54 protein-coding genes, 3 tRNA genes and 11 pseudogenes (1 of these 68 running past the window's edge) are annotated in these 42,687 nt (G+C 43.4%); 53 read left to right on the forward strand and 15 right to left on the reverse strand.

What is annotated here, in order from left to right:
• The 14 genes and pseudogenes from MMY81_RS16540 to MMY81_RS16605 all read left to right on the forward strand — a co-directional run.
• On the forward strand, positions 1-395 hold the 3' end of the coding sequence (locus MMY81_RS16540; protein WP_252313719.1) for an adenylosuccinate synthase. 895 nt of this gene lie to the left of the window's left edge; the window shows 395 of its 1,290 coding nt (coding positions 896-1,290); the start codon falls outside the window, past its left edge; its stop codon occupies positions 393-395.
• Positions 396-567: 172 nt separating this feature from the next.
• A tRNA-Lys gene (locus MMY81_RS16545) sits at positions 568-643 on the forward strand.
• Between the two features lie 24 nt (positions 644-667).
• Positions 668-742: transfer RNA gene (locus MMY81_RS16550), tRNA-Glu, on the forward strand.
• Between the two features lie 44 nt (positions 743-786).
• Positions 787-862: transfer RNA gene (locus tag MMY81_RS16555), tRNA-Phe, on the forward strand.
• Positions 863-1,146: 284 nt separating this feature from the next.
• Positions 1,147-1,854 carry a response regulator YycF gene (gene yycF, locus MMY81_RS16560; protein ID WP_252313757.1) on the forward strand — a complete coding sequence of 236 codons (708 nt, stop codon included), beginning with the start codon at positions 1,147-1,149 and terminating at the stop codon, positions 1,852-1,854.
• A 2-nt stretch (positions 1,855-1,856) separates the two neighbouring features.
• Positions 1,857-3,681: pseudogene (gene walK / locus MMY81_RS16565) on the forward strand (cell wall metabolism sensor histidine kinase WalK).
• Entirely contained in the window at positions 3,678-5,012 is a 1,335-nt protein-coding gene (locus MMY81_RS16570; protein ID WP_252313720.1) for a YycH family regulatory protein, read from the forward strand. The pseudogene walK and the gene MMY81_RS16570 overlap by 4 nt, the downstream one beginning before the upstream one ends.
• A gap of 1 nt (position 5,013) precedes the next feature.
• Positions 5,014-5,904 carry a two-component system regulatory protein YycI gene (locus tag MMY81_RS16575; protein WP_252313721.1) on the forward strand — a complete coding sequence of 297 codons (891 nt, stop codon included), beginning with the start codon at positions 5,014-5,016 and terminating at the stop codon, positions 5,902-5,904.
• An 8-nt stretch (positions 5,905-5,912) separates the two neighbouring features.
• A pseudogene (locus tag MMY81_RS16580) lies at positions 5,913-6,705 on the forward strand (MBL fold metallo-hydrolase).
• A gap of 104 nt (positions 6,706-6,809) precedes the next feature.
• Positions 6,810-7,031, forward strand: a complete 222-nt coding sequence (locus MMY81_RS16585) for a hypothetical protein (RefSeq protein ID WP_252313722.1) — start codon at positions 6,810-6,812, stop codon at positions 7,029-7,031.
• A complete protein-coding gene (locus tag MMY81_RS34130; protein ID WP_252313723.1) occupies positions 7,028-8,032 on the forward strand; it encodes a S1C family serine protease in 1,005 nt (334 codons plus the stop codon). The genes MMY81_RS16585 and MMY81_RS34130 overlap by 4 nt, the downstream gene beginning before the upstream one ends.
• A 208-nt stretch (positions 8,033-8,240) precedes the next feature.
• The gene (locus MMY81_RS16595; RefSeq protein ID WP_252313724.1) at positions 8,241-8,396 is read left to right on the forward strand and encodes a CxxH/CxxC protein; all 156 of its coding nucleotides are present in this window, start codon (positions 8,241-8,243) and stop codon (positions 8,394-8,396) included.
• Between the two features lie 63 nt (positions 8,397-8,459).
• Positions 8,460-8,938, forward strand: a pseudogene (gene rlmH, locus MMY81_RS16600) (23S rRNA (pseudouridine(1915)-N(3))-methyltransferase RlmH).
• Positions 8,939-9,024: 86 nt separating this feature from the next.
• Entirely contained in the window at positions 9,025-10,677 is a 1,653-nt protein-coding gene (locus tag MMY81_RS16605; protein ID WP_252313725.1) for an alpha-keto acid decarboxylase family protein, read from the forward strand.
• 47 nt (positions 10,678-10,724) lie between these two features.
• Here the strand turns inward: MMY81_RS16605 and MMY81_RS16610 are convergent, their stop codons facing one another.
• Positions 10,725-10,967, reverse strand: a complete 243-nt coding sequence (locus MMY81_RS16610; RefSeq protein ID WP_252313726.1) for a hypothetical protein — start codon at positions 10,965-10,967, stop codon at positions 10,725-10,727.
• Between the two features lie 196 nt (positions 10,968-11,163).
• Positions 11,164-11,793: a DUF4190 domain-containing protein gene (locus tag MMY81_RS16615; protein ID WP_252313727.1), complete on the reverse strand. Its 630-nt coding sequence runs from the start codon at positions 11,791-11,793 to the stop codon at positions 11,164-11,166.
• 161 nt (positions 11,794-11,954) lie between these two features.
• Between MMY81_RS16615 and MMY81_RS16620 the strand changes: the two are divergent.
• The 29 genes and pseudogenes from MMY81_RS16620 (at position 11,955) to MMY81_RS16720 (ending at position 25,217) form a co-directional block, all read left to right on the forward strand.
• Positions 11,955-12,631: pseudogene (locus tag MMY81_RS16620) on the forward strand (uracil-DNA glycosylase).
• An 18-nt stretch (positions 12,632-12,649) separates the two neighbouring features.
• Positions 12,650-13,475: pseudogene (locus MMY81_RS36280) on the forward strand (aldo/keto reductase).
• Between the two features lie 340 nt (positions 13,476-13,815).
• Positions 13,816-14,577, forward strand: a pseudogene (locus MMY81_RS16630) (ammonium transporter); the annotation flags it as partial.
• A 145-nt stretch (positions 14,578-14,722) separates the two neighbouring features.
• The gene (locus MMY81_RS16635) at positions 14,723-14,908 is read left to right on the forward strand and encodes a hypothetical protein (protein WP_252313728.1); all 186 of its coding nucleotides are present in this window, start codon (positions 14,723-14,725) and stop codon (positions 14,906-14,908) included.
• Between the two features lie 199 nt (positions 14,909-15,107).
• Positions 15,108-15,400, forward strand: a pseudogene (locus MMY81_RS35435) (DUF294 nucleotidyltransferase-like domain-containing protein); the annotation flags it as partial.
• 370 nt (positions 15,401-15,770) lie between these two features.
• The gene (locus tag MMY81_RS16650) at positions 15,771-15,908 is read left to right on the forward strand and encodes a hypothetical protein (protein WP_252313730.1); all 138 of its coding nucleotides are present in this window, start codon (positions 15,771-15,773) and stop codon (positions 15,906-15,908) included.
• Positions 15,909-16,002: 94 nt separating this feature from the next.
• Positions 16,003-16,512 carry an exonuclease domain-containing protein gene (locus MMY81_RS16655; protein ID WP_252313731.1) on the forward strand — a complete coding sequence of 170 codons (510 nt, stop codon included), beginning with the start codon at positions 16,003-16,005 and terminating at the stop codon, positions 16,510-16,512.
• Between the two features lie 231 nt (positions 16,513-16,743).
• Positions 16,744-17,091 (forward strand): MerR family transcriptional regulator, encoded by a 348-nt coding sequence (locus MMY81_RS16660; protein WP_252313732.1) that lies wholly within the window; start codon positions 16,744-16,746, stop codon positions 17,089-17,091.
• A gap of 71 nt (positions 17,092-17,162) precedes the next feature.
• Positions 17,163-17,342 (forward strand): hypothetical protein, encoded by a 180-nt coding sequence (locus MMY81_RS16665; RefSeq protein ID WP_252313733.1) that lies wholly within the window; start codon positions 17,163-17,165, stop codon positions 17,340-17,342.
• Between the two features lie 129 nt (positions 17,343-17,471).
• Positions 17,472-18,110 carry a gluzincin family metallopeptidase gene (locus tag MMY81_RS34135; RefSeq protein ID WP_308215352.1) on the forward strand — a complete coding sequence of 213 codons (639 nt, stop codon included), beginning with the start codon at positions 17,472-17,474 and terminating at the stop codon, positions 18,108-18,110.
• Positions 18,107-18,343 (forward strand): hypothetical protein, encoded by a 237-nt coding sequence (locus MMY81_RS34140; protein ID WP_308215353.1) that lies wholly within the window; start codon positions 18,107-18,109, stop codon positions 18,341-18,343. The genes MMY81_RS34135 and MMY81_RS34140 overlap by 4 nt, the downstream gene beginning before the upstream one ends.
• Entirely contained in the window at positions 18,343-19,101 is a 759-nt protein-coding gene (locus MMY81_RS34145) for a M3 family metallopeptidase (protein WP_308215354.1), read from the forward strand. Before MMY81_RS34140 ends, MMY81_RS34145 begins: the two co-directional genes overlap by 1 nt.
• Entirely contained in the window at positions 19,070-19,261 is a 192-nt protein-coding gene (locus MMY81_RS34150) for a hypothetical protein (RefSeq protein WP_308215355.1), read from the forward strand. The genes MMY81_RS34145 and MMY81_RS34150 overlap by 32 nt, the downstream gene beginning before the upstream one ends.
• Positions 19,262-19,275: 14 nt before the next feature.
• A pseudogene (locus MMY81_RS16675) lies at positions 19,276-19,670 on the forward strand (hotdog fold thioesterase).
• 353 nt (positions 19,671-20,023) lie between these two features.
• Positions 20,024-20,227, forward strand: coding sequence for a hypothetical protein (locus tag MMY81_RS16680; RefSeq protein WP_252313734.1), 204 nt, complete (start codon positions 20,024-20,026; stop codon positions 20,225-20,227).
• Between the two features lie 223 nt (positions 20,228-20,450).
• Positions 20,451-20,630 (forward strand): hypothetical protein, encoded by a 180-nt coding sequence (locus MMY81_RS34155; protein ID WP_252313760.1) that lies wholly within the window; start codon positions 20,451-20,453, stop codon positions 20,628-20,630.
• Positions 20,631-20,671: 41 nt separating this feature from the next.
• Positions 20,672-20,959 (forward strand): FIG domain-containing protein, encoded by a 288-nt coding sequence (locus MMY81_RS34160; protein ID WP_308215356.1) that lies wholly within the window; start codon positions 20,672-20,674, stop codon positions 20,957-20,959.
• Positions 20,925-21,032, forward strand: coding sequence for an inositol monophosphatase family protein (locus MMY81_RS34165; RefSeq protein WP_308215357.1), 108 nt, complete (start codon positions 20,925-20,927; stop codon positions 21,030-21,032). The genes MMY81_RS34160 and MMY81_RS34165 overlap by 35 nt, the downstream gene beginning before the upstream one ends.
• The gene (locus tag MMY81_RS34170) at positions 20,998-21,213 is read left to right on the forward strand and encodes a hypothetical protein (protein WP_308215374.1); all 216 of its coding nucleotides are present in this window, start codon (positions 20,998-21,000) and stop codon (positions 21,211-21,213) included. The genes MMY81_RS34165 and MMY81_RS34170 overlap by 35 nt, the downstream gene beginning before the upstream one ends.
• Complete coding sequence (locus MMY81_RS34175; protein ID WP_308215358.1) at positions 21,210-21,437, forward strand: 3'(2'),5'-bisphosphate nucleotidase CysQ family protein; 228 nt, start codon at positions 21,210-21,212, stop codon at positions 21,435-21,437. Before MMY81_RS34170 ends, MMY81_RS34175 begins: the two co-directional genes overlap by 4 nt.
• 310 nt (positions 21,438-21,747) lie before the next feature.
• Positions 21,748-21,945: a peptidoglycan-binding domain-containing protein gene (locus MMY81_RS16695; protein WP_252313735.1), complete on the forward strand. Its 198-nt coding sequence runs from the start codon at positions 21,748-21,750 to the stop codon at positions 21,943-21,945.
• 14 nt (positions 21,946-21,959) lie between these two features.
• Entirely contained in the window at positions 21,960-22,283 is a 324-nt protein-coding gene (locus tag MMY81_RS16700) for a cell wall hydrolase (protein WP_252313736.1), read from the forward strand.
• Between the two features lie 93 nt (positions 22,284-22,376).
• Positions 22,377-22,601 carry a hypothetical protein gene (locus MMY81_RS34180; RefSeq protein ID WP_308215359.1) on the forward strand — a complete coding sequence of 75 codons (225 nt, stop codon included), beginning with the start codon at positions 22,377-22,379 and terminating at the stop codon, positions 22,599-22,601.
• The gene (locus MMY81_RS34185; RefSeq protein ID WP_308215360.1) at positions 22,570-23,019 is read left to right on the forward strand and encodes a cation:proton antiporter domain-containing protein; all 450 of its coding nucleotides are present in this window, start codon (positions 22,570-22,572) and stop codon (positions 23,017-23,019) included. Before MMY81_RS34180 ends, MMY81_RS34185 begins: the two co-directional genes overlap by 32 nt.
• A complete protein-coding gene (locus MMY81_RS34190) occupies positions 23,012-23,146 on the forward strand; it encodes a hypothetical protein (protein ID WP_308215361.1) in 135 nt (44 codons plus the stop codon). Before MMY81_RS34185 ends, MMY81_RS34190 begins: the two co-directional genes overlap by 8 nt.
• Before the next feature lie 50 nt (positions 23,147-23,196).
• Complete coding sequence (locus MMY81_RS34195; protein WP_308215362.1) at positions 23,197-23,574, forward strand: cation:proton antiporter; 378 nt, start codon at positions 23,197-23,199, stop codon at positions 23,572-23,574.
• A gap of 59 nt (positions 23,575-23,633) precedes the next feature.
• Entirely contained in the window at positions 23,634-24,101 is a 468-nt protein-coding gene (locus tag MMY81_RS16710; RefSeq protein ID WP_252313737.1) for an RDD family protein, read from the forward strand.
• A gap of 166 nt (positions 24,102-24,267) precedes the next feature.
• A complete protein-coding gene (locus MMY81_RS16715; protein ID WP_252313738.1) occupies positions 24,268-24,498 on the forward strand; it encodes a hypothetical protein in 231 nt (76 codons plus the stop codon).
• Between the two features lie 2 nt (positions 24,499-24,500).
• Positions 24,501-25,217 (forward strand): DUF6612 family protein, encoded by a 717-nt coding sequence (locus MMY81_RS16720; protein WP_252313739.1) that lies wholly within the window; start codon positions 24,501-24,503, stop codon positions 25,215-25,217.
• A 92-nt stretch (positions 25,218-25,309) separates the two neighbouring features.
• Here MMY81_RS16720 and MMY81_RS16725 read toward each other — a convergent pair whose 3' ends face one another.
• From MMY81_RS16725 to MMY81_RS16735, 3 genes are all read right to left on the reverse strand, one after another.
• On the reverse strand, positions 25,310-25,711 hold the full coding sequence (locus MMY81_RS16725) for a hypothetical protein (protein WP_252313740.1): 402 nt from the start codon (positions 25,709-25,711) through the stop codon (positions 25,310-25,312).
• A gap of 137 nt (positions 25,712-25,848) precedes the next feature.
• Positions 25,849-26,469, reverse strand: coding sequence for a PepSY domain-containing protein (locus tag MMY81_RS16730; protein WP_252313741.1), 621 nt, complete (start codon positions 26,467-26,469; stop codon positions 25,849-25,851).
• The gene (locus MMY81_RS16735; RefSeq protein WP_252313742.1) at positions 26,435-26,731 is read right to left on the reverse strand and encodes a PepSY domain-containing protein; all 297 of its coding nucleotides are present in this window, start codon (positions 26,729-26,731) and stop codon (positions 26,435-26,437) included. Before MMY81_RS16735 ends, MMY81_RS16730 begins: the two co-directional genes overlap by 35 nt.
• A gap of 180 nt (positions 26,732-26,911) precedes the next feature.
• Here MMY81_RS16735 and MMY81_RS16740 point away from each other — a divergent pair, with 180 nt between their 5' ends.
• Positions 26,912-27,562, forward strand: a complete 651-nt coding sequence (locus MMY81_RS16740; RefSeq protein ID WP_252313743.1) for a class D sortase — start codon at positions 26,912-26,914, stop codon at positions 27,560-27,562.
• A gap of 84 nt (positions 27,563-27,646) precedes the next feature.
• On the opposite strand, the gene MMY81_RS16745 is transcribed toward MMY81_RS16740, so the two are convergent.
• The 3 genes from MMY81_RS16745 to MMY81_RS16750 all read right to left on the reverse strand — a co-directional run bounded on the left by MMY81_RS16745 (position 27,647) and on the right by MMY81_RS16750 (position 28,930).
• Entirely contained in the window at positions 27,647-28,282 is a 636-nt protein-coding gene (locus tag MMY81_RS16745) for a DUF368 domain-containing protein (RefSeq protein ID WP_308215363.1), read from the reverse strand.
• Positions 28,258-28,467 (reverse strand): undecaprenyl phosphate translocase family protein, encoded by a 210-nt coding sequence (locus MMY81_RS34200; protein WP_308215364.1) that lies wholly within the window; start codon positions 28,465-28,467, stop codon positions 28,258-28,260. Before MMY81_RS34200 ends, MMY81_RS16745 begins: the two co-directional genes overlap by 25 nt.
• Before the next feature lie 142 nt (positions 28,468-28,609).
• Positions 28,610-28,930, reverse strand: a complete 321-nt coding sequence (locus MMY81_RS16750; RefSeq protein WP_252313744.1) for a DUF3817 domain-containing protein — start codon at positions 28,928-28,930, stop codon at positions 28,610-28,612.
• 251 nt (positions 28,931-29,181) lie between these two features.
• Between MMY81_RS16750 and MMY81_RS16755 the strand changes: the two genes are divergently transcribed.
• The 5 genes and pseudogenes from MMY81_RS16755 (at position 29,182) to MMY81_RS16770 (ending at position 32,079) form a co-directional block, all read left to right on the forward strand.
• The gene (locus MMY81_RS16755) at positions 29,182-29,535 is read left to right on the forward strand and encodes a fatty acid desaturase (protein ID WP_252313745.1); all 354 of its coding nucleotides are present in this window, start codon (positions 29,182-29,184) and stop codon (positions 29,533-29,535) included.
• 241 nt (positions 29,536-29,776) lie between these two features.
• Complete coding sequence (locus tag MMY81_RS16760; RefSeq protein WP_252313759.1) at positions 29,777-30,076, forward strand: fatty acid desaturase; 300 nt, start codon at positions 29,777-29,779, stop codon at positions 30,074-30,076.
• A gap of 301 nt (positions 30,077-30,377) precedes the next feature.
• Positions 30,378-30,851 (forward strand): annotated as a pseudogene (locus MMY81_RS36285) (hypothetical protein).
• 204 nt (positions 30,852-31,055) lie between these two features.
• Positions 31,056-31,388 (forward strand): ATP-binding protein, encoded by a 333-nt coding sequence (locus MMY81_RS36290; RefSeq protein ID WP_308215365.1) that lies wholly within the window; start codon positions 31,056-31,058, stop codon positions 31,386-31,388.
• 91 nt (positions 31,389-31,479) lie between these two features.
• On the forward strand, positions 31,480-32,079 hold the full coding sequence (locus MMY81_RS16770; RefSeq protein WP_252313746.1) for a response regulator transcription factor: 600 nt from the start codon (positions 31,480-31,482) through the stop codon (positions 32,077-32,079).
• 54 nt (positions 32,080-32,133) lie between these two features.
• Here the strand turns inward: MMY81_RS16770 and MMY81_RS16775 are convergent.
• The 6 genes and pseudogenes from MMY81_RS16775 to MMY81_RS16795 form a co-directional block, all read right to left on the reverse strand.
• Positions 32,134-34,304, reverse strand: a pseudogene (locus MMY81_RS16775) (ATP-dependent Clp protease ATP-binding subunit).
• Positions 34,305-34,640: 336 nt separating this feature from the next.
• A pseudogene (hemQ, locus tag MMY81_RS16780) lies at positions 34,641-35,385 on the reverse strand (hydrogen peroxide-dependent heme synthase).
• Positions 35,386-35,468: 83 nt separating this feature from the next.
• A complete protein-coding gene (locus MMY81_RS16785) occupies positions 35,469-36,194 on the reverse strand; it encodes an enoyl-CoA hydratase/isomerase family protein (RefSeq protein WP_308215373.1) in 726 nt (241 codons plus the stop codon).
• Between the two features lie 33 nt (positions 36,195-36,227).
• Positions 36,228-37,079, reverse strand: a complete 852-nt coding sequence (locus tag MMY81_RS34210; protein ID WP_308215366.1) for an NAD(P)/FAD-dependent oxidoreductase — start codon at positions 37,077-37,079, stop codon at positions 36,228-36,230.
• Positions 37,049-38,143, reverse strand: a complete 1,095-nt coding sequence (locus MMY81_RS34215; protein ID WP_308215367.1) for an oxidoreductase — start codon at positions 38,141-38,143, stop codon at positions 37,049-37,051. Before MMY81_RS34215 ends, MMY81_RS34210 begins: the two co-directional genes overlap by 31 nt.
• Positions 38,144-38,205: 62 nt before the next feature.
• Positions 38,206-38,811, reverse strand: coding sequence for a TetR/AcrR family transcriptional regulator (locus MMY81_RS16795; RefSeq protein ID WP_252313748.1), 606 nt, complete (start codon positions 38,809-38,811; stop codon positions 38,206-38,208).
• Positions 38,812-39,167: 356 nt separating this feature from the next.
• Here MMY81_RS16795 and pta point away from each other — a divergent pair, with 356 nt between their 5' ends.
• Together pta and MMY81_RS16805 are read left to right on the forward strand one after the other, a co-directional pair.
• Positions 39,168-40,172: a phosphate acetyltransferase gene (gene pta / locus MMY81_RS16800; protein ID WP_252313749.1), complete on the forward strand. Its 1,005-nt coding sequence runs from the start codon at positions 39,168-39,170 to the stop codon at positions 40,170-40,172.
• 120 nt (positions 40,173-40,292) lie between these two features.
• A complete protein-coding gene (locus MMY81_RS16805; RefSeq protein ID WP_252313750.1) occupies positions 40,293-40,655 on the forward strand; it encodes a PilZ domain-containing protein in 363 nt (120 codons plus the stop codon).
• Positions 40,656-40,667: 12 nt separating this feature from the next.
• Here the strand turns inward: MMY81_RS16805 and MMY81_RS16810 are convergent, their stop codons facing one another.
• Positions 40,668-41,561, reverse strand: coding sequence for an SMP-30/gluconolactonase/LRE family protein (locus tag MMY81_RS16810; protein ID WP_252313751.1), 894 nt, complete (start codon positions 41,559-41,561; stop codon positions 40,668-40,670).
• A gap of 253 nt (positions 41,562-41,814) precedes the next feature.
• Between MMY81_RS16810 and MMY81_RS34220 the strand changes: the two genes are divergently transcribed.
• Together MMY81_RS34220 and MMY81_RS34225 are read left to right on the forward strand one after the other, a co-directional pair.
• Entirely contained in the window at positions 41,815-42,294 is a 480-nt protein-coding gene (locus tag MMY81_RS34220; protein ID WP_308215368.1) for an aminotransferase class I/II-fold pyridoxal phosphate-dependent enzyme, read from the forward strand.
• A 50-nt stretch (positions 42,295-42,344) separates the two neighbouring features.
• On the forward strand, positions 42,345-42,671 hold the full coding sequence (locus MMY81_RS34225) for an aminotransferase class I/II-fold pyridoxal phosphate-dependent enzyme (protein WP_308215369.1): 327 nt from the start codon (positions 42,345-42,347) through the stop codon (positions 42,669-42,671).
• Positions 42,672-42,687 lie beyond the last annotated feature (16 nt).

Here is a 42,687-nt window from a genome sequence, read left to right on the forward strand (position 1 = left end):
CGACCGGACGTCCGCGCCGTGTCGGCTGGTTTGACAGCGTAGTTGTCAGGCACGCCCGCCGGGTAAGCGGTATTACCGACCTTTCTATAAACTCTATTGATGTCCTAACCGGCATTGAAACACTTCGTATTTGCACGGCTTACAGATACCGTGGAGAAGTAATGGAGCATTTTCCGGCGAGTTTGAAAGTGCTTGCTGAATGCGAGCCTGTTTTTGAAGAGCTTCCAGGCTGGACAGAGGATATAACAGGAGTTAAATCACTGGATGATCTTCCTGTTAATGCCCGTCATTATTTAGAAAGAATTTCTCAGCTTACCAATATTCCATTAAGCATTTTTTCTGTAGGTCCGGATCGTGATCAGACGAATATGGTCCGCGGCGTATGGGGCGTATAATACGAAAGCCAGCTGCATGTTCTCTTCGGAGGCATGCAGCTTTTTTATACTAAAGAAACCTATGATATCAGGCTTTTGCAGGCGTTATTATTTTCTTGAAAAAATAGCTTGAAAATCAATTTACGGCGTGGTACTATTAATGATGTTGCTGAGAAAAGCAATAAACACATAAGAGCCATTAGCTCAGTTGGTAGAGCATCTGACTTTTAATCAGAGGGTCGGAGGTTCGAATCCTCCATGGCTCACCATTTCTTCTGTATATGAACTATAGCGGCCCGTTGGTCAAGTGGTTAAGACACCGCCCTTTCACGGCGGTATCACGGGTTCGAATCCCGTACGGGTCACCATTTATATAAATAGAAGCATACTACTTACAAAACAGAATAAATACGGCTCGATAGCTCAGTCGGTAGAGCAGTGGACTGAAAATCCACGTGTCGGCGGTTCGATTCCGTCTCGAGCCACCATTTAGTAAAAACCCAAAGCCTTGGATAGGATATCCAGGCTTTTTTTGTTCTCTTGTAATGGATTGGTTTCGGGATATATCGAAGGAGAAGAGAGAGGAATGGAGAGCGCACGTCTGCTGCGGCCTCTCTTATAGAAAAATCACCTTGGGCGAAGAGTCTTTGCAGCTGTGTTACAATAGTAGTAATACGTTTGTGTATTTTTACGAGAAAACAGCCCGAAAGCATGTGTATGGAACAATAAAAATAATGAAGTAAGAAAATAAGAAATGGAAGTGAGCGAATATATGGACGAAAAGGTTCTTGTCGTAGATGATGAACAGCCCATTGCAGATATACTGGAATTTAATTTAAAAAAAGAAGGATTCCAGGTAGAGTGTGCCTATGATGGGAATGAAGCGCTTGAAAAAGTAAATGCCTTTAACCCGGATATCGTTCTGCTTGATATTATGCTTCCTTTTAAAGATGGCATGGAAGTGTGCCGGGAAATCCGCAAAACCTATGATATGCCGATTATTATGCTTACTGCAAAAGACTCGGAGATCGATAAGGTGCTAGGACTTGAGCTTGGAGCGGATGACTATGTAACGAAACCTTTCAGCAACCGCGAAGTTATTGCACGCGTAAAAGCTAACTTACGCCGCCAGCAGGTGGCTCCGGAAGAAGGGTCCACTAAACAAAAAGAAATTATCATTGGAGATTTGACAGTAGACCCGGACGCTTATCAGGTATTAAAGCGCGGCGACCCTGTTGATCTGACGCACCGCGAATTTGAACTGGTGCACTATCTGGCCCGTCATATTGGCCAGGTGATGACAAGAGAACATCTGCTGCAGGCAGTGTGGGGGTATGACTACTTCGGTGACGTCAGAACGGTAGACGTTACGGTACGGCGCCTCCGCGAAAAAGTCGAGGACAACCCAAGCTATCCATTATGGATCGTAACGAGAAGAGGAGTCGGCTATTATCTTAAGTATCCGGACCAGGAGAAGTAGAGATGAAGTTTTTCAACTTTTTCAAATCCATTCATCTGAAGCTGATCGCTATTTTTATGCTGCTCATTTTTATTGCGATGCAGGTTATCGGGGTGTATTTTACCCGGGAGCTGGAAGCCCAGCTCGAGAGCAATCACTATGACATGCTTGAAGAGCGGGCGGACCTGCTTGAATATAATGTGCGTCAGGAAATGACCCGGGACCGGGATGAAGAAGAAGAGCCTCTGCAAGAAGACATAGAAAGTCTGCTCCAGGAATTTTTCTCCATTGAAAACTCGCAGGTTCAGGTTATCGGACCCAATCAGGTTGTACTTGGCACCTCCAACTGGAACAATGACTATATTGTCGGCCAGCAGAGTACGGAAGTACGTGTGAAGCGGGCGCTGTTAGGTACGCCCGACTCTACAGAAGTGAGAAATCCGGATGGAGACCGGCTGCGTGTCATGGCCATCCCTGTCGAGGCAGATGGAGTCGTTCAAGGAGCTATATACATTTGAAGCAAATATGAACGAAATTTATGATGAAGTAGATGAAATCAACCAAATTCTCTTTACGGGAACCATTATTGCACTTATTATTACCGCTGTTTTAGGTATCCTGCTATCCCAGACGATCACAAGACCGATCGTAGACATGAAAAAGCAGGCAAGGGTAATGGGGGAAGGCGATTTTTCCCGGCAGGTAAAAGTATACGGGAACGATGAAATCGGCCAGCTTGCCCACTCCTTCAATAATTTGACGCTTCGATTAAAAGAATCGCAGTCTACTACGGAAGGGGAGCGCAAGAAGCTGAGTTCTGTTCTTGCCCACATGACCGACGGTGTTATCGCTACCGATGAGCTTGGAAGAATTATTCTGATGAATAACCGGGCGGAGCAGCTGTTGAACCTTGATCAAAAAGATATTATCGGTTCTTCCCTTCCGGAAATTCTTCATTTATCAGAAACGATTACGCCAAGCGACTTATACGATTACTCTGATTCTATCCTGCTTGATTTCAGCGACGAGGAAAATGACTTTCTGCTGGAAGCCAGCTTTTCTGTTATCCGAAATGAGGATGGCCCTGTGAATGGTTTAATTACGGTGCTTCATGACGTAACAGAGCAGGAGAAAATTGAAAATGAACGACGGGAATTTGTGGCCAACGTTTCCCACGAACTGCGGACCCCTCTGACGACTCTGAAGAGCTATATGGAAGCGCTGGAGGATGGAGCGATGCAGGACGAAAAACTCGGACCGCGTTTTCTGAAAGTAACTCAAAACGAAACAGAGCGGATGATACGACTTGTTAATGATCTGCTTCAGCTTTCTAAAATGGACAGCGATGATTTAAGGCTTAATGCAGAAACCGTAGACTTAGCAGAAGTCATGCACCAAATTGCAGATCGCTTTGAGATGATAAACAAAGACAAGAATATATATTTTGACCGCCAGTTTCCTTCGTACCCTATTTACGTGGATATGGACCGGGACAAGATGATTCAGGTGTTTGATAATATTATCTCCAACGCTGTGAAATACTCTCCGGACGGGGGTACGATAACGTTGCAAATGATACCTAAATCCCGGGATGTGGAAATTGAAATCATTGATGAGGGATTGGGCATTCCAAAAGAAAGCCAAAACAAAATTTTCGACCGTTTTTACCGGGTAGATAAAGCACGGGCAAGAAATCTCGGCGGAACGGGACTCGGGCTGGCAATTGCCAAAGAACTGGTTCATTCCCACGGTGGTTATATTGACGTGCAGAGCGTTTGGAAGAAAGGTACGACGATCGCCGTTACGCTTCCTTATTCCTCCTATAAAAAAGCAGGTGGGGCCGAATGATAGAACGGATGAAATCCTGGACTCTGTCCCTGCTCGTTGTATTGAGCGTTGTTCTAACCTATCAGGTATGGACGTTTCAACCGGAATACGCAGCGCTTGAAGATACCACATATGTAGAAAGTGAGCCTGTCGGTGAAACCCGTTCGTTGTCAGATGCGGTCCTGCCGGAACAAATTGTACTTCACCAGAACGAAGAAATGACAGCTATAGAAAATAACGATGAAGCTTTTATGCAATTTTATGAGACTCTGCAGGAAGCTAGAATCGAAAATCTCGTTAATCTGACCAGCTCTGAAGAGGCAGGAACCGAGGTTAACGAAATCATTGAAAACAGCGGCGGGGACATGGCAGAAATCATTTTCCCGACCCCGATTGCCGGAGAACTGATTGAAGAGCTGTTTGAAATCGAAGAGGATACACCATATTCCTCGATTGAGACACTTGACCGGATGTACCTGGTCGATGACGGCCCGGATGCAGACGGCTTAAAAATTCTGCTCGTCTCCTATGAAGATGGCGGAAGCGTATTTGAAGGCAGGACAACGTTCAGCCTTTCTGATTTCCGCAGTGAATATTTAAATAACCTGGAAGCTTTTCCATCCGTCTTTGCTTTAGAAACGCCGGAACAGTCAGGTATTGAACGAAATATCTATCTGCCGGAAAATACGGCTACGTATTCCACAGTATCCTACACCACGTCAGAAATTGCGACCGATAACTTTCTGCAGCTGCTGTTTAATGAGCCGAATTACGTAGAACAGTATCAGGAGGACAACGGCGAGCTTTCTTATACTGATGGAAGCAGGATGGTGAATATAGCATCAGACGGTGACTCCTTCAACTACGTGAATCCAATCTACGGAGATAGTGCAGAAAGCAATCAGGGAAATGTTATTACTTCTTCCTTTGATTTCATTAATTCCCAGGGTGGATGGACAGATGAATATACGCTGTACGATATTGACAGCTCTGCCAGCCAGGAAGAAGCGACGTACCGGATGATGGTCCAGGGAATACCGGTCTATGACACCGGAGAACCCCAGACTTCGATTACCGCCGTAAAAACAGGCGGACAGATTGCAAACTATTCAAGACCGCTGTTTGAGCTTGATGCCAATCCCATTGATATCGAAGAAAATGTCACATTGGAATCCGGCCGGGACATTGTAGATCAGATGCAGGGACAGTTTGATATGGAAGATGTCCAGAATGTCCGTATTGGCTACAACGTCAGCAAGGATAATGAAGTAGTAAACTTTGATCCTTCCTGGTTTATTAAATACGGCGGCGAATGGTATCCTTTTGACGCAGCAGTAGAGGAGGAAGAGTAGATTGGACTGGAGCCGGACAAAAACCATTTTTATTGTAACGTTCCTGCTGCTTAACTCTTTTCTCGTCTATCAGCTGATGGAAAAAAGGGCAGGCAGCCAGTTGAATGTGCGGGCAGAAGCCACCATTGAAGAGCGAATGAGTGAAATGAATATTACCGTAACAGAAGATCTTCCTGAAGATATGGAGGAAATCAGCCATATTGTCGGCCAGGTTGTTGATATTGAAGAAGAAGTCAGCGGCATTGTCGGGGAAGAAAATGTAGAAGAGAACGAGGAAAACGACTTAGTTGAAGTTTCGCTGGAAGACCCGTATGATACACCAGAAGGTCCTTATGATAACGAAGCAGCACGAGAAGCCTTTAATGAGAGTGTTATCAACTTTGTGGAAAACAACGTGTATGAGGGAGAAGAATATGTTTACGGGGAATGGGATGACGAAAACCGGGAAATGCATTTTTATCAAACGTTTGAAGATGCTCCTATTTATACGAGTGAAGAAAATCAACTGGTGCTGAGGTTCAATGAAGACACCCAGATTACCGGATACTCGCAGATTTTTCTTGAACTGCAGGAGCAGGATGATAAAAAAATATGTTTCTACCTTGCGATCGAAAGGCTTCTGAATGAGAATTTAATTACCTTCAATGACAGTGTGACAGAAGTCGAAATCGGCTATTTTAATTTCTTTTCTCCTATCGGCAACAGCCGGGTATTTTCTCCCATGTATCAAATCACTATTAATGATGATGAAGAATATCTGGTTAATGCGATTGACGGCGCCATTCAGGAAATGACAGAGGTTGAAAGCGCCACCGACGAAGATACAGAAGAAGTGGACAGTCCGGAGGAAGAAGAGCCTCAGGAACAAGCTGAAGAACAGCAATCGGAGTGAATAGTAAGATGGGATTAACTTTTAGTGTATTAGCAAGCGGCTCGTCCGGAAATGCCATGTATATAGAGACACCGAAGAACAAACTATTGATTGATGCAGGCCTGAGTGGAAAAAACTGGAGCAGCTGTTAATGAGAGCAGCATGCGATCCGTCTGAACTCGACGGCATCCTGGTCACACACGAACATAGTGATCACATAAAAGGACTGGGTGTGATGGCGAGGCGCTATAAGCTTCCTATCTATGCTAACGAAAAAACCTGGGCTGCGATGGAACCGTTAGTAGGAACCATTGCAGCAGACCAGAAATTTCATTTTTCTCAAAGCTCCACTCAGAGTTTTTCGGATTTGGATATTCAATCGTTTCCTGTTTCCCACGATGCGGCAGACCCGATGTTTTTTGCCTTTCACCATGAAGGTAAAAAACTCGTGTTAGCCACAGATATGGGCTACGTGAGTGACACTGTAAAAGGAGTTATTCAAAACGCAGATATGATGGTATTTGAATCCAATCATGACATGAATATGCTGCGGATGGGACGGTATCCATGGAGCGTAAAACGAAGAATCCTTGGTGATTCCGGCCACGTCTCCAACGAAGACGCAGCGTATGCGATGTGTGATGTTATTGGAGAGCGCACAAAGCGAATTTATCTGGCACATTTAAGCAAGGATAACAACATGAAAAATTAGCAAGGATGACAGCCGAAACAGATTTTGAAGGAAAAGGTCATGGAGTTGGAGAAAGCATTCATCTCTTTGACACGGATCCTGTCATTCCTACATCTATCGTTACTTTATAATGCCCCCTAGGTCTTTTTAATAGACGCAGGGGTATTTTTTTCATAAAATGGATATAAATCAAAGGTACGTGAAGTTTTTCTGCTGAAGGAGGATGGGTATATAGATGAGCTACTATAACGATGAGGATTATAACCAGTTTAGCAGGCGCAGAAACCGCCGGCGCGGCGGTGGTTCCGCTTTTATTGGAGCGGTGTTTGGTGCGGGAGTAATGTTGTTTGCCGGGCCTTTTATTTATCAGTCAGGCTTTTATCCGGATTTCGGCAGTGAAGACGGAGAAATACAGCTGAGACAGAATCGCTCTTTTCCGGGGATCAGCAGAATGTGAATGTTTCAGTAAACTCTGATATAACAGAAGCTGTGAACCGGGTGTCGGATTCTGTAGTCGGTGTGTTTAATGTGCAGGAGAATCCTTCCGGTTTTTTTGAAGAAGGAGAGAGTGCGGATCAAGGCGTCGGATCCGGCGTCATTTATAAAATAGAAGGAGAAACCGCCTACGTGGTAACCAATCATCATGTTATTGACGGAGCTTCCAGCGTGGAAATCAGCCTGGCAGATGAGTCACGAATTTCGGCAGAGGTTGTAGGATCAGACGTATTAACGGATTTAGCCGTGCTTGAAATGGATGCTTCCGGCATTGAAACAGTTGCAGAACTCGGTAATTCTGACAATCTGCAGGTAGGAGAACCAGCTCTGGCAATTGGAAATCCGCTTGGTGCCGATTTGTCCGGATCAGTAACACAGGGAATCATCAGTGCAACAGAACGCAGCATCCCAGTAGATCTGTCAGGAGACGGCCAGCCGGACTGGGAGGCTGAAGTACTTCAAACAGATGCGGCAATTAACCCTGGGAACAGCGGAGGCGCATTAGTTAACATTGGGGGCCAGGTAATCGGTATTAATTCGATGAAAATAGCGGAAGGTGCGGTCGAAGGAATTGGATTTGCGATACCGACTGCCATAGCGATTCCGGTCATTGATGATCTGGAAACGAATGGAGAAGTAGTGCGCCCTCAAATTGGTATTGGTATTCGTTCTCTTGCCGAATACCCAAATACAGAAATACGGGAAACGCTGAATCTTCCTGATGATGTAGAAACCGGTGTCGTAGTCACCCAAATTTCCAGCGGATCCCCGGCCGAAGAAGCAGATTTGGCAGAAAATGATGTTATAACAGAAGTAAATGGAGACGCTGTGGCGAATACACACGATTTAAGAAGGTATTTATACACAGAGTCCGGCATTGGAGAAACCGTAACGCTTACGTACTATAGAGATGGTACAAGAGAAACGGTAGAAGTAACACTAGCAGAAGAACAACCATTTTAAATAGAAAGAAACAACGGACTCTCTGATGGTATAATAATCAGGGAGTTTTTTAATGGAGTGAATGTTCACATGTGGATAACTTTCTGCTGCCGGCTGTAAAAATAATTAATTATGATATATTTTTATAATTGTTTTAATAAAATGATGTGGATAAATAGTTATTTATAAAAATGCTAAGATGAAAATAAATAAAAAAGAAGGTGAGAAAATGATATTTTGCTGCGAAACCCATACGGATAGAGCGCTTGACGATGCTATTGAAGAAACAGGAACATTTCCGGTGTTCAGTGTAGTAATGGGTGAAGAGTTATCCACAGTTTGTAATTTTTGCGAAGAAAACGCTGTGTATAAAATAGAAGAATAGGAAAACAAAGCCTGTGTATATGTGGATAGAATTGTGGATAATGCAGAATGGAAGGAAAAAATAATGAATATTACTATTATTGCAGTGGGAAAATTAAAAGAAAAATATTTAAAAGAAGCCATAGCAGAATACGAAAAGCGGATGAGAGCCTTTGCAAAACTGCAGATAATCGAAGTAAATGATGAGAAAACCCCAGATACAGCTAGTGAAAAAGAAAAACTGCAGATTATCGGCAAAGAAGAAAGTAAAATAATGGATAAAATTACAAAAGATACTTATGTGGTGCTGCTCGAGGTAAAAGGACGGATGCTGTCCTCCGAAAAGCTGGCATCCACGATTCAGGATCTTGGAACGTATGGAAAAAGCCATCTTACTTTCGTTATCGGCGGTTCTTTAGGAACCGGGGATATTTTAAAAAACGCGCTGATTTAACATGGTCTTTCTCTGATTTAACTTTTCCCCATCAATTAATGCGCGTTATGCTGCTGGAACAGGTTTACCGTGCTTTTCAAATTAATCAGGGAAGTCCGTACCATAAATAAGCATTGCGATGTTTTCTATCTCATATGTCTGAACACGTCCTTTCTTGGGAACAGTACTAGTAAGAAAAAATTACAGGAGGCGTGCCATGGCAGAGTGGAAAACGGTAAGTCATTATTTATACGATTGTTTACGAGAAGAAGGAATAGAGGAAATTTTCGGCGTTCCGGGAGACTATAACTTTGCCCTGCTTGATGAATTGGAAACATACGACTCCATCCAATTTATTGATAATCGAAATGAACTGAATGCGGGATATGCTGCAGATGGATACGCCCAGGTTAAAGGAATTTCTGCACTGATTACGACGTTTGGAGTAGGCGATTTAAGTGCTGCAAATGCAGTAGCAGGTGCTTTCAGTGAGCAGGTACCGTTAATCGAAATTGTTGGTTCTCCGGCCTCTTCAATGCAGAAAAACGGGGTAAAAGCTCATCATACATTAATGAACGGGGACTATGACGTATTTCTGCGAATGCACCGGGAAATTACAGCCTATACGGTCAAAATTACTGCAGAAAATGCCATTAGGGAGATTCCATCGGCTATTTCAGCGGCTTTAAAGGAAAAAAGGCCGGTTTATATTGATATTCCCCAGGATATAGCAGCCGTGAAAATCGATACAGAGTCTGCAGCATTTTCATTTAATGAAACAGAAAATAAAACAAATCTAGCTGACAAAAGTGCAGAAGCGGTAGCAGAAATGCTTCAACAGGCAGAATCTGCTGTACTGCTGGTGGATATTTATGCAATCCGCTATGGTTTAAAAGACAAAGTGCTTCAATTAGCGGAGCACCTGCACATTCCTACAGCGCAGATGATGCAGGGGAAAAGCGGATTTAATGAACAACATCCCCAATATATCGGGATGTACGGTGGAGCTTTCGGTAATCAGGATGTGCGGGAATACGTGGAGAAAGCTGACGTTATTATCACCGCCGGCTTTTTGGAATCTGACTTTAATATGGCGAAGTTTACGGCAGACCTTCCATCGAAAAAAAGAATCGATCTGCAGCCTTCGGAGTTATTTATTAAAGGGGAGAGTGCAGGTAAAGTAAAAATGAAGGAAGTGATTGATGCCCTTCTTTTAAAAGAAAGGCCGACTTTCGAAAAATCATCCTACTTTCCTTCCTTTTATGACGAGCTTCCGGAAAAAGATGCACCGCTTCAGGCTGAAACGTATTATCCGGTTATCCAGTCTGCTCTCCGGCCGAAAGATATTCTCGTAGTGGAGACCGGCACCTTATCCTATGGTCTTGCACATGTGCGCCTGGCTGAAGACACAGTGTACATTTCCCAGGGGTCCTGGCAGAGCATAGGGTATGCGCTGCCTGCAGCTTTTGGAGCCCAGGTAGCAGCTCCGGACAGACGTGTTCTATTATTCATTGGCGATGGTTCTTTTCAATTAACTGCTCAAGGGCTCAGCTCAATGGCAGAACAGAACGTTAAACCAATCGTTTTTTTCCTGAATAACAGTGGATATACAGTAGAACGTTATTTAAATACGGATAATCCTCAGGCAGCATATAATGATATTCCCAGCTGGGATTACATTAAATTGGTGAGAAGCTTCTATGCGGAGGCACGGACCACACGGGTAACAACAACAGAAGAGTTAAGGCAGGCGGTTTCCCAGTTAGATGAAACAGATTCCCTGCATTTCATTGAGATTGTTGTAGATGATCACATGGATGCGCCGCTTCACCTTAAGCGGTTAAGAGAGGAATCATTGAAAAAAGAATAATAAAGGATATAAAAAGAGAGCCTTAAGCTAAAGGCTCTCTTTTTTGTTTAGACTAGAATGTGCCGGCTTACTTCCTGGAGGTATGCCATAAAACAAGGGTCTTCTGCAAATAGTTCATAATCGTATACGTAATAAATAAAGGGAGTATTACTTAAAAACAGTATTAAATCCTGCTGAACAGCCTCATCTAAAGAAGAGAATGAGACGGTCTGAATCATTTTCGGAGTGACGGGTTGAAGCAAATCAATGGATCCGGATGGTTTCTTTAAAAAAGACCAGATTTCTTCCAAAAAACTGCTCTTGGATTCTGAAAAACAAATACAATCGAAAGACTTGTTTAGTAGTGTAATTGTCATGATGATCAGTCCTTGTGGATTACTTTAAAAAATGGGAGTGGTTCTTTTCCCATATTATTACAGTTTATCACAAGTAAATTGAGCAGAAAACCCAAAAAAAGACAGCTGCATGCCAGCTGTCTTTTTGCTATTAATTTTGGAACTGTTCCATCTGCTGATTGATTTCATTTTGCATTTCAGGAGGAAGATTATCTCCTAACAAAACAGCCAGCAGGCCTATAACAATCAACAGTCCGGAAATAACCATACCGATCGTGCTGAAGATAATACCTGCGATCGCAAGGCCGCGTCCTGTTTTAAACGCCCGTTTCACAGCTCTCAGTCCCATAATACCAAGAATTAAACCAATAAGTCCTAATAGGAAGCCAACGGGAGGGACGAAGAAAGCCAACACAGAAAGAATACCTAATATAAGAGCTACTAATGCTTTGTTGTTCTTTCCTCCATCACCCGGTCTTCCATCATAATGCCGGTCGTTTTTCCGATCAACACCAGAGCGGTCCCGGTTATCAAGGCGCTCATCCCGGCGCCGGTGCTCGTCACGCTCGTCAAAGCGTCCTCTTTCTTCATGACGATCATTTCTGTCATTTAAGGGTCTGTCTTCCCCTCTGTCTCTGTCATCCATTACAGCCGGCTCTTCTCTTCTGTGATCGCGGTCGTCATCTGTCAGCGGATCCCGGCCGGAGGAACGGTCATCCCTCGGATCGAGATTATCCTTGCTGCGTTCGGATCGAAATCGTCTGTTTTCATTATCATCCATACTAACTCACCTCTCCTGCTTTCCTTTTATCTTTATAGAAGCATAGTTACTAATACCACCATTTAGTGGTTTCTAAGCATTTTATCTTTTGCGCCCCGGAGGACGTTTCTATATAAGGGGCAGCGGGTATAGAAGGCAGATGCCCCAAAGGAGAATCGTTTATGAATATTTTAGAAAATGATTGGGCTCCACTTCTCGAACAAGAGTTTGAAAAAGAATATTATGAAGAACTCCGGCAGTTTTTGAAGAAAAGAATACACAGAGCATACCGTGTATCCGGATATGTACGATATTTATAATGCGCTTCATTATACAAGCTATGAGAATACAAAAGTCGTTATTTTAGGACAGGATCCTTACCATGGACCAAATCAGGCACACGGACTCAGCTTCTCGTGCAGCCGAAAGTGAAAACACCCCCATCCCTTCAGAATATTTTTAAAGAATTAGAGGAAGATCTTGGGTTGGAGCCTCCCGGTCACGGCTATTTAAAAAATGGGCAGAAGAAGGGGTTCTTCTTTTAAATACAGTCCTTACTGTCCGTAAAGCAGAAGCCAATTCCCATAAAAATAAAGGCTGGGAAACGCTTACGAATGAAATTATCAAAAAGATAAATGAAAAAGAAGATCCGGTGGTTTTTCTATTATGGGGGAAGCACGCGCAGTCAAAGCAGGAATTAATCACCAACTCGCATCATATGATTATTACCTCTGCCCACCCGAGTCCTTTTGCCGCCCACCGCGGGTTTTTCGGAAGCAAACCGTTTTCACGGACCAATTCGTTTTTAAAGAAAGCAGGACGGCCTGAAATAGACTGGTCTATTCCAGAAAATACGTAAAACGAGGAGAGACTTTATATGATAAATACATCAGAAGTATCGTTGAACAACGGAGTCAGCATGCCATGGGTCGGACTGGGCGTATACAAGGCTGAATCAGGAGCTCCTACAAAAAACGCAGTGCTTCAGGCTTTGAAAGACGGATACAGAAGTATTGATACAGCTTTTTTTATGGTAATGAGAAAGTGTAGGGGAAGCCATTCAGGAAAGCGGCGTTCCGAGAGAGGAAATTTTCCTGACGACGAAAGTATGGAATGACGAACAGGGATTTGAACAGACAATGGAGGCTTTCGAACGCTCCCGCAGAATCTCGGTGTCGATGTTATTGATCTGTACCTTATTCACTGGCCGGTACCGGGTAAGTATAAAGAAACATGGGGCGCAATGGAAAAGCTATATGAACAAGGAAAAGTAAAAGCGATCGGCGTCAGCAATTTTACAGAAGAGCATTTGGAGAATCTAATGAAGGAAGCGAAAATAACCCCTGCTGTAAACCAGGTGGAGTATCACCCGAAAAACGCGCAGAAAAAGCTGCTGGAGTATTGCGAAACGCACGGTATTCAGATGGAAGCGTGGCGTCGCTTGGAAGAGGGGATCTGCTGGAAGATGAAACGATTAAACAAATTGCTGATAGACACGGAAAAACACCGGCACAGGTTTAATCCGCTGGTGCCTGGAAACAAAAGTTGTTACGATTCCGAAGTCGATTACCCCGGAGCGGATCACCGCCAACGCCCAGGTGTTTGATTTTTCCCTGACAGCTGAAGATATTCAGGCTATTGACGGAATGAACGAAGATCAACGGTATGGTTATCACCCGGATGACTTTCCCTATGACAAATAAAAAAGAGTAAGTAGACACTTCCTACAAAAAAACTACCTGTGTTCAGGTAGTTTTTTTGTGTTGCATTGAAACCGCTATCACGCTTACAGCACTAAAAACAGCAAAAAATAGGTGAAATCATGCATTCTATTTGCATGTAAGATTATCTAACAAAATACTAGATTCTGAAAATTTAAAATGTAGAATAACATTAACGCAGAGATGTTAACTAAGTTTACATTTGAGAGGAGAGATTGTAGATGGATCCAATTTTTAATGAACAATCTGTGGGTTATGATCGCATTTATTCTAGTTATTCTTATGCAGGGCGGGTTTTTTTTTGGAGGCCGGCTCAACACGAATGAAAAACGCCGGACATATTGCCGGTAAGACAGTATTTACGTTAGGAATTGCATCTCTTGTTTTCTGGGCTGTCGGTTACGGCTTCATTTATGGAGAAAGTCTTGGAGGTATTATTGGTTTCTCTGATTTCTTCTTTGGAGATGCAACGACAATGTTGATGGGCTGGCTGGTTCCGTGACTTTATCTTTCAGCTTGGTTTCGCTGCGATTGATTAACGATTGCATTTGGCGGATTTTGCAGAAAGAGCTAAATTATCAGCTTATATCGTATTGCTCTATTATTTTCAGCAGTCGTTTATCCAGTAGTCGCTCACTGGATCTGGGGCGGAGGAGGATCAGCGAACTTGGCAAGCAGGACTTGCCGGTTCAACGGTTTTCACTTAACTGGTGCAATGGCTGCAATGGCCGCAACGATTTTACTTAAACCGCGTATTGGTAAATTTAATAAAGATGGTTCTCCTAATGAACTAGCAGGACATAATCAGGTATTTACCGCTCTCGGTGTTCTTCTATTATGGGTAGGTTGGTTTGGATTTAACGCCGGTAGTACATTTGGCGTAGACGACGCATTCTTTGGCTTTGTTGCCCTTAATACACAAATCGCAGCAGCGGGCGGAGCAGTAGCAGCTCTTCTTATCGCTTGGGCGATTATCGGCAAGCCGGATGTACCTACTATGTTAAACGGTGCACTTGCAGGACTTGTAGCTATTACAGCATCCTGCGCATTCGTTGATCCGTGGGCTGCAGTAGTAATTGGTATTATTGGCGGACTGATCGTATTTGGAAGCATGAAGCTCGTAGAGAAGCTTGGTATTGATGACCGATCTTCGCTATCTCCGTTCACGGCGCAGCAGGTATCTGGGGTACCCTTTCTACAGGATTCTTTGCAACGCCGGCGTTGCAGAAATGAACGGCGGACGTGCCGGATTGTTCTACGGCGGCGGCTTTACCCAGCTTGGTGTTCAGGCAATCAGCGTTCTTGCATGCGGAATCTTCGCGTTTGTTGCAGCTTATGTACTGCTTCTTATTACAAAAGGAATCACGGGAGGCCTCAGAGTTTCTGAAGAAGAGAAATTATGGGTCTTGATATAAGTGAACATGGCAGCTATGGTTATCCTGAAGCATGAAAGCAGCAGAATCCAACAATTCTGAATCAAAGACAGGAGCGTAATATGACAAAATCTTCCGTATCTCCGCAGGAGGGCAAAGGCCCTCTTCACCTTCTTATGAGTCCTATGAAGATATTAAACAGCTCAAAGAGTCCCAGGTAAACGAGATTGCAGAAGACCCAATGAAGCTCAATGACGCACATGATGAGTGGATTAAGGAAACCATTGCTCTTGCTATACAAAAAGTAGAAAGTGAGCGGGGACCTTCTCCCGCTCACTTTGCTTTTTTTCTAATGGGAAGCGCCGGACGTAAGAACAGGCGACATTCAGCGATCAGGACCATGGGATTGTATTTGAAGGCAGTGATGAAGAGCATCAGTCCTATTTTCTAAAAGTAGGCGAAGAAATACGTGAAGGTATGGCTCATATTGGCTATCCCCGCTGTGAGGGAAAAGTAATGGCTTCGCATCCCCGCTGGTGCCACAGCGTAGATGGATGGAAAGAGCAGATTGACGGCTGGATCGAAACGGATACATGGGAAACACTGCGGCACCTGCTGACCTTTGTGGATGCAAGAACGCTCATAGGGGAAGCGGGTTTTCTGGAGGAAATCAAAAGCTATGTATTTCAAAAGGCAGAAGAAAACCCTGCTTTGTTAAAGCGGATGTCTGAAAACACCTCGTATCTGCATAAGGGAGTCAATGCTTTGGCAGGCTGCTGCCTGATGATAAAGGTCCTTATACAGGATCTATGCATATTAAAGATGTCGGCTTTTTCCCTTATGTACATGCAATGAGGCTTCTGGCGATAAAGAGGGCATTCAAGAGGCAGGAACAGCGAGCCGGATGGATCAGACAAGTGAAAAATACCCGTATGTACAGGGGAAAAAGGATCATTTTAACCATATGCTGAACCTGCGGGCTTCTTTTTCAAAAAAGCAGAAAACGTATGATGATGTGCATTATGTTCCGGTGAAGAGCTGAACAAAGAAGAAAAGCAGCAGTTAAAGAAAGCATTAAAAGAGGGAAAACAACTGTTTCAACAGACTAAAAAACATATGGAGTCAGGTGACCAGTAATGGTAATGAATAATATGTTTCAGTGGGTACGTCACTTTTCAGGAGTAGACCAGTCCAACCCTCAGCATCAGTCATTCATGAGACATCTGCAAAAAGAATTAAAAGCGGAACAGCCGCTGACAAAGCCTATATCTTCTCTCCGGATCACCGTGCTGGATCTGGAAACCTCCGGATTTTATCCGGATGGAGGGGACAAAATTCTTTCTATCGGAGCTGTTAAAATCAAAAACAGCAAAGTACAGACAGATGAAACATTTTATACAACGGTCCAGGAGCCGGATGCTCTATCCAAGGAAATTGAAGAACTTACCGGCTTAAATAAGGAAGAGCTGCGTGAGGCTCCGCTGCTGGCAGATGCGTTGACCTCATTTTATAATTTTGCGCAGACGGATCTTCTCGTTGCCCACCACGCGAGTCATGAAAGGAAATTTCTGCAGCACGCCACCTATCAGGCAATTGGTACAAGTTTTAAGCACCGTCTGCTGGATACATCATTTTTGATAAAATAGCTGCTCCCGATCATGCCCTTCACACGCTCGACGATTGGTGCGGGCATTATAAAATCCCTGTAGAAAACCGGCATAACGCCCTGGGGGATGCAGTGATGACGGCAGAGCTGTGGAAAAAGGCCGTAGAGCAGACAATGGAACAGGGATTTGAAACACTTCATGATGTATATGCTCATTTAAATAGCCGGACAAGATAATCATATCTTAAATGGAGAAAAGGAGGAGAGGAGGGTGAAAGGCCATATTCCCCGCCATACCGCATGTTTTCCTATCAGCGTAGTGCAAGAGTTAACTCATTTATCCGCACGTCAAATACGATACTACGAGGAACAGGGGCTGATTTCTCCGGAAAGAAATCAGGGTAATCAACGGCTGTTTTCACTAGCAGATATTGACCGGTGCAGCGACATTAAAGAGCTCATTGACCAGGGGTTGAACATAGCCGGTATTAGAACCGTGCTGGCTGCTAAAAAAACATCAAAAGAAAAAAAGATGAATGTGCCGAAGCGTTCCATTCCTAAAGAAAATCTGGATAAACTACAGCCTCATTTAAAAAAACTAGATGAGCTGGAAAACTAAAATGAGTCTTTGTTCTTCGTTTAATGATAGAGTACAACGGGTATTTCTATCACTACGGAGGTGTTGTAAGCATGGCTTATATTCTAATTGATGACATGCAGATTCCTGCAGTGAAGTACGAAGAGAAGGAAGCCGCTAAAGAAGCCGCTGCCGAAAAAGAAGTCGTTGTAGAAGATAATAACAATAAATTCTGGGTAATAGACGAAGAAAGCTACGCTAAAATTGAAGGGTTTGGCTATACCATTGTCTAATACCTGATTCCGAAGGTACTGCTTTTATAATGAAAAGCAGTACTTTTTTCTATACTTTGCCTCCAGTGCTGAAGGAAATATATGATATACTATTATTACGGAAACCGAAATAAAAAGGAGTGAATAGTAATGAATACCTCTTTATCTCTGCAATGGAATTTGGATTCTATCTTTTCAGGAGGCAGTGATTCAAACGAGCTTCGTAACTACGTGGACACTTTTCATCAGCATTTAAATAAACTTGAAGAAAAGCTTGTGGCTGTGAAGACGCCGGAAGACGAAAAAGAAGCCGACGAATGGCTTACGTTACTAACAGACCTGCAGCAGCTGTCTGCAGAATTTCAAGAAATTTCTGCCTTTATCGGCTGCCTGAATGCACAGGACATGAATGATACAAAAGCCCGGCAGTGGCAGGGCAATATTAAGCCGTTCCGTTCCCGGATCGGTGCCTGTGCTTCTGAACTGGATGCTCATATTGCTAAAATGGATCCGATGCTGTTTGAGAAACTGCAGCACACCGAAAAAGGAAAGCCTATCGCCTTTGCCCTGAAAGAAAAAAAGCAGTGGGCCGAGAAGAAATTATCACCGGAACAAGAAAAGCTTGTTGGAGAACTTTCTCAGGACGGCTATCATGGCTGGAGTGAAATGTACCAGACTCTGGTAAGCTCGCTCTCGATTCCATTTGAAGAAGACGGAAAAACATCTTATTTATCAGCCGGACAGGCACAGAATAAACTAGAAAGCAGTAATAGAGACAAGAAAAAATGATGTTTAAAAAGTGGGAAGCAGCCTGGGGCGAAAAAGCAGATCTGTTTGCAGAAACACTTAATCATCTATCCGGCTTCCGCCTGGGTCTTTATGAAAAAAGAGGGTGGGAAGATCCTTTAAAAGAGCCGCTGCTGATTAATCGAATGAGCAGGGATACACTCGACTCCATGTGGAGTGCAATCGAGGGCATGAAGCCGCTGCTGTATACATATATGGAGCGTAAAGCCTCTTAATGGGCGTGGAGAAACTGGAGTGGCATGATGTTCATGCGCCTTTGGCGCAGCAGGAGATGCCTCGCATCTCGTTTGATGAAGGGGCGAAATTGATTACGGAACAATTTGAAGACTTCAGCCCAAAACTGGCGTCTTTTACCAAACTGGCGTTTGAAAACAGCTGGATCGAAGCAGAAGACCGGGAAAACAAAAGGCCGGGCGGATTTTGTACAACTTTTCCTATAAGTAATGAAACAAGAATTTTCATGACGTATGAAGGAACACCGTCCAACCTGGCGACGCTGGCACATGAAATCGGACATGCTTACCACCAGCATGTAATGGAAGGCCTGCCTTATTACTCTACACGCTACGCCATGAATGTAGCGGAAACGGCCTCAACGTTTGCAGAACAGATTATTGCGGATGCATCGATTAGAGAAGCTAAAACGAAAGAGGAAAAAATATCGCTTCTGGATGCCAAAATCAATCGGGGAATGGCATTTTTTATGAATCTTCACTCCAGGTATTTGTTTGAAACCAGATACTATGAAGCAAGAAAAAACGGATGGCTGTCGGCTGCAGAAATCAGTACGATTATGACGGAAGCTCAGCGGGAAGCCTATGGGGACAAGCTGCATTCCTACGACCCTCATTTTTGGGCATCCAAGCTGCATTTTCATATGACCGGTGTCCCTTTTTACAATTTCCCATATACATTCGGCTATTTATTCAGCATGAGTATTTATGATAGCAAAACAAGAAGGAACGGCTTTTGAAGAAAAATATACGGCGCTTCTTCGCGACACAGCAAGCATGACGACAGAAGACCTTGCCTGGAAGCATCTTAATGAAGATATCACCGCAGTCGAATTTTGGGAAAGTGCAGCAAAAAGCCTGTTAAAGGATACGGAAGATTTCATGAACCTCACAAAGTAAAGGGAGCGATTGGAATGGCAGAAGAGGTGCAGTATGAAACGTTGATGGAGGCGTTGAATATTCGTATCGTCACGCTCGAAAAAAGAAAAAGTTGTGGCGGAAATGCCGGTAGATGGGAAGAGTGAAGCAGCCGTTTGGGCTTTTGCATGGAGGAGCGTCCGTGGCTCTTGCTGAAACTGCAGCCAGCGTGGGAGCTTACAATCTGGTCGATCAGGATAAACAGTTTGTGGTAGGCCTGGAGATCAACGCCAACCATATCAGGAGCAAAAAAGATGGAATAGTTACAGCGGTTGGTGTTCCTCTGCACGTAGGACGATCTACGATGGTCTGGGAAGTGAAGCTGACGGATGAAGAAAATAAGCTGCTTTGCGTGTCCCGTTGTACGATCGCAGTGAGATCAATACAGTAAGCAGAAAGGCCGTCCTAAATAGGGCGGCTTTTTTATGGGTTCAGCAAAGGAACCAGAACGAAAATTCCAATTAAGACACCCAGTATAAAAATGATTATATTTCTAATGGTCATAGATATCCTCCTTTTTTCCATTTTTTTGATCGTATCATATTTTCTCAAAAAGGGTCACAGAGTTGCTACTTAACCGTGACAATACAAGATGCTATACTATACAAAGCACAGAAAGCCGAAAGCAGGTGACGTATTAATGAATATTTCTATTCGGGCTTTGTTGGAAAAGATGGAAGAAGAAGAGCTATTTTTGATCTCAGATCATGCAGATAAAGAAGAAGAAAGCAGAAGTGAAAGCTCATGCACGAATATTGGAAGCATATTGTGGTGTGGCTGACGGCCTCTGATAAAGGTGCCGAACAGAGCCGGAAGCAGGCACCCAAGGCTCCAGAAACACGACCCGCCTCCATCCAGCAGGTAAAGGAGTCCACAGGTTCCCAGCCTGCCTCCACTGTTTCCAAGGAAGAGCTTCCCTCAACGGATGGCAGTTTATTTGATTTTTAAACAGAAATCTAAAGGAGAATAACTATGTGGAAACTATTTATTATTCTAGGAAGCGCTGAACGCGGCTGTTGCTGTCGGATTCGGTGCTTTTGGAGCGCACGGGCTTTGAAGGACGTATCAGCGCAAGGCTGATAGAAGTTTTATCAGACCGGCGTCCAGTATCATATTATGCATGCGCTGGGTCTTCTGGCCATTGGGCTGGTGGCAGCTCATATAGGCGGAAGTGCACTCATCGCCTGGTCAGGGCTGGCTGTTGTTTGCCCGGCATTATTATCTTTTCAGGCAGTCTGTATACAATGGCTTTTACAGGGATAGGCTGGCTTGTGGAGCGATTACGCCTATTGGCGGAACCGCCTTTATTGCGGGCTGGATTCTGCTTGTTATTGCAGTTATTAGAGCTTAATAATGTATAGATGTGTTAAACAGTAAAGAGAGGATGTTTTGATGTATAGAGATCTTATATTTTCATTAAAAGATATAGCAGTAGCGGCCGGAATTGATATTATGGATGTGTATTCCGGAGATATGGAGGTGGAGCATAAAGACGATGACTCCCCTCTTACGATAGCCGATAAAAGAGCCCATCAAATTATAGCAGCCGGTCTGGAGAAACTGGATGCGGATATTCCTGTATTAAAGCGAAGAGGGAAATATTGCTTCCTACGAAGAGAGAAAGAACTGGAAAAAGTTCTGGCTCGTGGATCCATTGGACGGCACGAAGGAATTTATTAAAAAGAACGGTGAATTCACCGTGAATGATATTGCGCTGATTGAAGATTCTTTTCCGGTTCTGGGCATTATTTAATGCACCTGCTCTTGATACGTTATACATAGGAGCAGGAGAAAAAGGGGCGGTGAAGATAGCTCAGGCGTCCAACCGCGGTTTTTGCTTCTTTGATGAAATGTGGAGTATGGGAGAAATCATCTCGCGCTTGCTTCCGGAAGGACCGGCTGAAGTAGTAGCGAGCCGCTCTCATATGAAATGAGGAAAACAGAAGCCTTTATTAATGAGTTAAAAGAAACACATGACCCGGTAAACGTCGTTTCTGCGGGAAGTTCGCTGAAATTCTGCCTGGTTGCAGAAGGACAGGCACATTTTTACCCTCGTTATGCACCTACGATGGAATGGGATACAGCGGCAGGGCAGGCAGTAGTGGAAGCAGCCGGCGGCTCCGTATTGGATGGACAGCAAAAATCGCTTTGTCTATAACAAAGAAAACCTGAAAAATGGCTGGTTTTTAGTGAAAGCAGAATAGAAATGAAGTAAAAAGCAGCATTTAAAGACCCTTTCTAAAAGGGTCTTTTTTGTTTCACGTGAAACGTATGCATGGAAAAGGAGAAATGTTGGGTAGGTAAATAATTACTGAAAAGTGAAAATAATGAGTTGTTTTCGTTCACTTTAAGGTAAAGTAATGGCAAAGGAGGGATTCAATGTTTAGTAACAAATGGCTTGTTTCGGGTTTTATTGCCCTTATTATGATATTAGGTTTTTCTGTCGACTCGAAAACAGGCGCAGGCAAATGAAACAGGTTAATCTTCAGGATCAAACAGTAATCAATATTCAGGACAAGCTTCGAAATATGAATTACTTAAACTCTGTTTCAACGGGGCACTACGGACCAATGACTACGGAGGCAGTAAGACAGTTTCAGGCTGACTTCGGGCTTCGGCAGATGGCGTTGCAGGACCGGCTACTATTAACAAACTGGATGAAGTAACATCTATCGCCCAGGTGGTTTATGGCGAAGCCAGAGGAGAATCGTATGAAGGACAGGTAGCTGTAGCTGCTGTCATTAAGAACAGAATAGAATCTTCAGAATTTCCATCCTCTGCTTCAAGTGTAATCCATCAGGTGAATGCATTTACTGCAGTACAGGATGGGCAGTATTACTTAACTCCAGATGCGACAGCATACCAGGCTGTAAAAGACGCATGGAGCGGCTGGGATCCATCAGCCGGCGCAAATTACTATTATAACCGGTTGATGCTACATCTTCCTGGATTTTTACAAGAAACGCCAAGACTATCTATCGGTAAGCACGTATTTGCTGATTGATAGATAAGCTGTCTCTTTAAAGAGGCAGCTTTTTTGTTTTTTAGATAATCGGGTAGATAGGAAAGGAGTGCTGGCAGGAAGAAAGGGGAAAAAGTGACTGAATACACCCATCATATTCTTATACTTATTTTTATAGGCTTTGTTGTGTTTACTCTTGATAAAAAGAGTGCCTTTTTTCCGGTACCAATGGTTCTGCTGATCATTGGCCTTGGATTGTCTTTTTTACCTTATTTTGAGCCGCTGTATTTAACAAAAGATATTATATTTATTTTTTCTTCCGGCCTTATTGTTTACTTCTGCTTACAAGTTTCCGATTAAAAGCTTAAAGAAGAATGCAATAACTATTACGATGCTGGGGACTATTGGATTAATGGCAACGATTGCGATATTCGGACTGGTTATATATTTCACTGCACCTGCCTTTGTGGAACTTTCGCTGGTAGCTGCATTTCTCATCGCATCGATTTTGGCTCCTACTGATCCTGTTTCTGTTACCGCCATTTTAGAAAAAACGTCAGATGACCCCAATGTATCAACGATCGTAGAAGGAGAATCAATGATAAATGACGGAACGAGCATCGTGATTTTCACTATTATTTCAGCAATGTTCGTTAGTGGAGAAACGTTTTCCATTGGCTCCTTTGCCGGTGAGTTTTTACTCGTTTCGGCAGGGGGCATCGTTTTGGGAATTACTGGCAGGATGGCTGGTCAGCAAAGCGGTGCACTGGATGCATAATCATACCTATCAGGTAATGCTGAGTCTAATTCTAGCGTATGGAAGTTTTTATATAGCAGAAGCAGCAGGGGTATCTGGTGTACTTGCCGTCGTCTCAGCAGGAAATTTTTCTTTCCGGAACCTTTAGTACAATGAGAACGAAGAAAGTCTTCGGTCCTATTTGGATGGTTTTTGGAAGTGGTGGAACCAGTCATTTTATCATTAATTTTTCTTCTTATAGGCATTCAAGCCGCAGAGTATCTTATATTTGATCAATGGATATTTGCAGCCATTTTATTCATATTTTCTCTTTTAGTGCGTTTTGTTGTAGTTGGAGGAATGCTTCATAATATCTTTGGCTATTCATCCCGGTTCAGCTGGCCGTCGGTATCCATTATTACTTGGTCCGGCATGAAGGGAACAATGTCTGTGGCGCTGCTGCTGAGTATTGAAGCTGCGGCAGGCAGCCAGGCTGATATAATTATTTCTCTAAGCTTTGCAGCCATTGTTCTTTCCTTAATTGTGCAAAGTATAGGGGAGTACCCTCTTACAAAAAAGTTGGAAAACAAGTCATAAGTAATGTTATTCTATTATAGTAGATTGAAGGAATAAAAAGGAAATCAGGGGTAATAAGCATGTCAGGACAGCCGGGTGGTTTTTGGAGAAGACTTGCAGCCAACATTATTGATGGGTTTATTGTCGGTATTGCCGGTCTTATTATTGGACTTATTGTTGTTACCATTTTTGGAGCAGAAACTTCTTCTTCTCCTGATGAAGGATGGAGCATAGGAGTCGACTTCGCTAATAACAGCATCAGTCTTCTCTACAGTTTAGCTCTGCCGGTACTTTGGTCCGGTTACACGGTCGGTAAAAAAGCATTGGGCATTCGTATTGTGAAGAAAGACGGAAGCAATGTAGGGATTGGTGCTATGCTGATGAGAGTGATAGTAAGCGGTATCGTTTATCTTCTCACATTAGGCATAGGCGTTATCGTATCCATATTTATGGTAGCGATACGCGAAGATAAGCGGGCGATTCATGATTTTATCGCTGGTACTCAAGTAACGACATCTCTTCCTCCTGCAAAAGAAGAAGCGCATTAAGACTATCCTCCAGTTAACTTCTGGAGGATTTTTTTAACAAATTAAGGAAAAGAAGTTTTAGAAATGGGAATTAAGGGCATTAAAAAAGTACTTGCTTATTTTATCTGGAAATAAGTACGCATCCCAGAACCTACATACAAACAATCAAATAAGGGGAGATTAACAAATGAAAAAGAAATCAGCAGTACTTACGCTGGCAGCAGCAACAGCAGTAGCTGTTCCATCCCAGGCTTTTGCAGAGGAAACTCCTGATGCGGTTTCTATTCTGGAAGAATCGAACAAAGCGATGATGGAGCTGGAAAGCTATTCGAGTGAAACGATGATGGAACAGACGGTTACTGATCCAATGATGGAAGGCGGTTCGTTACGACGACCACACATTCTACAGAAGATGTAGTAATGAATCCTTTCTCCATGAAGCAGACAGCAACTACTTCAATGGAAGGGGAAGCAGACACAACGCTTGATTCTTATTGGACAGAAGACGGCTTTTATCAGCAGGATGTAGATGGAAGCTGGATTAAGCTGGATGATTCATTTACAGGGGATATTAACGAACTAATGGCAATGTCTCAAAGCGGAGCACAAATGGAACAAACGGCCGCTCTTGGAGAAGACATGTCCGTGGAGGACGCAGGAGACAGTTACATCCTTACTTATGAAGGAGAAGGAGACGAGCTGATGGAATCTGCTGAGGAAATGCTCACTTCCCTTATGCCTGAAGAAGATACCGGTATGATGGCAGCCGCCATTTTTGAAGATATCACAGTAAACGATCTTGAGTATGTCATGACGATAGACAAAGAAACACACTATATGACAGAAACAACAATGAATATGGACATGGATCTATCTATTGAAGAGGAAAGCATTAATATTGTGCAGAATCTGGATATGTCCGTATTCAACTTTAACGGTGTAGATGAAATCGTTGTGCCTGAAGATGTAGTGAACAGTGCAGTACCAATGGACGCACTGGTAGAAGAAGAGATGGAAGAAGGCGGAGCGCTTCCTGACACAGCAACAAACAATCCATTCTATGCTGCTGCAGGAGCACTAGCGGCCGCAGCAGCCGGAGGCATGCTATTCTTCCGCCGCAGGTTTGCACGCAGCTAATAGTACCAAAAAACAAAGCCGTGGATTCATGGCTTTGTTTTTTTATGTATAAAAAGAAAGGTTCCACACTGAGGTTACTTTATATGAAGTAATTAATTAAGGAGTTCTTGAAGCCGAATAGAGGTAGCTCTATCAGCCAAATACACCTTATTCTCATGACCGATCAGTATTACAGCAAACCTTCCATCCGGCTGCTCTTCCGCCTGCATTAATCTTGTATCTTCGTCGGATAAATAAATCACTAGGTCATAATCTGAATCGTTCATTTTAATATTGGATAATTCTGCTTGATCCATTACCTGTTGAAATAGAAGAAGATCTTTATCTTCTTTATAATTCCGTGTTACTTTTTCGTTTATTCCGCCCAGCCCTTTCGAGGGAGAAACTTGTACTTGTTGAATCTTTTCTCCGGCGATTACCGGAATTTTTGTTTGGCAGCTGCTTAAAACAAGAATGATACATAGGATGATAGTATAATTCCATTTTTTTCTCATAGTGACCTCCTTTTTCCTTTATTTTACATAAATAAAAAGAAACGGTACATAGGAAATGAAACATACTACATCGTTTAAAATCCCTTCCGGCAGTCCGGAAGGGATTTCTTTTGATTCATATATGAGCGGACTATTTATTAATCGTCGTAGTCGACTTTCATCACATCGCCGGTTTCTGCATCAACATCCACATCAACTTCGTTGTTGTTATTGTCGTAAAGCTCCATTTCATAGTGCATTCTGCCATCGTCATCATCGAGTTCAATTTCTTTAACGGAAGCTCCGCTGCCAACTTCCTTCACAGCGATGGTTTTTGCATCATCCATGCTTACAGCCAGGCCGTTGGTGGAAGAAGCAGATTCGCGCTCCTGGTCATCATCGTCGTCATTGTCTCTATTCGAAGCAGCATCACTATCATTAGTCTGCTTGTTTCCAGAGCCGCTTATTCTTTCTTTATCGTCTTCTTTGATGAATTCCCCTGTTTCTGCATTATATTCCAGCTCGTATTCGAACTCGCTGCCTGTGATATCAATATCATATTTATACACACCGTCATCAGAATCGAGATCTACATCTGTTACAGTACCTGGATAATCCTGCTTAGCGATTTCACTGATTTCCTCTGCTGACAGCAGGTTGTTTTTTGCATCTTGTTTAGACGTGCTTACAGATTCCTTGTCATCCTCTTTGATGAATTCTCCCGTTTCCGCATTGTATTCTACTTTACTTATACTCCTCCCCAATAATATCCAAATCATATTTCTTCACGCCATCATCCGATTCCAGGTCGATATCGACTACTTTGCCCGGATAATCCTGTTTAGCAATCTCGCTGATTTCTTCTACAGATAGAAGTCCGCTGTTAGTATTATGCTCTTCCTGATTTTCTGTCTGTTCCTGTTCCTGCGAGACACCGCCCACCACTTCATCATTATCGGCAGAAGCGGAAAATTGATTCATTCCAACTGCAGCTCCTCCAAGACCTACTACACATGCACTTGCAATCATAAATTTTTTCATTTTGTATTGCCTCCTTGTTTGATTTGTTACCCTTATCATAAAGGCCTAAAATGAAAGAACACTGAATGCTTTATGAGAAAAGGATGAGAATTCCATAAGGGTTTCATTGATTTACTCATTCTGGAAGAATATCGGATCTTACCGTATAATGGGGAGCATACATAAAAGAGGGAGGCCCACATGGAAAAACTCTATATACTAATTATGTGCACGGGTCTGGCCGTGGCTGGTTACTTTGGTTATCAATGGTGGCAGGGGAGCCAATCGATGGAAACCATTTCAATAGAAGAAAGCGAAACTGAAGCTCCTGCTGAAACCAATAAGGCAGAGGCGGAGGAAGTGCCTATAGAAGAATCAGATAGTACGGATGCTGCAGAAGAGGAAACCGTGCCTGTCATGAGCGATGAAGTGACCGGTTACGAGCAGGGGGAAGAAATGGCCCGTCTGGAGATTCCTAGAATTGAAAATGCGTATCAAACGTTCTGGGGAGCAGATGATGCCACGTTAAAGCAGGGCGTGGGAATGTATGTGAGCGAATGGACGACGACTCCGGATCAAAAACGTCATACGGTACTGAGCGGACATAGAGATACCGTGTTTACGGAATTGGGGGAACTCGAAACCGGGGATATGCTGACTCTGGAATACGAAGGCAAACGATATGAGTATGAAATATCAGAAACGTGGATTACAGATAAAGACGATCGGACGGTCATTGTTGATAAAGAGAGTCCAACGCTGACATTGACCACCTGCTATCCACTGGACTATTTGGGTAATGCTCCAGACCGTTACATTATTCAGGCAGATCTCGTATCCGTTTCTGAATAAATTTTTTCTCTATAAAAAGAAACACCCGATCTTCAAGGATGCGCTGTTATAAGCGTCCTGAAGTGCCGGGTGTTTCTTTTTGTGTTATATTTTGCTGTTATTAATCTGACCTAAGATTATAGCCAGGCCGAGTCCAAGAAGAAACATGACAACACTTGCGAAAAAGAGTCCGATGCTTCCCGGAATACCTGGAAAAACGACGAATAGCGAACCAATAAGAAGACCGATCATCGTAGCGTACGTGCCAACCGAATGATTACGAAGCAGGAAGTGAATGAATTTACTCATAATAAGAATACCAACTACAATACCCAGGCCGACCACGATGATAACAAGAAAGTTCAAAGAAGAGACAGCAGCAATGACCGTAGGGTAAGCACCAATAATGAGAAGAACAAACGAACCACTCACTCCAGGCAGCAGCATGGCAGAACTTGCCAGCCATCCTGCAAAGAATAAAAATACATAGCCGCCAAGCCCAATGGAGGTCATAATCTGTCCGGTATCGTCCTGGAAAAAGCCTGATGCGATAACAATCGCAGCGGCCACAGCTAAAATAGTATAGTGTCTGGCTGTGAAAGCCCGGCGGTAGTCAGCTTCCCTCATAAGAAAAGGAATCGTACCTAAAATTAAACCGATAAAAAGAGAGAAGGTAGGCTCGGGATAATCGGCCAGAAGAAATTCAATCACATTGCTCAGCGCAAGGATCGCTGTACCCATCCCGATACCAAGAGGAATAAAGAAACCGAGCTGGCTTTTCCATCTTTTGTCGTTAATTTGTTAATACCGTCAATCAACCGTGCATAGATACCAAGTATCAGCGCCATGGTGCCTCCGCTTACCCCGGGGATGACGTCGCTCGTGCCCATAATAAAGCCGCGCAGCAGATTTTTCCATTCAATCATCTTATGTACTCCTTTAATTGCATTTTCAAAAAACAATCTGTATCTGTTATATCATGTTTATCGAAAAAATACGATAACTACCTTTAAACGGCAGAAAAGCCTGTTCCGCATCAAAAACGGACAGGCTTTTCATGTTTCTTTATTACTGTCCGAAAGTAAGCGGCGTTATGCCTGTTTCTTCTTCCCGTCTCAGACTCTTTTCAAAAACAAACGGACCAAATGGTATCACCGAGACGACCATGGCAACCAAGGCGCGCAGAAACGACCAGCGTCGCTGTACCCATACGACAAGAACCAGGGCAATATAAATAGTAAAGAGACCGCCGTGGGCTGCTCCTACAATAGTAACCGCCATATCCATACCGGCCATATATTTAAGAGGCATAGCTAAAAACAGCAGGGCAATAAATGAGATTCCTTCAATAATTCCAGTGAGACGCAGAGGTTTAAGCATAGAACGCATATGTTCATGTGCTCCTTTCTGTATTATCTGTTTAAAAGCATAGCACAGCATGTTCCTGAAGAACAAATGAAGGTTTTATGGCAGATGAACAAAAGAATGTATTCTATAGAATGGAAGTTAACAGGAAAAAAGTATATGACAACTGTCATATGAGCAATTGACTTTCATGACTTATAACTTAATACACTTCCCTATATGATAAGGGTATAAACAATAAACACACACGCCTATAGAAATGGGAGAGATTATATATGAGTAAAGCTAAACAGGCTCAATTACGAAAAACGGTAGCACCGTTTGAAAAATCAGATCAGGCAAAAAGCATCAAACAGCTTGTGAATACGATTATTCCATTCCTTACCTTATGGTTTCTGGCCTATCAAAGTTTATCGATTTCTATCTGGCTCAGCCTTCCCTTATCCATTATGGCGTCCGGCTTCGTCGTAAGAACATTTATTATCTTTCACGACTGCTGCCACCAATCGTTCTTTAAAAGCAAAAAAGCCAACTCTATTCTAGGTACAATAACTGGAATTATTACGTTGTTTCCTTTTGAAAAATGGAAAAAGAGCATTCCATTCACCATGCAACAAGCAGTAACTTAGATAAACGGGGCGTCGGCGATATTTGGGTGATGACCGTAGAAGAATACAAAGAAGCGTCACATTTGAAAAATTCTCCTACCGCTTGTACCGTAACCCGCTGGTTTATTCGGTCTCGGACCATTTTATCTTTTTCTTATTACAAACCGTTTCAACCGTAAAGGTCCAAGACGCAAAGAGCGTATGAACACGTATATTATTAATGCTCTATTGTTTATTTACGGTGTATTGATTGCGTCATCGGATGCAGGCATTCCTGCTCGTTCAGGGACCAATCTTGTTTGTTTCCGGTTCTCTTGGCATTTGGCTTTTCTATGTAGCATCAATTCGAAGATTCGTATTTCGAAGAAGAAAGCGAATGGGATTTTTTAAAGCAGCAGTAGATGGCAGTTCGTATTACAAGCTTCCAAAGGTGCTGCAGTGGGCAAGTGGAAACATCGGCTACCACCATGTACACCATCTCAGCCCGCGCGTACCAAACTATAACCTTGAGCAGGCTCATGAATCCTTTACAACAGGCTACAACAATTACGCTTGGTTCTAGTTTGAAATCTATTCGTTTCCGTCTCTATGACGAAAAGAATAAAACGTTGTAGGCTTTCGGGAAATAAGAAAGCGACATTAAAAGAAAACGCAATATTGGATAGGCAAAAGCGAGCTTTCAGGAAAAGTAACACCATATGAAGCCATTCCTAACAAAACGGGAATGGCTTTTTATAGAAATGCAGAGATTATGACACATAGAACATAAGAACAGTGCTAGAAGGAATATAAGCGAATTGTCTGATATACTTACAGTAGGAAATACAAGAAAACAAAGACACCAAGCCTTTAAGGAGACCGCTATGAATAACTGGTATCAAATTTTTCCGAAAAACACATGGCTCAGCACGTATGTGTGGATATTCTTTCTGCTCCGTTTATTTTATTTTTCGTCCGCCGTTTCCTGATATATTCTGGGCGTGATTTTATACTATTATTTTTCGTTGCGTACCGCTTGACCTTCTTGTCATCTCTGGCTTGTTTATTTTTGGGTAGGGGTCGCGATCGCATCAGCGTCATTATACTCTTTTTTACGGCTACGTTTATTTTCTCTTTTCCTTGCTTTTTTTATAGGAAATGTGAAGCATAAAAACATTTATATTTTGTACGGTATTCATTTGTTAACTACTATTGTGACGATTAATATTATGTTTTTTATGGAAAATGAATTATTTCTTTCCCAGTTTCCTTTTATCGTGATCAGCGTCTTGGTATTATCCTGCTGCCATTTAATACATTCAACCGAAAAAACGGGAAAAGCTGGAAGGGCAGCTTGAAGATGCCAACCGTAATTTCTCAAATGGTTGTCATGGAGGAGCGTCAGCGGATTGCAAGAGATCTCATTGAACTTCAGAAACTCTCGCTTGTAGCTTAAAGATCGATCTGCCGGGAAGCTGATTGATGCCAATCCGGAAGCAGCCAAACGGGAAATCAGTGACATCAGTCAGACATCACGGACTGCTCTAAAAGAAGTCAGGGAAATGGTATCAGATATGCGGGGAACAAAGCTGAAAGATGAATTAATCCGCATTGAACAGGTTTTAAAAGCGGCTGAAGTGGAATTTACTATTAAAGATGAAACGGTGCTTGAAAAAACACCGCCGCTTGTGGAAAATGTGCTCAGCATGTGCTTAAAAGAAGCGGTGACGAATATCGTAAAACACAGTAAAGCAACAACCTGCCTGGTAGAACTTCGGGAATCAGGGGATGAACTGAGCATTCGTGTGAAAGACAATGGGACTGGTATAGAAGGGAAAATAGATCCTACAAAGAAAACGGCCTCCACGGAATGGAGGAGAGGCTGGAGTTTGTAAACGGCAGTCTGACGATGTTATCGAAAGAAGGAACAGAGCTCTATATTCGGGTACCTACTGTTATCACACAAAGAAAACAGGAGGGGATGGCATGATAAAGATAGTAATTGCAGAGGATCAGGGAATGCTTCTAGGAGCACTTGGCTCTATTTTGGATCTGGAAGAGGATATGACAGTTATCGGCAAAGCCAAAAACGGCCAGGAGGCAGTTACGCTCGTCAATCAGCATGCCCCTGATATTTGTGTTATGGATATTGAAATGCCAGTAAAAAGCGGTCTCGATGCAGCAGAAGAGTTGAAAGACCATCCATGTAAAATTATCATACTAACAACATTTGCCAGACCCGGCTATTTTGAAAGAGCCCGAAAGGCAGAAGTAGGCGGCTATCTATTGAAAGACAGCCCGAGTGAAGAGCTGGCCGATTCAATCCGGGTTATTATGAAAGGACGACGTGTCTACGCGCCGGAGCTCGTTGATATGGTTTTTCAAAACGAGAATCCGTTGACAGACCGGGAAAAGCAGGTGATCGAGCTGATTGCAGATGGCAAAAATACAAAAGAAATTGCCAGTGAGCTGTTTATCACAAACGGTACGGTTAGAAACTATATATCGATTATTTTTGACAAGCTTGGCGTCAGTAACCGGATTGAAGCTATCTCTTACTTTAAAGAAAAAGGCTGGTTCAAATAAAACATATGTAAAAGCCGAAGACCCTTTGTACAGGGCCTTCGGCTTTTTTGGATATTAATTTTGTTGAGAGGAGACGCGGGCGTTATTGGTTACGCTAATTTTATCATTAACTAAGCTGACGGTAATATGCTCTAATTTGTCTTCATCAAGCATGAGATCCGCAATGCCGTCTTCGACCTGCTCTGCGATAACGCGGCGGAGAGGTCTGGCACCAAAGGCTGGATCGTAGCCCAGATCAGCAAGCTTTGCTTTTGCTTCATCGGACACTTCTACCTTCATGTCTTGTTCTTGTGCAGCTTCTACGATTTCAGAGAGCATAATGTCAACGATAGTAATCAAGTCTTCCCGTTTCAGTTCGCCGAACTTAACGATACTGTCAAAACGGTTAAGAAATTCGGGCTTAAAGGTGTTTTTAAGCGATTCTGTGACCTTTGGCTCTTCGTCATCCTGGCTGCCGAATCCAACGCTGACTTTTTTCAGTCCGGTTCCTGCATTGGATGTCATAATGATTACTGTATCTTTAAAGCTTACCGTACGTCCCTGGCTGTCCGTCAGGCGTCCATCTTCCATGATCTGCAGAAACATGTGCTGCACATCAGGATGCGCCTTTTCAATTTCGTCCAGGAGAATGATGCTGTAAGGCTTGTGGCGTACTTTTTCCGTAAGCTGACCGGCATCTTCATGGCCTACATAGCCTGGAGGAGAACCGACAAGCTTCGATACGGAGTGCTTTTCCATATACTCACTCATATCAAGCCGGATCATTGCTTCTTTATCTCCGAACATTTCTTTGGCCAAAGACTTGGACAGTTCCGTTTTACCTACGCCTGTAGGACCGACAAATAGGAAGGATCCGATAGGACGGCTGCCGCGGCGCAGTCCGGCCCGGTTTCTGCGAATGGCTCTTGCTACTTTCTGCACAGCGTTTCCTGACCGATAACATCAGCATTCAAACGTTCCGGCAGGTCTTTCATTTTCTGTTGTTCGTTTTTGTAGACGACGGACAGGAATGCCTGTTTTGTTTTCGATAATCTGCTGGATCACGTCTACCGTTACTTCTGCTTTATTTTGGCTGACGGATTCTCCAGCTGCCGCTTTATCACGCTGTTCGGTTAAGCGGGTTTCTTCATCGCGGAGCTGTGCTGCTTTTTCGTAATTTTCCTGCTGGGTTGCTTTTTCTTTTTCTGCTGCAATCTGTTCAGACGGCTTTGAATTTCAAGTTCATCATCACTGCTGTGGAGCAGGTTAATCTTAGATCCGGCCTCGTCCATCAGATCAATGGCTTTATCCGGAAGAAACCTATCCTGAATATAACGGCTGGAAAGAGCTACACACGCGTCGATTGCGTCTTCTGTATACGAGACCTGATGGTAGGCTTCGTAATTCGGCTTCAGGCCGTTAAGAATCGCAACGGCATCCGTGCTGTTTGGTTCATTGACCATCACAGGCTGGAAACGGCGCTCGAGAGCGGCATCTTTTTCGATTTTTCTATACTCAGCCAGTGTAGTAGCACCAATAATCTGTACCTCGCCTCTGGCCAATGCGGGCTTCATAATGTTACCAGCATCAGAGGAGCCTTCGGCAGATCCAGCGCCAACAATTTGATGGATCTCGTCAATAAATACAATAACATCCTGTCTATCCTGCAGTTCCTGCAGCAGCTGTTTCATACGCTCTTCGAATTGACCACGTACGCCGGTATTAGCGACGAGGGAGGATACGTCGAGCAGATATATTTTCTTGTTTTTCAGCTTGTTTGGCACGTCGCTTTCCAAAATCTTTAAAGCAAGTCCTTCTGCAATAGCTGTCTTACCAACGCCGGGCTCACCAATAAGAACCGGGTTGTTTTTGTTGCGGCGGTTCAAGGTTTCAATCACTCGATCTACCTCTTTATGACGGCCGATAACAGGATCAATCATACCGGCGCGTGCAGCGTCTGATAGATTTTTTCCTAGATCATCAAGCAGACCGCCGCCGCCTTTGTTTCCGCCGCCTTTGCCGGCAGAAGGCTGCTGGCTTCCTGCCTGGGAATTCATCATGTTTTGAAAAAACTGATCAAATGGGGACTGCCCCGGCTGATTGCCAAATCCACTGGAAGGCTGCTTCATTTCCTGGCGGATTTCGCGGTAGCATACGTCACATAGGTTCATTTTCTGCTGGTGTCCATTTATATTCATATTTAATTCAATACGGGCTTCTCGTTGTTCACAATGTTCACATCTCATAGTAGTGAACCTCCTTTTATCTTTTAATAGAAAAGATAATGCATCTTAATAATTAATAAGTGTAGTAGTGTTACTTGAAAAAATCAAAGAAGTTGCTTTGACTTTGACTATCTTTGATCTTATGATTTTATTATATACTGACCTTCTTTGACTTTCAAGTATTTTTACCTGTTTTATTAAAAAAATTCCTTTTTAGGTCTGTACATGCAATATATGATGAAAAGTAATTACAGATAGTATTAGTAAGTCCGTTTGACATGTATTTCCTTAATCATAGAAAGTTAAACACAAAAAAAGCATCCGGAATTGTTCCGGATGCTGTGTTACGTTAGCTGTTTAGATGTGAAAGAAGGATTCTGCTTTATCTGGTTCCAGCAGGTTTCCCACATAGAAAGGTCCGAATTTGCCATAGCGGGCGGACACTTCATCAAATCTCATTTCATAAATGATTTTCTTAAATTGAAGGGCTTCGTGGGCGAATAGAGTAACACTCCATTCCCAATCATCCAGACCCGCGGAGCCTGTAATGATCTGCTTGACCTTTCCGGCATACTTTCTCCCCGTCATACCGTGGGCACGCATTAACTCCCGGCGCTCTTTAATAGGAAGGGAATACCAGTTGTCATCACCTTCACGCTTTTTATCCATTGGATAAAAGCAGATGTGATTCCATTTAGGAAGCACAGGATAAATACGGCTGCGGAGTTCCGGATTCTCCAGCGGGTCCCCACCGTCTTTAGGCGGCATATAGTTTCCCAGTTCTACTACGGATACATAAGAATAGGAAGGGATCGTATAATCAGCCAGTCTTGTTGAAGGCATTTTCAATATCATTTAGATCATTCATCGTCGGACGCAGAAGCATGAAAATCAAGTCCGCTTTTTGGCCGACAATCGTATAAACGGCATGACTTCCGCCACCGTTGTCTTCGACCTGCTGCCAGTCCTCAAGCATACGAATAAATTCATTTACAATGCTGTGGCGCTCTTCGCCGGACAGCTTCTTCCACTCGGTCCAGTTGATCCTGCGGAGATCATGCAGACAAAACCAGCCGTCGAGCGTTTGGGATGCTTCACTCATATATGGTTCACTCCTTTATCTAAAACCTGCTCACGATGTCTACTATACCATAGGTTCACAGGTCTTCAAAAGCGGGAACCAATCTACTTTTTCAAGAAACGAAGAAGGGCGTCCTTATGTTCCTGGCTCTGTCCGGCTTCTCTCTGGGCCGTTACTTCCATCTCAAGAACTTCTGAGAGACTGTGTTCAAATCCCTGCTTCATGTTCTGCTTGGCCAGACCATAGGCAGCAGGGGGAATAGCGGCTAATTTATGAGCATATTCTTCCGGGTTTCCAATAGCGGTGATCAGGTTAATCCGGAAAGCTTCTTCTGCCGATATGGTCTGACCGAGCGTAAGTTCCATCGCCTTTCCTAAACCGACAAGACGGGGGAGGAAGTAGGAAGCTCCTGCGTCGGGGACAAGGCCTATTTTTAAAAAGCTGAGCGCTAACTTGGCCCGGCTGTCAGCAATCCTATAGTCGCAGGCCAATGCAATACTTAAACCCGCACCAACTGTTACGCCGTTTAAATAGGCAATGACCGGCTTAGTGATACTGTCTATAAATAGAACGAGCCGGTTATAGGTAAACTGCAGATAGTCGCCGTAATCGAAGCTTTCCGCGCTGTCCGACGAAACACTTTTTAAGTCGGCCCCCGCGCAGAAAGCATCCCCGGACCCCTGGAGGATCACAACTTTAACTGTGCTGTCACCGGCCGCTTCCTGAAAACAGTCGTAGAGCTCTTCGTGCATTTCTGTATTTAAAGCATTTTTTACTTCAGGGCGGTTCAGGGTAATCAAGGCTATTTGATCCTTTACCTCATATAAGATATTGTTTCACGTGAAACCCTCCTTTAAAAGTAATTACAGAGCATTCGCTGTTTCTGCGCCATTTAGGATAGCAAACTTGGCATCAAGTCCGACAGCATGTTTAGCGCCGCCGATCACATGTACTCGTTTTCCTTGTTCCATTAGTTCAGAAGCCAGCATTTGGTTAGGCAGCTGGCCGCTTGCTGTAATAATGGTATCGGCCTTTTCGAGTATTTCCTGCTGTTCATGTTCAACCACGACTCCCGCAGGCGTAACTTCTTTATACGTCACTTCGCCGATCATTCGTATATTATTACGGCGCAGTTCGCCCAGCGTAATCCATCGCGTCGTTTTACCAAGACCTTTAGCAAACTTACGGCCCCGCTGCAGCAGCGTAATATCTGTATACCCTTTTTTATAAAGCACTAAGGCTAAATCGCAGGCAATCCCGCCGCCGCCTATCATGACAATTTTTCCATGCAGTTGAGCATTTCCCTCAAACACATCCCGGTAGGAAAAAACGGTGTGCGTTTCCATTCCTTTGATATCAGGCTGCCGGGGAAGAATCCCGGATGCGAGAATGATATCATCCGCCTCCTGCACAAGCGGATGTTCTGCAGAGACAGCGGTGCCAAGCTGAATAGACACGCCGAGTTTTTTTAGCTGCACAGAATAGTAGCGGAGTGTTTCATTGAATTCGGATTTACCCGGCACGGTTCTGGCATAAAGAAGCTGTCCGCCGATTTCTTCTTTTTCATCGGCAAGCGTCACATGATGACCTTTTGTGGCAGCAACTCTTGCTGCTTCCAATCCGGCTGGTCCGGCCCCAATAATTAAGATGTTCTTAGGTGCGGTCGTTTTATTAATAATGAAGGTCAGCTCTCGTCCTGCTTCGGGGTTGACCATACAGGAAGCGGATTTATTTTCAAAAACGTGGTCCAGGCATGCCTGATTGCAGGCAATGCATGTGTTAATTTCTTCAGGCCTGCCGTTCTTGCTTTTGTAATAATTTCCGGGTCTGCTAAAAAAGGGCGGGCCATAGAAACGATATCTTCCTGCAGAATTGATTCGGCATCTTCCGGGTTATTAATGCGGTTGGAAGTAATCACAGGAATGGATACTTGTTTTTTGATAGAGGCTGCGACAGGCGTGAAATAGTTTCTCGGTACTTTCATTGTAATGGTAGGAGTTCTCGATTCATGCCAGCCGATCCCGATATTCAGCGCGTCCATGCCGGCTTCCTCAAGCTTTCCGGCCCAGATTAAGGTTTCTTCTTCTGTTGTGCTTCCTTCCATTAAATCAAGGCCCGACATACGGAAAATGACCGGATAATCGGGTCCGACCGCTCGACGCACTGCTTTGGCGACAGCGAGAGGGAAGCGAAGGCGCTTTTCAAAGGAGCCTCCCCAATTATCCGTCCGCTGGTTGGTCAATGGGGACATAAACTGATTAAGCAGATAGCCCTCGGAGCCCATAATTTCCACCGCATCAAAACCGGATTTCTTTGCGCGTACGGCAGCCTCAGAAAAGGCTTGAATGGTACGCTGGATATCTTCTTCTGCTAGCTCTGCGGGTATATCGGGATTAATGGATGACTGGAGAGGGGAGGCTGAAACCGGATCCAGACCAGTGAGCGCTTTGTATGCATAGCGCCCGGCATGAAAAAGCTGAACGGCAATACGTCCACCTGCTTCATGTACGGCTTCTGTGAGCTCTGTCCACTGGTTAATATCCGTTTCCTGATAGAGGCTCATAAAGTTAGCCCCGCCGCTTCCTTCCGGCGTTACAGCTGCTCCTCCGGTTACAATAAGACCTACATGTTCTTTAGCGCGGCGTACATAAAACGCTTTCATTTTTTCCAATCCGTTTTCTTCCCCTTCCAATCCAACATGCATGGAACCCATCATCACTCTGGTAGGAAGGACAAGTTGGTTAATAGATACAGGGGAAAGCAGAGCAGGATACGGCATTACGCATTCTCCTTTTTTATTTATTTCGAACGGTCGTTATAAATAAGATACTGCTATTATACTCATGATGAAGCTGGAGTGGCAACCATTGATTCGAATAACTGAATAAAAGCGCGTCGGTTAGCATCAACGACTGCAGAAGAAAAATAGCGTTCGTTAAGAGCAGTACCGGTGGCCTGATTAATAATCAAATGGGCAAGAGCCGAAGGAGAGTGATGGTGGAGGAGGTGCTGCTGTTCCGCTTCTTCGAGAATAGTTGATAAATACAAAACGAGATTGCGAAGAAAACGGCCAACTACTTCATTAATTTTATCATCATAGGGAGACTGGGCCATATAGTTTAATAATATGGTGTAAAAAGGCTGGTTATAATCTGGAAGAGACGTGATCGTCCGAAGATAGGCGTGAAATTTCTCATCGGGTTGATCGTAGGCATCTACCGTGCTGCGTACATCTTTTTCGGAAACCGCGAACGCTTCTTTGAGCACTTCAACGAGAAGGTCGTTTTTGTTTTTAAAATAATGATAAATAACGCCGGTGCTGAGGTCGGCAGTGCGGGCTACATCTTTTATAGAAAAATGATCAAATCCATACGTTAAAATGCATGTTTTTGCGGATTGAATAATCTGCTCCCGGCGAATTGTTTCCATTCCCAGTTTAGGGCTCATTGTTTTTCTCCTTTCATAGGCGGTTTACGGGTGAAAAGGTGAAAATAGTATAGCATGATGGGAGCAGGTTGAATACAAAGGCTGTTTTGTTTATTTAATATTTTAAAATAGTTTATACAGTAATATGCAATGTTCTTCATATTGTAAACGCTTTTAAGTCAAGCTTTCATTTTGTTTTCTTAATTCGGAAAATTAGAACAACGATTATTTTATGCATTTACGTTTATTTTTCGACAGAATAAGAGTATCCTAATAAGTAGAGATATGAAACCAGAATGAATTCATCGCAGCGAACCGATACGCCTTTAGTTACCCTACACTTCCTGAACGGTTTAAATAATAAAGGAGGAATTTTAGTGAGCGATCTCTTCGTAGAGATAAAAGAACAAGTAAAAAAAGATCAACCTTCCATTGTATTTCCAGAGGGAGAGGACGATCGTATTATAGAAGCAGCAGCTAACCTTGCAAAGGACGGTCTGCTGAAGCCCATTATCGTTGGTCTTGAAGAAGAAGTAAAAGAAAAAGCGGCGAAGCTTAATGTGTCACTAGACCAGGTAAAAATTATTGATCCTGTGCAGTACGAGCATTATGAGGAATTAGTAACGGCCTTTGTTGAACGTCGTAAAGGTAAAGAAACAGAAGAAAGCGCTCGTGAAAAGCTCAAAAACCCAAATTATTTCGGCACAATGCTCGTTTATCTTGATTATGCTGATGGTCTTGTGAGCGGTGCAGTACATTCAACCGGAGATACAGTTCGTCCGGCCCTGCAGATTATTAAAACAAAGCCGGGAATTCAAAGAACATCCGGCGTATTTATAATGGTTAAAGAAGACCAGAAATTTGTATTTGCCGACTGCGCAATTAATATTTCACCGAATGCAGAAGAGCTCTCTGAAATTGCGATAGCGACTGCAGAAACGGCAAAAGCATTTGATCTCGATCCTAAAGTTGCCATGCTCAGCTTTTCTACCAAAGGATCTGCTTCTTCGATAGAAACGAGAAAAGTTTCAGAAGCAACGGTTAAAGCACAGCAGGACCGTCCTGATCTTGTAATTGATGGGGAATTCCAATTCGATGCGGCTTTTGTGCCGGCAGTAGGACGCCAGAAGGCTCCGGATTCACCGCTGCAGGGAGAAGCTAACGTGTTTATTTTCCCAAGCCTCGAATCAGGTAACCTTGGTTATAAGATTGCCCAGCGCTTAGGCGGATATGATGCGATCGGGCCGATTCTCCAGGGACTAAACAAACCGGTAAATGATCTTTCCCGCGGATGCAGCACGAAAGATGTATATAAACTGGCTTTAATCACAGCAAAGCAGGCAATTATGGAAAAAAAAACGCCATTAACGAACCAAAAGTAAAATAGTGCTGTAAAAAAGCACGTAACAGGCAGGAAACCTAATAGGTTTCCTGCCTGTTTTTCGTAGCAGACCGTTCACTCAAAGAGTATAATAAAAGAAAAATAACCAGAGGAGGCTGTTTTGTCCAATCGCAGAAGCAATGTTCGTTTTCACTTCACAGAAAAACCCTTAGATGCCACTATATTCGTCCATAAAATCAAACAGGTGGAAGTAAAAAGCAAAGAAGGTTCTATTCAGATACTAGACGTCTCAGGAAATGGACTTCAATTCTTTTCTTCTCTTCGATTTCAAGTAACAGATGAGGTTCTTTTATGCTTCATGTTCCGTATTACGCAAAAATGGTTCAAGGTATATGGCAGCATTAAACGTCAAAGGAAAACGGAGGAAGGATACATTTATGGAGTGGCTCTCGAGTTTGAAGACTATGCCTCCAAAATGGCTTTAATTCAAACGGTTCATCAGCTGAAGCTGGAGCATGAATAACGGATGTTCAAATTAACTGCCATTTTCATTCATAAAATGATCCGCGGGCAATCCTTTTATGCCTAAAGAATAAGAGAATACATAGCCTGCCAGCGGCTCCTTTTTCTGCTCGTCTTCTGTTAATTTATTCCGGGCCGTGGTGATATACAGATCAGTAAGGTTTTCACCGCCAAATGTACAGGACGTAATTAAAGAAGCCGGGAGAATCAGCTCTTCCTGCTTTTTTCCCGTATCCGGATTCCAACAGCTGACACGTCCGCCTTCAAAGTGAGCTATCCATAAATTGCCGTCTGCATCGATTGTCATTCCATCGGGTTTTCCATGCTCTTCTGAAAAATCAATAATCGCTTTAGGATCATGAATAGAGCCGTCTGCTAAAGAATAATCAAACTGGGTAATAGATTGAGTGGGTGTATCTATATAATACATAGCTTGTTTGTTTTTGTTCCATGCCAGCCCGTTAGACGTAGTAACCGGGGACCACTTTTTCTGCACTCCATTTGCAGAATCCAGACAGTACAGCGCAGCATCTTCGGGCTCTCTCGTTAGAGAAATGGTCCCTGCCCAGAATCTTCCTGCCGGATCACACTTTCCATCATTAAATCGGTTGTTAGGTTTGTGTTCTTCCGGATCAAAAATAGGTGTTATAAGAGAAGTGTCAAAATCAACCGAATAAAAGCCGTGCTGCAATGCCCCTATCAGCTTTCCGGGTTTAGTGGAAGGTGCGACGGCGCCGGGCATCTGGTTTATTTTTATGGATCTGGTTCGCTTTGTTTTCGGACTGTATTCATGTATATACTGACCGAGGATATCCACCCAGTAAAACAGCTGGGATTGTTCGTCCCATACCGGGCTTTCCCCTAGTATTGCCTGTTCGCATATAACCTCTTTCATCTCTCCTGCCATATCCATCACTCCTTGTATCATTAGACGGCATTTATATCTATTTTGTTCCCTAAATAACGACATTATAATCGTCCGGACCCCTACACTATATTTACAATAAAAATTAAAAGAATAATAAAATAGTATTTATGTAATATTTTGTAATTATAAAAATCATTTCGTGCTCTATTTTAAGAGATATGATATAATTTACGAATCATTTTATTCTGATTTTTCAAATAGTTAATATAAAGATACAGAGGTGGAGAGAGAAATGAAGTATGGTTTTGCGAAAAGAGTCCGCCATATGCAGTCATCGGCTGTTAGAGACATATTAAAAGTAGTGAATAAAGGAGATGTGATTTCCTTTGCAGGCGGCCTTCCGGATGAAAAGCTGTTTCCGGTAGAAGCAGTAAGGCAGGCATTTGACGAGGCGCTGTCATCCAGCAACAAAGTGCTTCAATATGGTGAAACAGAGGGGGTGCCGGCTCTTAAAGAAAAACTGGCTGAGAGAATGAGGCAGAAGCAGATTTTGCGAGAACCGGAGCATATTCTTGTAACGTCCGGCTCCCAGCAGGCCATCGATTTGTTTGCGAGGATTATGTTTGATCCCCGTGACATCGTATTGACTGAAAACCCTACGTATCTGGCAGCTCTGCAGGTATTTCAATCCTACGAGGTGAATATTGTACCGGTGGAATCAGATGATGATGGTATGCTGGAAGAAGATTTGAAGAAAAAATCATCCGGCTGAAGCCTAAGTGTATTTATGTCGTGCCTACTTATTCCAACCCAGGAGGAAAAGTGTGGTCGCTGGAACGTAGAAAGCAGCTGATAAAGCTGGCAAAAAAACATCATGTAATTGTGTTTGAAGACGACCCTTACGGCGATATTAAATTTGATGAAGCAGATACCGTGCCTCCGCTTGCATCTATGGATAATAATGAATATGTTGTATACACCAGCACCTTTTCAAAAACGGTTGTACCTGCTATGCGGACAGGGTGGATTGCAGGACCTTATCAAATTATTCGTATGATGGCACAGGCTAAACAGGCAACGGATCTGCACACTAATTCGTTAACACAGCATGCGCTTGTTCATTTAATGAAAGAGTTTGACCTCGATTGAGCATATAAATATGCTC

This window comes from Sinobaca sp. H24, assembly GCF_023845525.1.

Coding starts and splice junctions, on each gene's coding strand:
- yycF (WP_252313757.1), top strand. CDS start 1,147: ATGGACGAAAAGGTTCTTGTCGTAGATGATGAACAGCCCATTGCAGAT.
- MMY81_RS16570 (WP_252313720.1), top strand. CDS start 3,678: ATGATAGAACGGATGAAATCCTGGACTCTGTCCCTGCTCGTTGTATTG.
- MMY81_RS16585 (WP_252313722.1), top strand. CDS start 6,810: ATGAGCTACTATAACGATGAGGATTATAACCAGTTTAGCAGGCGCAGA.
- MMY81_RS16595 (WP_252313724.1), top strand. CDS start 8,241: ATGATATTTTGCTGCGAAACCCATACGGATAGAGCGCTTGACGATGCT.
- MMY81_RS16605 (WP_252313725.1), top strand. CDS start 9,025: ATGGCAGAGTGGAAAACGGTAAGTCATTATTTATACGATTGTTTACGA.
- MMY81_RS16615 (WP_252313727.1), bottom strand. CDS start 11,793: ATGGATGATAATGAAAACAGACGATTTCGATCCGAACGCAGCAAGGAT.
- MMY81_RS16635 (WP_252313728.1), top strand. CDS start 14,723: ATGAACGGCGGACGTGCCGGATTGTTCTACGGCGGCGGCTTTACCCAG.
- MMY81_RS16650 (WP_252313730.1), top strand. CDS start 15,771: ATGGATCAGACAAGTGAAAAATACCCGTATGTACAGGGGAAAAAGGAT.
- MMY81_RS16655 (WP_252313731.1), top strand. CDS start 16,003: ATGGTAATGAATAATATGTTTCAGTGGGTACGTCACTTTTCAGGAGTA.
- MMY81_RS16665 (WP_252313733.1), top strand. CDS start 17,163: ATGGCTTATATTCTAATTGATGACATGCAGATTCCTGCAGTGAAGTAC.
- MMY81_RS34135 (WP_308215352.1), top strand. CDS start 17,472: ATGAATACCTCTTTATCTCTGCAATGGAATTTGGATTCTATCTTTTCA.
- MMY81_RS34140 (WP_308215353.1), top strand. CDS start 18,107: ATGATGTTTAAAAAGTGGGAAGCAGCCTGGGGCGAAAAAGCAGATCTG.
- MMY81_RS34145 (WP_308215354.1), top strand. CDS start 18,343: ATGGGCGTGGAGAAACTGGAGTGGCATGATGTTCATGCGCCTTTGGCG.
- MMY81_RS34150 (WP_308215355.1), top strand. CDS start 19,070: ATGATAGCAAAACAAGAAGGAACGGCTTTTGAAGAAAAATATACGGCG.
- MMY81_RS16680 (WP_252313734.1), top strand. CDS start 20,024: ATGCACGAATATTGGAAGCATATTGTGGTGTGGCTGACGGCCTCTGAT.
- MMY81_RS34160 (WP_308215356.1), top strand. CDS start 20,672: ATGTATAGAGATCTTATATTTTCATTAAAAGATATAGCAGTAGCGGCC.
- MMY81_RS34175 (WP_308215358.1), top strand. CDS start 21,210: ATGAGGAAAACAGAAGCCTTTATTAATGAGTTAAAAGAAACACATGAC.
- MMY81_RS16695 (WP_252313735.1), top strand. CDS start 21,748: ATGAAACAGGTTAATCTTCAGGATCAAACAGTAATCAATATTCAGGAC.
- MMY81_RS34190 (WP_308215361.1), top strand. CDS start 23,012: ATGCATAATCATACCTATCAGGTAATGCTGAGTCTAATTCTAGCGTAT.
- MMY81_RS16710 (WP_252313737.1), top strand. CDS start 23,634: ATGTCAGGACAGCCGGGTGGTTTTTGGAGAAGACTTGCAGCCAACATT.
- MMY81_RS16715 (WP_252313738.1), top strand. CDS start 24,268: ATGAAAAAGAAATCAGCAGTACTTACGCTGGCAGCAGCAACAGCAGTA.
- MMY81_RS16720 (WP_252313739.1), top strand. CDS start 24,501: ATGAATCCTTTCTCCATGAAGCAGACAGCAACTACTTCAATGGAAGGG.
- MMY81_RS16725 (WP_252313740.1), bottom strand. CDS start 25,711: ATGAGAAAAAAATGGAATTATACTATCATCCTATGTATCATTCTTGTT.
- MMY81_RS16730 (WP_252313741.1), bottom strand. CDS start 26,469: ATGATTTGGATATTATTGGGGAGGAGTATAAGTAAAGTAGAATACAAT.
- MMY81_RS16735 (WP_252313742.1), bottom strand. CDS start 26,731: ATGAAAAAATTTATGATTGCAAGTGCATGTGTAGTAGGTCTTGGAGGA.
- MMY81_RS16740 (WP_252313743.1), top strand. CDS start 26,912: ATGGAAAAACTCTATATACTAATTATGTGCACGGGTCTGGCCGTGGCT.
- MMY81_RS16745 (WP_308215363.1), bottom strand. CDS start 28,282: ATGGGTACAGCGATCCTTGCGCTGAGCAATGTGATTGAATTTCTTCTG.
- MMY81_RS34200 (WP_308215364.1), bottom strand. CDS start 28,467: ATGATTGAATGGAAAAATCTGCTGCGCGGCTTTATTATGGGCACGAGC.
- MMY81_RS16750 (WP_252313744.1), bottom strand. CDS start 28,930: ATGCGTTCTATGCTTAAACCTCTGCGTCTCACTGGAATTATTGAAGGA.
- MMY81_RS16755 (WP_252313745.1), top strand. CDS start 29,182: ATGAGTAAAGCTAAACAGGCTCAATTACGAAAAACGGTAGCACCGTTT.
- MMY81_RS16760 (WP_252313759.1), top strand. CDS start 29,777: ATGCAGGCATTCCTGCTCGTTCAGGGACCAATCTTGTTTGTTTCCGGT.
- MMY81_RS36290 (WP_308215365.1), top strand. CDS start 31,056: ATGGTATCAGATATGCGGGGAACAAAGCTGAAAGATGAATTAATCCGC.
- MMY81_RS16770 (WP_252313746.1), top strand. CDS start 31,480: ATGATAAAGATAGTAATTGCAGAGGATCAGGGAATGCTTCTAGGAGCA.
- MMY81_RS34210 (WP_308215366.1), bottom strand. CDS start 37,079: ATGGTCAACCCCGAAGCAGGACGAGAGCTGACCTTCATTATTAATAAA.
- MMY81_RS34215 (WP_308215367.1), bottom strand. CDS start 38,143: ATGCCGTATCCTGCTCTGCTTTCCCCTGTATCTATTAACCAACTTGTC.
- MMY81_RS16795 (WP_252313748.1), bottom strand. CDS start 38,811: ATGAGCCCTAAACTGGGAATGGAAACAATTCGCCGGGAGCAGATTATT.
- MMY81_RS16810 (WP_252313751.1), bottom strand. CDS start 41,561: ATGGCAGGAGAGATGAAAGAGGTTATATGCGAACAGGCAATACTAGGG.
- MMY81_RS34220 (WP_308215368.1), top strand. CDS start 41,815: ATGAAGTATGGTTTTGCGAAAAGAGTCCGCCATATGCAGTCATCGGCT.